The sequence below is a fragment of the Enterobacter cloacae complex sp. P43RS genome, from assembly GCF_014930585.1.
GTDB lineage: Bacteria > Pseudomonadota > Gammaproteobacteria > Enterobacterales > Enterobacteriaceae > Enterobacter > Enterobacter bugandensis.
On the sequence record NZ_JADBRJ010000009.1, the window covers coordinates 115,344 to 172,204 of the forward strand.

The following is a 56,861-nucleotide window of genomic DNA, read 5'->3' on the forward strand; positions in this document are numbered from 1 at the left end:
TGACAAACGAGGCCAGCGATTCCGGCTTCACGCGGTAGAAATTGACGTCCACATTGTTGACGTTAAGCGCCATCACCGGCAGCCCTTCCACCACTTTGCCCGGCAGCAGCGAGCCGCGGCTGGCGAAACCGACCGACGGCTCTATATCTCGCGTGGTCAGGGCTTTTTCATAATCAATGCCAAAGGTCGCTTTGTTCAGCGCCACCAGGCCACGATCCACGGTGATAACCAGATTACGGTTTGGCTCCAGATGGCGCAGGCGCAGCTCTTTCAGGTTAGGCGCAAGTTCCCACGCCCCGTCAACTTTGCCGCTTTTCTTATCCACGACGTGAACCGTCTTCGCGAAATCCTGTTCCGGATCCAGCGGGACAGAGAAGGTCAGCACCAGCGTAGCGGCGCCGTCCAGTTGCACTTCAGACGCATCAAGCAGAGTCAGCGCTTTTCCCTGACTCTGGGCGGCCATTTTAGCCAGCTTTTCAGCATCGGGCTTTTCCGCGGCTTTCGGTGTTGATGCGGTGGATGCTGCGGGAGCCGCAGCCTGAGGTTTATCGTCGCTGTTATCACAGCCGACAAGCGTAAAGGTGGTGAGCAGCGCGAGAGAGATCGCGGCTAAGCGAAACGGTTTCATCCTGTGTCCCTGGCCTGAGGGGGCCTGTTGGTCGTCGTCCGGATAAGTATTATCCGCAAGTTTCGTTAATACAAAAAGTCCAATTTAAGAATCTGGAAAGCGCCTCGCAGAATGGCATCACGCCGCTACACCGGGATGGAACCGCGATCACAGCGCATAACGTCACATGTTACCTTTTACGTCATTTGTTTTTAAAACAAGAAGATAGCTGGATATATTCGCTCAGAGCCTGCTAGTTTTATGACCATGACGCACCCCGAGTGCGCGGTTCAAAAAGAGAGAAAGCCATGAAACGAGCCGTGAACGCCCTACAAAATTTCGGAAAATCATTATACGGACCGGTACTTATCTTACCGATTGTCGGTCTGTTTATCGCCTTTGGCAATGTGCTGGGCAACGGTAACCTGGCCGAATACCTGCCGTTCCTTGGCCATCCGCTTATCCAGAGTATCGGCCAGCTGATCGCCAAATCTGCCGTGTCGGTGCTGGTCAACCTGGCGCTGGTGTTTGCCGTCGGGATCCCGATTGGTCTGGCGACGCGCGATAAAGGCTACGCGGCGCTGATTGGTCTGGTGACTTTCGTGGTGTTTATCAACGCCATGAACGTGACGCTGCAGCTGCAGGGCGAGCTGGCCCCTGCTGAGCAGATGAAAGCCGCTGGGCAAAGCATGGTGCTGGGCGTTCAGGTGCTGGAGATGGGCGTTTTCGCCGGGATCCTGACCGGGGCACTCTCCGGTTATCTGTACAACAAATACTCCGGCGTACAGTTTAACGGCGCGATGGCGATTTACTCCGGCCACTGTTTTGTGGCGATTGTCATGTTGCCCGTCTCTATGCTGCTCGGCGTGGTAATGAGCGAACTCTGGCCGTACGCGCAGCATGGGATTAGCACGCTGGCGCTGGCAATTAAAGGCTCCGGCCCGTTCGGGGTGGCGATCTACGGTTTCCTTGAGCGCATTCTGGTGCCGACCGGCCTGCACCATCTGGTTTATACGCCGTTTCTGTATACCGAACTGGGGGGCACGCAGGAGGTGTGCGGCACGGCTTACCAGGGGGCGCGCAATATCTACTTCGCCGAGATGGCCTGCCCAAACGTGAAGCAGCTCAGCAGCACGGTAGTGTGGGACGCACGCGGCATCAGCAAGATGTTCGGCCTGCCCGCCGCGGCGCTGGCGATGTACATGACCGCGAAGCCGGAGCGTAAAGCCGTTGCGAAAGCCATTCTGATCCCGGCGGCGCTAACCTCGCTGCTGGTCGGCGTAACCGAACCGATTGAATTCTCCTTCCTGTTCGTCGCCCCGCTACTGTTCGTGGTGCATGCGGTCCTGACCGGTATTGGCATGATGCTGTTCTCGCTGCTGGGCGTTCATGCCATCGGCGCCAACGGGATTATCGATTTCATTCTCTACAACCTGCCGCTCGGCACCGAGAAATCCAACTGGCCGATGTACATCGTGGTTGGGCTTATCATGTTTGCCCTTAACTTCGTGGTGTTCCGCTTCCTGATCCTGCGTTTCAACATGAAAACGCCGGGCCGTGAGGATGAAGATCAAAAGACACGCCTCTACAGCAAGCAGGAGTACCAGGCGAAAGGCAATAACGACGGGCTGGGCGAGTCCATCGTGGTGGGCCTGGGCGGCCGGGAAAATATTGAGGTTGTGGATAACTGCTACACCCGCTTACGCGTCACGGTGAAGGATGTTGCCATCATCGACGAGCCGCGCCTGAAGGCGACCGGCGCGAAAGGGGTTATCAAACAAGGTAACAACGTTCAGGTGGTCTACGGGCTGCACGTCAAAAAAATGCGAGAAGCCGTTGAGACGTTTCTCTGAAAGGAGCTAAAGATGTTTACACCCCCATTCATTCTGTCGATTGCCGGCGGCGGCAGCACTTACACGCCGGGTATTGTGAAAAGCCTGATGGTGCGCCTGCAGGATTTTCCGCTGGCCGAAATCCGCCTCTATGACATCGACGAGGCGCGTCAGAACACCATTGCGCCGGTGGTTGAGAAAGTGATTCGCGACCACAGCCAGAGCATCAAATTTACCGTCACCAGTGACCCGGAAGTGGCCTTCAGCGGCGCGCATTTCGTTTTCGCCCAGATGCGCGTCGGCCAGTACAAAATGCGCGAGCAGGATGAGAAGATCCCGCTGCGTCACGGCGTGGTCGGCCAGGAGACCTGCGGCCCCGGCGGGCTGGCCTACGGACTGCGCACGATCCTGCCGATGGTCGAGCTTATCGATCTGGTGGATCGCTACGCGCATGAGAAAGCCTGGATCGTGAACTACTCCAACCCGGCGGCGATCGTCGCGGAGGGCGTGCGACGCCTGCGACCAAATGCTCGCGTGCTGAACATCTGCGATATGCCGGTCGCGGCGATGCGTAATATGGGGGCCATTCTGGGTGTCGATCGTCGCAAACTGGAGGTGGACTACTTTGGCCTGAACCACTTCGGCTGGTTTACCCGCGTGCTGGTGGACGGCGAGGACAAATTACCGGAGCTGCGTAAACATATCGCGAAGTTTGGCCTGCTGACGGAAGATGCGGCCAAAACCGATCCGCAGCACTCGGATCCTTCGTGGGTTAAAACCTGGCGCAACATCAAGCCGATTATGGATAACTTCCCGGAGTACCTGCCGAACCCGTACCTGCAGTACTACCTGATGCCGAACCAGATTGTGGAGCATCAGAACCCGGACTATACCCGCGCCAACGAAGTGATGAACGGGCGTGAGAAAAAACTTTTTGCTGCTGCTGAAGAGTACAAGCGCACCGGGATTTTACCGGATGCCTTCCACGTGGGCGTTCACGGCGAGTTTATCGTCGATGTTGCCTGCTCGCTGGCCTTTAACCTGCGCCAACGCCATCTGGTAATGGTGGAGAACCGCGGGGCGATTACTAATCTGCCATACGATGCGGTGGTGGAAGTACCCGCCTACATCACCTCCGAAGGGCCGGAGCCTGTGCGCGTGGGGCTGGTACCGCTGTTCCACCAGACCCTGCTGCAACAGCAGCTGGCGTCTGAACAGCTGCTGGTAGAGGCGACCATCGAAGGCAGCTATGAGAAAGCGCTTCAGGCGTTCACCCTCAACCGCACCGTGCCCACCATGGAGCACGCAAAAGCGATTCTGGATGAAATGATAGAAGCCAACCGCGACTACTGGCCTGCGCTGCAAAAAGCCTGGCAGGACGGCGAAACGGTGAAAAAATAGGGGCTTGCTCGCGAGTTGAACGTGGTTTGCTTGTCGGTGTCAGAAAAAACACCGACAATCCTTTTTTACGGAAAAGAATGGAGGCAACCCATGTCCACCTCATATTTTGTCGCCGCCGACTGGCTGATTGAGCACGGCGACGATCCGGAAGTCCAGATTATTGACGCGCGTATGGCCCCGCCGGGCCAGGAACATCGTGACGTTCCCGGTGAATACCGCGCAGGGCATCTGCCTGGCGCGGTATTTTTTGATATCGAAGCCCTCTCCGATCATACCTCTCCCCTGCCGCACATGCTGCCGCGCCCGGAAGCGTTTTCCGTGGCGATGCGCGAGCTGGGCGTCAGCAAAGACAAACATCTTGTTGTTTACGATGAAGGCAATCTGTTCTCCGCGCCGCGCGCATGGTGGATGCTGAAACAGTTTGGCGTGGAAAAAGTCTCGATTCTGGCGGGCGGTCTGGCGGGCTGGAAGCGTGACGAGCTGCCGCTCCAGCAGGGCGACGTGACGCTGCCGGAAGGCGAGTTCGACGCGACGTTCGACGCTAACGTGGTGAAGCGCCTGACCGACGTACTGGTCGCGAGCCATGAAAAGACGGCGCAAATCGTCGATGCGCGCCCTGCACCACGCTTTAACGCTGAAGCGGATGAACCACGTCCAGGGCTGAGACGAGGCCATATTCCAGGTGCGCTGAACGTGCCGTGGGGCGACCTGGTGTTTGAGGGCGAGCTGAAAACTACCGACGAGCTGCGTGCCATTTTTGACCGCGCGGGCGTGGATTTACATCGCCCGATTATTGCCAGCTGCGGCTCCGGCGTGACGGCCTGCGTGGTGATCCTGGCGCTCGCCACCCTCGGCGTCAACGACGTTACGCTCTACGACGGCGCCTGGAGCGAATGGGGGGCGCGTGACGATCTGCCAGTTGAACCGGCGAAATAATGGATAACCGCCTGGCCACGCTTTTAACGCGCGGGGCGTCCCTGACCCGCGCGGAGTATCGCGTCCTCGCCCACCTGACGGAGCATCCGCTGCTGGTGGGCAACATCACGGTGCGCGAACTGGCGCAGGCGACGTTTGTTTCTACCGCCACCATTATGCGGCTATGTCAGAAGCTGGGGTTTAGCGGCTTTAGCGAGTTTATCTGGCACTGCAAGCAGCTGCTCTCCGACACGCCGCATATTGCCGCTCAGGCGCAATCCCTTCCTGAGCTCCCGGCGCTGTTTAATCAGTTTATCGCTAACTATCAGCACACCTTCCAGTGGATCACGCAGGAGAAGCGCCAGCAGTTCGCCGACCTGCTGCGGCAGAAAGAGAGCTTTTTTCTCTACGGGGCCGGGTTTTCCTATCTCTTTGCCGAATACCTGACCAAGAAGCTGCAGGTGCTGGGCAAAACGGCGTTCATCTCCGGGCCGGGGGACAGCCGAAACATTTTTCTCAGCAACGCTGCGCGTTATCAGGTATTTATTGCCGTCTCCCGCAGCGGCGAAACGGAACAGGTGCTGGATAAGGCGCGGATTGCCAAAAACGTCGGCATGACGGTCGTCGCCTTTACCCGCGCCTCGGCCAATACGCTGGCGGGCATGGCGGACGTGCACTTTGCGCTGTATGACGAAGCGGTGCACTTCGCTGCCGAAGCCGCGGGCGTGACGTCGTTTGAGTCGAATCTGGTGCTGCTGATGGATTTACTGCTGCTGGAGGCAACGGGGTGACATTCACCCCGCCGTAATCAGATGATGCGGTTGGTCTTGAGATCGCGCAGGAAGCCGCCCCAGCGACGCTCATAGAACGGCGTGATGTGCTCGGTAATAAAATGGCTGATGCCCTTCTCACCGTTTTTCACCTGACAGATATCAATCGGCTCATCGCCCGGTAGCGTGTCGGTCGCCACGCTGCCCGCCGCCTGAACGATCTCGTCGAAATCGCCATCGGCTTCAATCCCAATCAGCAGAACAGGCTTTTCGTCAGCGCTCTCTTTGATAGAGCAGAGGAACGCGCGTCTTACCGGTTTCAGAGTTTTGAACAGCGTGGTCAGCGAATCGATCATCTGCGCAGGCGGCTCGGCCACCTCAGACAGCAGCAGCGTTTCGCCCCCTTCCAGCACCTCCTGCGTGCTAAGCGGGTTACCCTCTTCACCAATCAGGTGGCTGATCTCGCGCGGGGTGAACTCTTTCCCGGTTGGCAGCTTAGCGTTAAGGAACAGCGTCTGGCCCAGCGTCATTTCGAACAGCGTGCGCACCGGCATCACCACGAACGCCTGTTCATCTTCTACCGCTTCCTGCAACGCTTCCAATGAAGTGAAGAACGGGATAACCGACGTGCCGTCATCTTTCTCCCAGTGCAGCAGATCCAGCGCGCTGTCTTCGACAACCTGCTCACCTTCCGCCGCGGTGCCCGGTACCCAGACGGTGGATTCCAGTAGCGTGCGGAAAAATGCCGGACGGTGGGCGGGCTCGGTCGCCGCCTGTTCCAGCAGGGTTTCTAATTCGTTTTTGGTATCTGGCATAGTTTGGCTACTTCAATAAACGCCGGGTGGCGCTTTGCTTACCCGGCCTACAAAACCACAGGCCCGTGCAAGCGCAGCGCCGCCGGGCAAATAAGATCACTCAGCCGTCAGCAGGTTCGCCACGGTACGCACGCCCAGACCGGTCGCACCCGCGGACCACTGCTCAACTGCCGCCTTACGGTAGGTTGCGGAGCAGTCGATGTGCAGCCAGCCTTCGTGATAGTTCTCAACGAAGTGCGACAGGAAGCCTGCTGCGGTACTTGCCCCCGCCGGGTACGCCGCGCTCGCGGTGTTATTCAGCTCGGCAAAGTTAGACGGCAGCTGGCTGCGGTGGAACTCGGCCAGCGGCAGACGCCAGAACGGTTCGTTTTCCGCAGCCGCGCTTGCCAGCAGGCGAGCGGCCAGCTTGTCGTCAAAGCTGAACAGCGCGTGGTAGTCGTTGCCCAGGGCGGTTTTTGCCGCGCCGGTCAGGGTCGCCATGTCGATAATCAGCTCTGGCTTCTGGGCAGAGGCGTCGATCAGGCCATCGGCCAGCACCAGACGGCCTTCGGCATCGGTGTTCATCACTTCAACATTTTTACCGTTGCGGTAGCGAATGATGTCGCCCAGCTTGAAGGCGTTGCCGCTCACCATGTTGTCCGCGCAGCACAGGTAGAGCTTCACGCGCTTGTTCAGACCGCGGGTGATGGCGAACGCCAGCGCGCCGGTGATGGTTGCCGCGCCGCCCATATCGGACTTCATGGAATCCATGAACGCGCTCTGCTTAAGGCTGTAGCCGCCGGTGTCGAAGGTGATACCTTTACCGACCAGGCAGGCAAAGACAGGCGCTTCTTTATCGCCGGTTGGGTTGTAATCCAGCGCCAGCAGGACCGGAGGACGTTCGGAGCCACGGCCCACGGTATGAATGCCCATGTAGTTCTGCTCGCGCAGATCTTCACCTTTGGTGATGCGGTAGGACATGTTATCCCCCGCCACGCCGCACAGCAGGTCAACGGCGCGCTGCGCAAGCTGTTCAGGACCAAGCTCTTCCGCCGGGGCGTTGATGGTGTCGCGCACCCAGTCGATAATGTGCAGGCGGCTTTCCAGCTCTTTTTGACCGGCTTCGTCGAGGTTCGCCCACTCAATTTTGCGGGTGCCTTTCGGGCCTTTGTAGCCCGCCCAGAACGCCCAGCTGCGGTCAGTATCCCAACCTTCGCCTTCCAGCGAGACATGCTTAATGCCCAGGCCGTCAATTTTACGCGCGGCGCGCTGGATCAGACCTAAATCATCTTTGCCAGTCAGGTGCAGGGTGATACCGTCGTTGTTGATGCTGTAGCTGGCTTTCTCGCCCCAGCGCGCGTCGGCGGGCTGCGTAGAGAGCGTAATCTTCATCGCTTCGGTCATTTTATTTATCCTTATTAGCAAACGGGCCGCCTGAAGGCAGCCCGTTAAGTGATTTACTCTGCTTCATCTAACCAGACTAACAGAATCGCCTCCAGAATTTTTTCATTGGATGCGTTTGGATCGTCGTCGAAATCCTCTAAATCGCAGATCCACTGGTGCATGTCGGTGAATCGTACGGTTTTGGGATCGAGATCCGGGTTCGCGTCGTAGAGCGCTTCGCCGATTTCACGGCTGTCTGTCCACTTCAGTCCCATATTAATGCTCGCGTGCGTGGTTGATGGTGTAGCGTGGGAATTCCACGACCAGATCTTCATCGGTCACCGCGGCCTGGCAGCTCAGGCGGCTGTCTGGCTCCAGACCCCATGCTTTATCCAGCATGTCGTCTTCGTCTTCGGTGCTCTCGGCGAGAGAGTCAAAACCTTCACGCACGATGCAGTGGCAGGTGGTGCAGGCACAGGATTTTTCACAGGCGTGTTCCACTTCGATACCTGCACGCAGGGCAACATCGAGAATGGTTTCACCGGTCTTCGCTTCCAGAACAGCGCCATCCGGACAGAGGTCCGCATGAGGCAAAATAACAATCTTTGGCATATTAAACCTCGTCCACGGACTGGCCTTTCAGCGCGACGCGGACAGATTTGTCCATGCGGCGAGCAGCGAAGTCCTGGGTTTGTTTATCAACGTTTTTAATGGCTTCTTCTATTGCGTCAGCGTCATTGCCTTCGGCGACTGCGCGTAAGCGCGCGGCAGCCTCGTCAATCACCTGACGCTCGGCGGCGCTTAACAGCGCGGCATCGGCAGCGAGCGCCCCGTTCAGACTTTCCAGCACACGTGCGGCTTCAACTTTCTGTTCAGCCAGCATACGCGCCTTCACATCCTGCTCGGCGTAGCTCATTGAATCCTGGATCATGGAGGCGATTTCGCCATCGGTCAGGCCGTAGGACGGCTTCACCTGGATGGAGGACTCCACGCCGGTCGATTTTTCCATCGCCGTGACGCTCAGCAGGCCGTCCGCATCAACCTGGAAGGTCACGCGAATATGCGCCCCGCCAGCTGGCAGCGCCGGGATACCGCGCAGCGCAAAGCGCGCCAGAGAGCGGCAGTCCTGCACCAGTTCGCGCTCGCCCTGCATCACGTGGATGGACATCGCGGTCTGGCCGTCTTTGAAGGTGGTGAACTCCTGCGCACGCGCCACCGGAATGGTGGTGTTACGCGGGATCACTTTCTCCACCAGGCCGCCCATGGTTTCTAAACCGAGAGACAGCGGGATGACGTCCAGCAGCAGCATTTCGCTGTCCGGCTTGTTGCCAACCAGAATATCGGCCTGGATAGCGGCGCCGACGGCAACCACTTTGTCCGGGTCGATGGAGGTCAGCGGCGTGCGGCCAAAGAACTCGCCCACGCGCTCGCGCACCAGCGGCACGCGTGTTGAGCCGCCCACCATGACCACTTCCAGCACCTCGTCAGCCTCCACGCCCGCATCCTTCAATGCGCGACGGCAGGCCAGCAGGGTGCGTTTAACCAGAGGCGCAATCAGCTCGCTGAACTGGTCGCGGGTGATTTCACCCTGCCAGCCTGCGACATTAACGCTGACCGACTGCGCATCGCTCAGCGCAATTTTGGCGTCGATGGCGGCATCCAGCAGTTCGCGCTGAACGCGCGCATCGCTGCGATCGCTGATGCCCGCCTGATCGCGGATGTAGTCCGCCAGCAGATGGTCGAAATCATCGCCGCCGAGCGCGGAATCCCCGCCGGTCGCCAGCACTTCAAACACCCCGCGGCTCAGGCGCAGGATAGAAATATCAAAGGTGCCGCCGCCCAGATCGTAGACCGCAATTACCCCTTCCTGACCGGAGTCGAGGCCGTAGGCAATCGCCGCCGCCGTCGGTTCGTTCAGCAGGCGCAGCACGTGCAGGCCCGCCAGACGCGCGGCGTCTTTGGTGCCCTGACGCTGTGCGTCGTCAAAATAGGCCGGAACGGTGATCACTACGCCGTCCAGATCGCCGCCAAGCGTCGCCGTCGCGCGCGCCGCCAGCGCTTTGAGGATATCAGCGGAAACACGAATTGGGTTCAGCAAACCGGCCGCCGTGGCAATCATCGGCAGACCGTTTTCACTGGCCTGCAGCTGATACGGCAGGTGCGGGTAGCGGGCCTGGATATCTGCCAGCGAGCGGCCCATCATGCGCTTTACGGAGCTGATGGTGTTGGCCGGATCGCGCGCGGCGTTGGCGCGGGCGTCATAGCCGACAGCGTGACCCTGCTGCTGGTAGTGGACCACGGAAGGCAGCAGATGGCGGCCCTGCTCGTCGGCCAGCGTTTCCGCCTGGCCGCTGCGCACGGTCGCCACGAGGGAATTGGTGGTGCCCAGGTCAATACCGACCGCCAGACGACGCTGGTGCGGTGCGGCGCTTAAGCCAGGCTCACTAATTTGTAATAAGGCCATAATTGCTTCCGAAATTAAAAATCGAGCAGCTTTTCTTCGAGTTGTTCAGCGCTGCTTCGCAGTTTATCGAGAAAACGGAGTTTGCGCACAGTGTCTGCCGCCACGTCCCAGGTCTCGTTGTTCAGTTGCTCCACCATCTGCTGATGGCGGGTATCGAACATGCCCTTAAGGCGCGTGATAAAACGTTCCAGATGCGCTTCGTCTTTGGCCTGTTCAATCTCATCCAGCTCTTCGCGCAGCTCCAGCTGTTCCATCAGAAACGCGGTGTCGCGCACGGTGTGCTGTTCGCTCGCGAGATCAAAGCCGTGGAGCGAGAGCAGATATTCTGCACGCGCCAGCGGATGGCGCAGCGTCTGCCAGGCCTGGTTGATGGTCGCGGAGTGCGATACCGCAGCCAGCTGCTCTGCCTGCGTCCCGCTGGCGAATTTATCCGGATGATACTGACGCTGCAGATCCTGAAAACGGACCGTCAGTGCCTGAAGATCGATCGGGTATTGAGCGGGTAGTCCGAAGAGAGTGAAGTAATCCATAACAATCTCAGGGGTAGCCTGTTAGAACAAACCCCACGCGCAGCAAAGCCACGGTGGGGTTTCGGATGACGCGCGGTTAAACGTGGAAGCTTTCGCCGCAACCACACTCGTCTTTGACGTTCGGGTTCGTAAATTTGAACCCTTCGTTCAGGCCTTCTTTTACGAAGTCCAGCTGAGTGCCGTTGAGAAATTGCAGGCTTTTGCCATCGACCACCACCTTCACGCCCTTGTCTTCAAACACGGTGTCATCAGACGCCGGCTCGTCAACAAACTCCAGTACGTAAGCCATACCAGAACAGCCGGAGGTACGTACGCCCAGTCGCAGGCCAAAGCCTTTACCACGGTTCGCCAGAAAAGAGCTTACTCGCGCGGCAGCGCTGTCGCTAAGGGTAATCGACATACTCAAACCTCAATTATTTTGCTTCACGTTTGCTTTTGTAATCCGCAATGGCGGCTTTGATCGCGTCTTCTGCCAGAATTGAACAGTGAATTTTCACCGGCGGCAGTTCGAGTTCTTCAGCAATATCCGTGTTCTTGATTGCCTGTGCTTCGTCCAGAGACTTGCCCTTCACCCACTCGGTGACCAGGGAGCTGGACGCAATTGCAGAACCGCAGCCGTAGGTCTTGAAGCGCGCGTCTTCAATGATACCTTCATTGTTGACTTTAATCTGCAACTTCATTACGTCGCCACACGCCGGCGCGCCAACCATGCCGCTACCGACAGATTCATCGCTGTTGTCAAAAGAGCCAACGTTGCGCGGGTTCTCGTAATGATCGATAACTTTTTCGCTGTATGCCATGATTGAATTCTCCTTATATACCGATTAGTGATGTGACCATTCAATGCTGTTCAGATCCACGCCCTGCTTGAACATTTCCCACAGTGGAGAAAGGTCGCGCAGACGGCCAATGGAGTTACGAACCAGCTTGACGGTGTAGTCAATCTCTTCTTCGGTAGTGAAACGACCTAAAGAGAAACGGATAGAGCTGTGTGCCAGCTCGTCAGTCATACCCAGCGCGCGCAGCACGTAGGATGGCTCCAGGCTTGCAGACGTACAGGCAGAACCGGAAGAAACGGCCAGGTCTTTCAGCGCCATGATCAGCGATTCGCCTTCAACATAGTTGAAGCTGATGTTGAGGATGTTCGGCGCGCCCTGCTCGAGATCGCCGTTCAGATACACTTCTTCCATATCTTTCACGCCGTCCCACAGACGGTTACGCAGCGTGCGCAGGCGCGCCATCTCGGTTTCCATCTCTTCTTTCGCAATGCGGTACGCTTCGCCCATGCCCACGATCTGGTGAACAGGCAGCGTACCGGAACGCATGCCGCGCTCGTGACCGCCGCCGTGCATCTGTGCTTCGATGCGGATACGTGGCTTACGACGAACGTACAGCGCGCCGATCCCTTTCGGGCCATAGATTTTGTGGCCGGAGAAGGACATCAGGTCTACTTTCAGCTGGCTCAGGTCGATAGGCAGTTTGCCCACGCTCTGGGTCGCGTCCACGTGGTAGATGATACCGCGCGCGCGGCACATTTCGCCGATGGTGGCGATGTCCTGAACGACGCCGATTTCGTTATTAACGTGCATGATGGAGACCAGGATGGTGTCGTCACGCATCGCCGCTTCGAGCTCTTTCAGGTCAATAATACCGTTGCTCTGCGGCGCCAGATAGGTCACTTCGAAACCTTCACGCTCCAGCTGGCGGCAGGTGTCCAGCACGGCTTTGTGTTCGGTTTTGCTGGTGATGATGTGCTTGCCTTTTTTCTGATAAAAGTTGGCTGCACCTTTGATCGCCAGGTTGTCGGATTCGGTCGCACCGGAGGTGAAAACAATCTCACGCGGGTCGGCACCCACCAGGTCAGCAATCTGATTACGGGCGATATCCACCGCCTCTTCAGCATGCCAGCCAAAACGGTGTGAACGGGAAGCTGGGTTACCAAAGTTTCCGTCCAGGGTCAGACACTGCATCATTTTCTCGGCAACACGCGGGTCCACCGGCGTGGTTGCGGAGTAGTCGAGATAAATCGGTAATTTCATTGCTCTATAAACTCCGTACATCGCTTCAATGCAAGGAATCAGGCAACCGGCTGGATGTACGACCGAGTACGCGGGGTGTGACCACCCCGGCCTGATTCTGAAATACTTATCGTTTTATTACGCGCGTAATTTGACGTCGATAGCGTCCTGCGCGCGGGTGCTGCGTTGTGAATCATGACTGTGCTGACGGCCTGATACGTCCAGAACTTCCTGGTTATTGACCAGTTCACCGAGGGTGATGTTGTTCAGGAAGCCGGTCAGACGGTCGCTCAGATCGCGCCACAGCGCGTGGGTCAGGCACTTATCGCCGCCCTGGCAGCCGCCTTTACCCTGGCAACGGGTTGCGTCAACGGATTCATCCACCGCGCTAATCACTTCACCAACCGCAATACTGCCCGCGTCTTTACCCAGCAGATAACCGCCGCCCGGGCCACGAACGCTGGACACCAGTCCATTTTTACGCAGTCTGGAGAACAGCTGTTCCAGGTAAGAGAGGGAGATCCCTTGTCGTTCAGAAATATCAGCCAACGGAACCGGGCCCGCTTCGGAGTTGAGCGCAACGTCCAGCATCGCGGTCACGGCATAACGCCCTTTAGATGTCAGTCTCATGTCTTACTTAACCTCAAACTCGCCCCTGCCCGGGGTTTTTTATTGTAAAATGGGGGTATTGCATAGCAGGGCCAAGTCTGACATTCCTGACTAAAATGGTCAACTATTTACTTGACTGTTTTAGTCAGGTATTTAACCTTCTGTGCCTTCATAATATAGGTGCGGCCTGATGCCCTCACCCCAACCCTCTCCCACGGGGAGAGGGGGAAATCGGCACTACTCTTTATTCTTCTGCTCAATCGACGCCAGAATTCCGCGCAGGATGTTCAGCTCCTGGCTTTCCGGACGCGCGCGGGTAAACATGCGGCGCAGCTTATTCATCACCTGGCCAGGGTGGCCTTCACGGATGAAGCCGGTAGCGAGCAGCGTCTGCTCCAGGTGACCGTAGAAACGCTCAAGGTCGTCCACCAGCGGGTAGGCCGTCTCTTCTTTCGGTTCTGCCTGCTTCTCCTGCGTCGCCAGCCACGCCATACGCACCTCGTAGGCGATAACCTGCACCGCCATTGCCAGGTTCAGCGAGCTGTATTCCGGGTTGGCGGCAATCGCCACGTGGTAGTGGCACTTCTGCAGTTCGTCGTTGGTCAGGCCAACGCGCTCGCGGCCAAACACCAGCGCAACCGGTGCCTGCTCTGCTTCTGAGACGCTTTTCAGGCCGCATTCACGCGGATCCAGCATCGGCCACGGCAGCGTGCGTGAGCGCGCGCTGGTGCCGACAACGAGGCTGCAGCCGGCCAGCGCTTCGTCGAGGGTATCAACGATCTGCGCGTTGCCGATCACGTCGCTGGCCCCGGCCGCCAGGGCGATAGCCTGAGAGTCTGGTTTCACCAGCGGATTAACCAGCCACAGGTTCGTTAAACCCATGGTTTTCATAGCGCGGGCAACGGAGCCCATGTTGCCGGTGTGCGATGTTTCGACCAGCACGATTCGAATGTTTTGCAGCATAATTTTTAGATGTCTGGATTCAGTGTCTGAAGAATATTCGGGCATATTATCATAAACGGGAGACATAATCCGATCCCGCTGCTATACTCTGCGCCGATTTTCCTGTTCTTTAACATCCAGTGAGAGAGACCGATGCATCCGATGCTGACCATCGCCGTGCGCGCAGCGCGCAAGGCGGGTAATGTAATTGCCAAACACTACGAAACGCCAGACTCCGTAGAAACCAGCCAGAAAGGCAGCAATGATTTCGTGACTAACGTCGATAAAGCCGCAGAAGCGATTATTATCGAAACGATCCGCAAATCTTACCCGCAGCACACCATCATCACCGAAGAAAGCGGTGAACATGAAGGTACCGATCAGGATGTTCAATGGGTTATCGATCCACTGGATGGCACCACCAACTTCGTTAAACGCCTGCCACACTTCTCTGTGTCAATCGCAGTACGCATTAAAGGCCGTACTGAAGTCGCCGTTGTTTACGATCCAATGCGTAACGAACTGTTCACCGCGACCCGCGGTCAGGGCGCGCAGTTGAACGGCTACCGTCTGCGCTGCAGCAACGCACGCGACCTGGACGGCACCATCCTGGCGACCGGCTTCCCGTTCAAGGCGAAGCAGCACGCAACTACCTATATGAATATCCTGGGCAAGCTGTTCACCGAATGCGCGGACTTCCGTCGCACCGGCTCTGCTGCGCTGGATCTGGCCTACGTGGCAACCGGCCGCGTTGACGGTTACTTCGAACTGTCACTGAAGCCGTGGGACTTCGCTGCGGGCGAGCTGATCGCACGTGAAGCAGGCGCGATTGTTTGCGACTTCACCGGCGGCCACAACTACATGACCACCGGCAACATCGTTGCAGGTAACCCACGCGTTGTTAAAGCCATGCTGGCCAACATGCGTGACGAGCTGAGCGATGCGCTGAAGCGTTAATCTCCTCATCTCAGCCCTCTCCCCAAAGGGGAGAGGGTGCTAAACGGCGCCGCGCTCATCCACATCGTTACCGCCGCCACCAGCAGAATCACTCCCCCCGCCAGCGCGAGCGTTGTCCATCCTACCTGTCGCCACAGTACCGGCGTTTTATTGCCGCTGAGTTTTACCGCAAGCTGACGGAAGCTGTGAACCAGCAACGCCAAAGACGAAATGGTGAGAGAGGTTCCTGCCGCCATCGCCAGCGCCGAGAGCATGCCCCAGCCGAACACGCCAATCACTTTACTGAACAGCAGCACCATGATTGCCCCCGAGCACGGGCGCATCCCCATAGAGAGAACTATCATCAGCCGCGCGCGCCAGTCGTCACCGCTCTGTAATTGTTCCTGCGTCGGCAGATGCTGATGCCCGCAGCCGCAGTGTTCATCATGAACGTGGTGCGGCGTAAAGGTTTTGAATTTGGGCTTTTGCAGCAGCGCGCGCAGCTTTTTCAGTGCCCGCCAGCAGAGGATCAGCCCCAGCACGCCGACCAGCGCATAGCTGCCCTTCTCCAGCCAGAAGCTGCTCAGGTGCAGCTGGCGCGCGGGAAGCTGTAATAGCGAAAGCACAACCACCACCAGCGCAATCGCCACGCCCCCCTGAAGCAGCGAAGAGGCCAGCGTCAGGCCAATGCTTGATTTCAGCTTCGACGGATGGGTGGCAAGCCAGGTGGTAATAACGATTTTGCCGTGCCCCGGCCCCAGCGCGTGCAGCACGCCATAGATAAAGCTGAACGCCAGCAGAGAACCGCCCGCTTTGGTCGGGTTCTCCGCCACCGCTTTCAGCAGCCCGCTCATCTGCTGGTTGACCTCACGCTGCCAGATGATGCTTTTCATCATCACCTGCGGCCAGGCCTGCCACAGCCAGAGCGAACCGCAAACGGCGAGCAGTAGAAAAAGCGCCAGCGGCCAGAGGTGCAGCCAGCGGCGCGGCTTTCGTACCGGAGAGGAGATCACTGACATTGTAACGTTACCTTCTGCGCAAACTGTTTACCCAGTTCCATGTCCTCCGGTGGGGCATCCTCTTTATCAAGAGAGACAGCAAAATTCAGCGTCTCTTCGCTGGGCTTCGGGGTGTGAACCGTAATGTTGCAGGTTTTTTGCAACGACGCAGGAAGCTGCACGTCGCTGTCCTCGGCGTAGCTCATATCGACGTAGTACGTTGGGTCAAAGGTGGAAAACGTATAGGTTTGTCCTGCCAGCGGCTGCGGATGCGCCAGTGGGAGCACGAACGTCAGCACTGCCTGATGTCCGTCGCGGGACATGCCGTATTCTGTCGGGCGATTGAGGAACTTCACCTTTTGTCCGTTATGCCAAAACTCGGTGAAGTAGTGCTGCCCGAGCACGTTGGCCATCACTTCTGCCGCCAGCTTTTTCCAGATTTCGTCGCCGGGCTTCGAGTTACCCGCATCATAAAGCAGATCCGCCGAGGTGATTTCATCCATCGTCCAGCGCATTTTCAGGCCGCTCAGCTGCGTGCCGTCGGTGACCAGCTCGGTTTTCAGGCTGATAAAACTGTGAGGATGTGCGCTGGCGGTAAAGGTGATAACCGCCAAAAATAACGCCATCGCATTTTGTTTAACTGTCTGCATCAATTCCTCACGTCAAAAATTCTGTGATGTTCCCCAGCAATCCTGAGTGAAAGGCCTGCCGGCGCGCTTTTCAGCGCCCATCCTTTAGCTATTCTTATCAAACATTCACACTGGATACCCGACAGATGATGACGACGCTTGAAATTCCATCTGTGCTTTCCAGTTCGCAGCGCCGCTGCCAGGTGCTTTTGATGCTTTACCTGCCCGATGCTGCCGTCACCGCACAGAGCATAATCGCTGCCAACGGCGTGGACGAGGTCATGGCACGGCAAGATATAGCCGAGACGCGCGATGAAATCCAGCGCTATCACCGGCTGGATATCATCACGCACCATGACGGCAGCTACCGAATTGAAGGCACTGCCCTGAATCAGCGTTTATGTCTGCTGCACTGGCTGCGCAGGGCGCTCCGCCTTTGTCCGCAGTTTGTCTCGCACCAGTTTACCCCAGCCTTAAAAACCGCGCTTAAACAGCACGGCATCGCGCGGCCGCTCTACGACGATGCTAACCTGCGGGCGCTGATCGGCTTCTGCTCACGCAAGCTGCAGCGTCAGTTTGAATGCCGGGACGTCCAGTTCTTACAGCTCTACTTGCAATACTGCCTCATCCAGCACCACTTAGGGAATACGCCGCAGTTTTCCCACGCGCAGCGCAGCTGGACCCAGTCGCGGGGAGAATATTTTACGGCGCAGGAAATTGTTCGTCACTGGAAGCGGCGCGTGCCGCAGGGTGCGCACGTGGATGAGCAGCTGTTTCTGGCGCTGCTGTTTATGATGCTCCGCACGCCCGATCCAGTGCTCGATAAACACCAGCAGGATCAGCGCCTGCGCCGCGCCATTGTGCGCATGGTGGCCCGTTTCCGCTCCCAGACCGGGATGAACTTCAGCGATGAGCAGGGGCTGACCGATCAGCTGTATATCCATCTGGCTCAGGCGCTGGACCGCTCGCTGTTTGAGATCGGCATCGACAATAGCCTGCCCGAGGAAATTCACCGTCTCTATCCCCGGCTGTTACGCACCACGAAAGAGGCACTCTTTGAGCTGGAAGCCGAATTTGGGCTGCGGTTCTCCGATGAAGAGATGGCGCTGGTAGCGGTTATTTTCGGCGCCTGGCTGATGCAGGAGACCGATCTGCATGAAAAACAGGTAGTGCTGCTGACCGGGGAGGATAAATCCTGTGAGGAGGTGATTGAACAGCAGCTGCGCGAATTAACCCTGCTGCCGCTCAACATTCGCTATCTGACGCTGCAGGCGTTCCAGAAAGAGGGGGCACCGCGCGAAGCCGCGCTGGTTGTCACCCCCTATCCTACCGTGCTGCCGCTGTTCTCGCCGCCGCTGATCCACGCGGTTGAATCACTTAACACGCAGCAGCAGGAACATATTCGCGCCATGCTGGAATCGTAGCTATGCCCGTGCGGCCACTTTCGGTCGAACAAACATCGCCGGGAGCGCCACCAGCGCCATGACCCAGAACACGCCGTGTCCCAGATGCTGATACAGAAAGCCCGCAAAGACCGTCATCACCGCAATGCTGCCGCCCATCGCCACCGCAGAGTAGACCGCCTGCAGACGGATCACGTCCCCGCCCTCGCGCGCCGCGATATAGCGCATCGCCGCCAGGTGGCACACGGTGAAGGTGCCGCAGTGAAGGATCTGCGCCATAATCAGCCACGGCAGTTCGGTTGTCCAGCCCATAATCCCCCAGCGCGCCACGCCGCAGACCGCGGAAAGCAGCAGCAGATCGCGCGCGCCGAAGCGGCGGAACAGCTTTTTGCTCAGGGCGAAAATAATGACTTCAGCCACCACCCCCAGCGACCACAGGTAACCGACAGCAGAGGCCGAGTAGCCCGCCCCCTGCCAGTAGATGGCGCTGAAGCCATAGTACGCCGCATGCGCCCCCTGAAGCAGACAGACGCACGCCAGAAAACGCCAGCTCTGGGCCACCAGGCTCCGCCAGGCGGGCCAGCCGGCGCTCTCCTGATGGCGACTCTCCCCTTGCGGCATCACCGACGGGCGCAGCAGCATTCCCAGCAGCATCGAGGCAATACCGATACTCAGCAGCGCCAGAATCGCGCGGTAGTCGTAAAGGCTGACCAGTTTCCCCACCAGCGCCGAGCCGATCACGAAGGCAATCGATCCCCAGAGGCGCACGCGACCATAGTCCATGGTGATCTGCTTTTGCCAGGTGTTCGCCAGGGCATCCGTCAGGGGTACCAGCGGGGAGAAGAACAGATTAAAGCCAACCATCACCACCATCAGCCAGGCAAACTGGTGGCTGACCCAGAAGCAGGCCGCGAAGACCAGCGTCAGCAGGGCCAGAATGCGCACCGCTTTAATCAGTAAGGAGGGATCGCTGACGCGGGGGGCAATCAGCAGGCTTCCGAGGAAACGCGCCACCAGCCCCGCGCCCAGCAGGATGCCAATGGTTTCTGGCGTCAAACCAATTCCCTTGAGCCAGACGCTCCAGAAAGGCAGAAAAATACCGTAGCTAAAGAAGTAGGTGAAGTAGCTGAGCGCCAGCCAGCGCGTGGAATGCAAGACCATGAATCCCTCCCGAAATGGAGGCGATAGTCTGGCGTTTATCCTGCACTTTAGCAAGTCGTTAGCGCGCTATAAATTAACGATAAATTAACGTCCTGGACAGCCGGTCGGCGTATGGCGTGAGCGGCAAAATTGTATTACGTTTAAAAGACATCGCCTGAAGAGGTCGTTTGCCATGAACAGCTTACGTTATTTCGATTTCGGCTCCTCACGCTCCTTCCTGCTATTGATTGCCCGTATTGCCATCGTTGTCCTGTTTATTATTTTTGGCTATCCCAAGCTGACGGGGTTTAGCGGCACCGTTCAGTATATGACGTCGCTCGGCGCACCCATGCCGATGCTGGCGGCCATTATCGCCGTAGTAATGGAGGTTCCCGCCGCGATCCTGATCGTGCTCGGCTTTTTCACCCGCCCCCTCGCGGTGCTCTTTGTCTTCTACACGCTGGGCACGGCGATTATCGGTCACCACTACTGGGATATGACCGGAGATGCGGTTGTGCCGAATATGATTAATTTCTACAAGAACGTCAGTATTGCTGGCGCGTTTATTTTGCTGGCGATTGTGGGACCGGGGGCCATTTCCCTGGACCGGCGTTAAGCCATAAAAAAAGGCCGCAAGCGCGGCCTTTTTTATTTCTGCAAAGCAGAGGAATTATGCGTATACCGGGAAGCGTGCGCAGATATCCAGAACTTTACCTTTGACGCGCTCGATAACCGCTTCGTCATTGATGTTGTCCAGAACGTCACACATCCAGCCAGCCAGCTCTTTCACTTCCGCTTCTTTGAAGCCGCGGCGCGTCACGGCCGGAGAACCGATACGGATACCGGAGGTCACGAACGGGCTCTTCGGATCGTTTGGCACGCTGTTTTTGTTCACGGTAATGTTGGCGCGGCCCAGGGCAGCGTCAGCTTCTTTACCGGTCAGGTTCTTATCAACCAGGTCCAGCAGGAACAGGTGGTTTTCAGTCCCGCCGGATACCACTTTGTAGCCACGGTTCAGGAACACTTCCACCATCGCTTTGGCGTTCTTAGCAACCTGCTGCTGATACACCTTGAACTCTGGCTCCATCGCTTCTTTCAGCGCGACCGCTTTTGCGGCGATAACGTGCATCAGCGGGCCGCCCTGCGCGCTTGGGAACACGGCAGAGTTCAGTTTTTTGTACAGCTCTTCGTCACCGCCTTTCGCCAGGATCAGGCCACCGCGTGGACCCGCCAGGGTTTTGTGAGTAGTGGTGGTCACAACGTGAGCGTGAGGAACCGGGTTCGGGTAAACGCCTGCGGCGATAAGGCCCGCAACATGCGCCATGTCAACGAACAGGTACGCGCCGATGCTGTCTGCGATTTCACGCATTTTTGCCCAGTCAACGATACCGGAGTAAGCAGAGAAGCCACCGATGATCATCTTCGGCTTGTGCTCTTTGGCCTGCTTAGCCATGTCTTCGTAGTCAATTTTACCGGACTCATCAATACCGTAAGGAATGATGTTGTACAGTTTGCCGGAGAAGTTAACCGGGGAGCCGTGAGTCAGGTGGCCGCCCTGCGCCAGGTTCATACCCAGAACGGTATCGCCCGGCTGCAACAGCGCGGTGTAAACAGCGAAGTTAGCCTGAGAGCCGGAGTGCGGCTGAACGTTCGCGTAGTCAGCGCCGAAGAGTGCTTTCGCACGGTCGATAGCCAGCTGCTCAACGATATCAACGTACTCGCAACCGCCGTAGTAGCGCTTGCCCGGGTAACCTTCAGCGTATTTGTTGGTCAGCTGAGAGCCCTGCGCCTGCATTACGCGCGGGCTGGTGTAATTTTCGGAGGCGATCAGTTCGATGTGCTCTTCCTGACGTACTTTTTCCTGCTCCATAGCCTGCCACAGTTCGGCATCATAATCGGCAATGTTCATTTCACGCTTTAACATCCGCATCTCCTGACTCAGCTAACAAGTAAATTTTGACCTGAAAAGGCAGTCCTGTTGGACGACGGGCAACAGTATAACTGAATAGTTCTGTGATAACAGGTCTTGACAAACGATTTTACGCAAACGTTTTCCTTCACGCCACGCAAGGGTTTGAGGAATAAAGATCTCACTATTTCCAGCGGATTTCTTTTCAGGTTTGTGATGCGTATTTTTCATCTTGCAAAGAACCATTTACAAAGCATGGGTATTTTTTATAAGATGCATTTAAAATACATCATTAGGTAATATCAGAAGGAAGCTGCCATGCTCGACGCTCAAACCATCGCTACCGTTAAAGCCACCATTCCCCTGCTGGTGGAAACCGGCCCTAAACTTACCGCCCATTTCTACGATCGCATGTTCACGCACAATCCGGAGCTCAAAGAGATTTTCAATATGAGCAACCAGCGTAACGGCGATCAGCGTGAAGCGCTTTTCAACGCCATCGCGGCCTACGCCAGCAATATCGAAAACCTGGCGGCGTTGCTGCCTGCGGTGGAAAAAATCGCCCAGAAGCACACCAGCTTCCAGATCCAACCCGAGCAGTACAACATCGTCGGCACTCACCTGCTGGCAACGCTGGACGAAATGTTCAGCCCGGGCCAGGAGGTGCTGGACGCCTGGGGTAAAGCCTACGGCGTGCTGGCAAACGTGTTTATCAACCGTGAAGCGCAGATCTACAGCGAAAACGCCAGCAAGAACGGTGGCTGGGAAGGAACGCGCGCCTTCCGTATCGTCGAGAAAACGCCGCGCAGCGCGCTTATCACCAGTTTTGAATTTGAGCCGGTTGACGGCCAGCCGGTGGCCGATTACCAGCCGGGCCAGTATCTGGGCGTATGGCTGAAGCCTGAAGGCTTCCCGCATCAGGAGATCCGCCAGTACTCTTTGACCCGCAAACCAAACGGCAAAGGCTACCGCATTGCGGTGAAGCGCGAGGACGGCGGTCAGGTATCCAACTGGCTGCATAACGAAGCGAGCGTGGGCGACGTGGTTCATCTGGCCGCGCCGGCGGGCGACTTCTTTATGGCCATTGAAACCAATACCCCGGTCACGCTGATCTCCGCGGGCGTGGGCCAAACGCCAATGCTGGCGATGCTCGATACGCTGGCGAAAGCAAACCACAGCGCGCAGGTTAACTGGTTCCACGCAGCGGAGAACGGCGACGTGCACGCCTTTGCGGATGAAGTGAAAGCGCTGGGAGCGACCCTGCCGCGTTTCACCGCGCATACCTGGTATCGCCTGCCGACGGAGGCAGACCGCACAGCTGCACGCTTTGACAGCGAAGGACTGATGAATTTAAGCCAGATGGAAGGGGCGTTTAGCGCGCCGGAAATGCAGTTCTACGTCTGTGGACCCGTGGCGTTTATGCAGTATGCCGCGAAGCAGCTGGTTGAACTGGGCGTGAATAAAGACAACATTCATTACGAATGTTTCGGGCCGCATAAGGTGCTGTAACGCAAAAAGCCCCTCGTTCGAGGGGCTTTTTTTTCGCCGGGTGGCGAATGGTTAAATCGCGGCGTCGTCTTCTTCGCCGGTACGGATACGGATCACGCGCGCCACGTCAAAGACGAAGATTTTCCCGTCGCCAATTTTGCCCGTCTGCGCCGTGCGGATAATGGTATCCACGCAGGTATCGACGATATCGTCGCTGACCACGATTTCAATTTTCACTTTCGGCAGAAAGTCGACCATGTACTCTGCGCCACGATAAAGTTCGGTGTGGCCCTTCTGACGACCAAAACCTTTCACTTCCGTCACGGTCATCCCGGTGATGCCTACTTCCGCCAGCGCTTCACGTACATCATCCAGTTTGAAAGGTTTAATAATCGCATCAATCTTTTTCATGGTGGGTCCTTAAACTCTTGCCTGTAAGCTGCCTCGTAATCGATTGCTCACAGTACCATACGGCATTACTCTTTAAAATCGTTTGCTTCCAGCTCGTGGCGTGAGAGCAGCTTATAGAACTCGGTGCGGTTGCGTCCGGCCATCCGCGCCGCGTGGGTCACGTTGCCTTTGGTGATCTGCAGCAGCTTGCGCAGATAGTTCAGCTCGAACTGGTTACGCGCTTCCGCAAACGTCGGCAAGGCCGTGTTCTCCCCTTCCAGCGCCTGTTCCACCAGCGCATCGCTGATAACGGGCGAGGACGTCAGCGCCACACACTGCTCAATCACGTTCACCAGCTGGCGCACGTTACCCGGCCAGCTGGCGGCCATCAGCCGTTTCATCGCATCAGTCGAAAAGGCGCGCACGAACGGTTTATGCCGATCTGCCGCCTGGCGCAGGAGGTGATTCGCCAGCAGCGGAATATCTTCCGCACGCTCCGCCAGCGCCGGGATCTTCAGGTTCACCACGTTCAGACGGTAGTAGAGATCTTCACGGAACTCGTTGCGGGCCATCACTTTGGGCAAGTCGCGGTGGGTAGCGGAAATGATTCGCACGTTAATATCAATATCGCGGTTGCTGCCCAACGGGCGCACTTTGCGCTCCTGAAGTACGCGCAACAGTTTGACCTGCAGCGGCGCAGGCATGTCGCCAATTTCGTCGAGGAACAGCGTGCCGCCTTCGGCGGCCTGGAACAGCCCTTCCCGGCTGCTTACCGCGCCGGTAAATGCGCCGCGGGCATGGCCAAAAAGTTCAGACTCAAGAAGCTGCTCTGGCAGGGCACCGCAGTTAATGGCGATAAAGGCATTTTTACTGCGCGGGCTGGCGTTGTGGATCGCCTGCGCCAGGATCTCTTTCCCGGTTCCGCTCTGGCCGTTAATCAACACGCTGACGTCTGACTGTGCGACCATTCGCGCCTGCTCAAGCAGACGCAGCATTATCGGGCTGCGGGTGACGATAGATTCACGCCATGCGTCGTCTCCGGAGGGCGCGGCGTGCTCCAGCGCGCTGTCGATAGCTTTGTAGAGCGCGTCTTTATCTACCGGCTTGGTGAGGAAGCTGAACACGCCCTGCTGGGTTGCGGCGACGGCATCCGGGATTGACCCGTGCGCCGTCAGGATAATGACCGGCATGCCAGGCTGCTGCTTCTGGATTTCGGCGAACAGCTGCATGCCATCCATTTCGTCCATCCGCAGGTCGCTGATCACCAGGTCAATCTTTTCGCGGCTGAGGACTTTAAGCCCCTCCTGCCCGCTTTCCGCGGTCACCACGGTGTAGCCTTCACTCACCAGACGCATCCCCAGCAGCTTTAACAGGCCGGGATCGTCATCCACCAGTAAGAGATGGGCTGGTTTACGGCTCGTCATGCTTCACATCCTCTTGTTTCGGCATATCGCTGTCCGGTGCAGCAGATGAACTACCAGGCTGATATTTACGCGACGAGAGCTGTCTTTCAATATCGGTCAGGTTTTCCAGCTTTCGCGTCGTGGTATCCAGCTGAGTACGTAAATGCTGTTGCTGTTGGCGCAGCGTATCCAGCTCGCTGTCGGTTGACTGCTGTAGCTTGCTGTAGCGGGAGCGCTCTTCAGACAGCTGCAGCTGTAACGTCTGCCCATCCCGCCAGAGCTGGTATACCGGGCGCACCTGTGCGGGAAGATTGATCACAAACGTATCCAGACGGGTCACGTTGGCCCGACGTTCAACGGGGGTAATTTTCGCATCGGCCAGTAAAATCCCACGCTTGAAAGCGTCCTGCCAGGTGTCTTCATCCAGCATCGCCGCCTTCATGCGGGCGTCTACCGGCGCAAGCCGCTGGGCGCAATCTATTCCGCGCAGCCAGAACAGCGGATTATTTTCGACATCATGCCCTGACAGATTCCAGATATCCTCACAGCGGGTAGAGAGGAAATCCGCCAGCTGGTTATCGGGCCATTTGTCTTCCTGTTTACCGCTTATCGCACTTTGCGGCGCATGGGAAACGCACCCCGCCAGAACTAAACAGGGCAGACTCAGGCGACCCGCTTTGCTGGAAAACACCGCGCGTATGGCGCGGAAAAAGACGTGTGACATACTCACCAGATATAGATTCATTTTATTAATTTTTCCGGCTCAGGGGCAGTTCAATACGGAAGCAAACATCTGAACGTTCGTCCGTGGCAATGTTTAGCTCACCCTGCATGCGTCGTATGCAGTCCCGGGCAATGCTTAATCCCAGACCGCTTCCTTTTACCGCGCCTTTCCGCTGATGACTCCCCTGGAAAAAGGGTTCGAAGATCATGGTTTTTTCGTCATCGGGGATCGGGGTGCCGGTGTTTGCGACGTCAATAAACACCCGGGAGCCCTTCGTATAACTTCGGATATAAATGTTACCGGATTCAGTACCATAGTGCACCGCATTGGAGTAAAGATTATCCAGAACGCTCATTAATAGCATGGGTTCAGCCAGGCAGGTCGGCGCATTCAGCTCCACCCCGGTATGCATCATTTTAGCTCTTGCCGGCAAGCTATGGGCGGAGATCACCATATCCACCAGTGGCTCAATCTCCACCTCTTCCAGTACCACCGTCCCGTCAGCCAGCTTGCGGTTGTAATCCAGAAGCTGCTCGATCAGCTTTTGCAGGTTGCGGCTGCTGGCGTCCAGAATTTCGACAATCTCTTTCTGCTCCGGCGTAAGCGGCCCTGCCACCTCGTCCGCCAGCAGCTCCGTTCCTTCACGCATGCTGGCCAGCGGGGTTTTCAGCTCATGGGAAATATGGCGAAGGAACTGATGACGCTGGGATTCCAGCCACGCCAGGCGCTCGGATAGCCAGATAATGCGCTGACCGACGGATCGCAGCTCGCGCGGGCCTTTAAAGGCAACCGTATCCCCGAGCGATTTCCCCTCCCCCAGGCGGTTGATCATACGCTGAATACCCTTTACCGGGCCGATGATCATGCGGGTAAAGAGCAGCACCAGCCCGAGGCTCACCAGGAACAGCACCAGCGCCTGCCAGCCAAAGAACTGGCCGCGCTCGGCAATCTCCTGCTGCAGCTGCTGGCCGCGAGAGAAAATGACCGTGCGCGTTGACTGCACCATTTCGGTATTGGCGGCGGCGAATGCCTCAAGGCGCGCGGCGGCAGCCGCATCCGGGCCGCTGTTCTGGCACTGCAGCTGCGCGAGATCGTTCAGATCCTGACGTAACGCCTGATACAGCCTGTCGTCCGGCAGCACGCCCGCGTGGGCATCCAGCATTTCGCTGTAGCGCTTGCGCTGGCTCTGGTACACCTTCTCCAGCGTCCGATCGTCGAGCACGCAGTACTGACGATAGCTACGCTCCATCTCCAGCGCGGCGTTGGTCATCGCTTCACTGCGTCTGGCATCGATAAGCGTGGTGCGGTTCGTCAGCGCCGCCTGGGCACTCAGCGCGTTGAGGCTCTGCCATGCCTGCCAGGCGAGGATCAGCAGCGGCAGCAGGATCAGCAGAAAGGCCATCATCACAAGCTGTCGCAGGGAGCGGGGAAAAACGGGCCAGCGTTTCAACGCATTACTCTCTTCATGGGGGTTTACGGAGAGCGTAACTGAGTCTGCCCTTCAGATACAACAAAGCCGGGTAAAAACCCGGCTTTGTTGTGGAATAAGGCGGTGCCTAACTCGACGTTTCGCCCTGGCCTGATAAAGCATCGCTATGATCAGTAGTTGGACGGCAGGCACCTTTTTGTGCGTCATTCGAAGTTTATGTAGCACGTCCCGAAGGGGCTGACATAAGAAGGTGAATGAGCCACTGGTTAATATTATGCAACACCCATGCCAGAATGCAAAACAAATTATTAACACATTGAAATATATACCTTTTATTGGTTTAATCTATTTATTGTGCGCTGAATGATTTCCAGGCTAAGTGTCGCTATTAAGCAACACCTTAACGGGAACCTGTCCTGCCATATATAAATCAATGAGTTAAGTGTCTCAATTTGGAGACACCCCTATACCATCTTTGTCGCAATTTTGCGACACGCATAAAAAAACCCGGTGGCGCTACGCTCACCGGGTCTACAAAGTACCTGCTTTACATCTTAACCCAGCTGTTTACGCGCGTTGCGGAAGATACGCATCCACGGGCTGTCCTCGCCCCAGTTTTCCGGGTGCCAGGAGTTGCTCACGGTACGGAACACGCGTTCAGGGTGCGGCATCATGATGGTCGCGCGACCGCTTTCGCTGGTCACCGCCGTAATACCATTGACGGAGCCGTTCGGGTTCGCCGGATAGGTTTCCGTGACCTTGCCGAAGTTATCGACAAAGCGCAGCGCTACCAGGCCTTTGCTCTCGAGCTGCGCCAGATGGGCCGCATCGCGCACTTCTACCTGACCTTCGCCGTGGGAAACGGCGATTGGCATCTGAGAGCCAACCATCCCCTGCAGCAGCAGAGACGGGCTCTGAGTCACTTCAACCAGACTGAAGCGCGCTTCGAAGCGGTCGGACTGGTTGCGCACAAAGCGTGGCCAGGCTTCGCTGCCCGGGATCAGCTCGCGCAGGTTAGACATCATCTGGCAGCCGTTGCACACGCCCAGCGCCAGGGTTTGCGGACGATGGAAGAAGGTCTCGAACTCGTCGCGCACGCGGCTGTTAAACAGAATGGACTTCGCCCAGCCTTCGCCTGCGCCCAGCACGTCGCCGTAGGAGAAACCGCCGCACGCCACCAGCGCATGGAAATCTTCCAGACCGATACGCCCGGCCAGCAGGTCGCTCATGTGGACGTCGATAGCGTCAAAGCCCGCGCGGTGGAAGGCCGCAGCCATCTCAACGTGGGAGTTAACGCCCTGCTCGCGCAGCACGGCCACTTTCGGACGCGCGCCGGTCGCAATGTACGGCGCAGCGATATCTTCGTTGATGTCGAAGGAGAGCTTCACGTTCAGGCCAGGATCCTGGTCATTCGCTTTCGCGTTATGCTCCTGATCGGCGCATTCCGGGTTATCGCGCAGGCGCTGCATCTGCCAGGTGGTTTCTGCCCACCACATGCGCAGCGTGGTGCGGCTTTCGCTGAACACGGCGTGACCGTCGGCCTCAATGACGAAGCGGTCGCCCTGAACGGCTTTCCCCAGATAGTGGACGCAGTCTGCCAGACCGTGCTTCGCCAGAATCGCTTCCACCGCCTCGCGGTCTGCGGCGCGAACCTGAATCACCGCACCCAGCTCTTCGTTAAACAGCGCCGCCAGGCGGTCTTCGCCAAGCGTTGCAATGTTCGCTTCCACGCCGCAGTGGCCGGTGAAGGCCATCTCTGCCAGGGTCACCAGCAGGCCGCCGTCGGAACGGTCGTGGTAGGCCAGCAGCTTGCGCTGTGCCACCAGCGCCTGAATTGCGTCGTAGAAACCTTTTAGCTGCGCCACGTCGCGCACGTCGGCTGGCTTGTCGCCAAGTTGACGGTAAACCTGCGCCAGTGCGGTGGCGCCCAGCGCGTTGTGGCCCTTACCCAGGTCAATCAACAACAGGGCGTTATCTTCGGTCGCCAGCTGCGGCGTAACGGTATGGCGCACGTCTTCCACGCGGGCAAACGCAGTGATCACCAGCGACAGCGGAGACGTCATCTCGCGCTGCTCGTTACCCTCCTGCCAGCGGGTTTTCATCGACATGGAGTCTTTACCCACCGGAATGGTCAGGCCGAGGGCTGGGCACAGCTCCTCACCCACCGCTTTCACGGCTTCATACAGGCCAGCGTCTTCACCAGGGTGACCGGCTGCCGCCATCCAGTTCGCGGAAAGTTTGATACGTTTGATGTCGCCAATCTGCGTCGCCGCGATGTTGGTCAGCGCTTCACCGACCGCCAGTCGTGCAGAGGCGGCGAAGTCCAGCAGCGCCACCGGGGTGCGTTCGCCCAGCGCCATCGCTTCACCGTAGTAGCTGTCGAGGCTCGCGGTGGTCACGGCGCAGTTCGCCACCGGGATCTGCCACGGGCCAACCATCTGATCGCGCGACACCATACCGGTCACGGTGCGGTCGCCGATGGTCACCAGGAAGGTTTTCTCTGCCACAGCAGGCAGGTGCAGCACGCGGTTGACCGCTTCCGCCACGGTAATGCCCTGGCGATCCAGCGCTTTGCCCGCTGCTTTACGGGTTGTTACGTCGCGGGTCATCTTCGGCGTTTTACCGAGCAGCACGTCCAGCGGCAGATCGATAGGCTGGTTGTCGAAATGGGTGTCGCTCAGAGTCAGGTGCTGTTCTTCGGTCGCTTCACCGATGACGGCATACGGCGCGCGCTCGCGGCGGCACAGCTCGTCAAACAGCGGCAGCTGGTCGGCCGCAACCGCCAGCACATAGCGCTCCTGGGATTCGTTACACCAGATTTCCAGCGGGCTCATGCCCGGCTCATCGCTCAGGATATCGCGCAGGTTGAAACGGCCACCGCGACCGCCGTCGCTCACCAGCTCCGGCATAGCGTTGGACAGACCGCCCGCGCCCACGTCGTGGATGAACAGAATCGGGTTAGCATCGCCCAGCTGCCAGCAGCGGTCGATCACTTCCTGGCAGCGACGCTCCATCTCAGGGTTGTCACGCTGCACGGACGCGAAGTCGAGATCCGCATCAGACTGGCCGGAGGCCATAGAGGAGGCCGCACCGCCGCCCAGACCGATGTTCATCGCCGGGCCGCCCAGCACGATCAGCTTCGCGCCGACGACGATCTCGCCTTTTTGCACGTGATCGGCACGGATGTTGCCGATCCCGCCCGCCAGCATGATCGGTTTGTGGTAGCCACGCAGCTCTTCGCCGTTGTGGCTGTCCACCTTCTCTTCGTAGGTACGGAAGTAACCGTTCAGCGCCGGACGACCAAATTCGTTGTTAAACGCCGCGCCGCCCAGCGGGCCTTCGGTCATGATATCCAGCGCGGTCACGATGCGCTCTGGCTTGCCGAAATCTTCTTCCCACGGCTGTTCAAAGCCAGGGATGCGCAGGTTGGAGACGGAGAAACCGACCAGACCCGCTTTTGGTTTCGCCCCACGACCGGTCGCCCCTTCGTCACGGATTTCGCCGCCGGAGCCGGTCGCCGCACCCGGCCACGGAGAAATGGCCGTCGGGTGGTTGTGGGTTTCCACTTTCATCAGAATATGCGCAGGCTCCTGATGGAAGTCATAGCGCCCTGCTTCGCGATCGGCGAAGAAGCGGCCCACCTCGGAACCTTCCATCACCGCGGCGTTGTCTTTATAGGCAGACAGCACGTGGGCAGGGGTTTGTTCCATGGTGTTTTTGATCATTTTGAACAGCGACTTCGGCTGCTGTTCGCCGTCGATAATCCAGTCGGCGTTGAAAATCTTATGGCGGCAGTGCTCAGAGTTGGCCTGCGCGAACATGTAGAGTTCGATGTCGTTCGGGTTGCGGTTGAGCTTAACGAACGCGTCCTGCAGGTAGTCAATTTCGTCTTCTGCCAGCGCCAGACCGAGACGCAGGTTGGCGTCAATCAGCGCCTGACGGCCCTGCCCCAGCAGGTCCACGCTCTGTACCGGCGCAGGCTGATGATGGGAGAAAAGCTTCTGTGCGTCATCAAGAGAGGCAAACACGCTCTCCATCATGCGGTCGTGCAATTCAGCCGCAACCGCCTGCCACTGCGCGTCGCTCAGGGTAGAGGCTTCGACGTAGTACGCTACGCCGCGTTCCAGACGGTTAATCTGGCTCAGGCCGCAGTTGTGGGCAATGTCGGTGGCTTTGGAAGACCAGGGGGAGATGGTGCCCGGACGCGGCGTCGCAAGGATCAGTTTGCCGGTTGGCGTATGGCTGCTCAGATTTGGGCCATACTTGAGCAGGCGTTCCAGCTGTACGCGCTCCTCTGCATTCAGGGGGGCATTCAGGTCAGCAAAATGGACATACTCAGCGTAAATATTGCTTACCGGAAGGTCGGCCGCCTGAAAACGTGCCAGCAGTTTGGTAATACGGAAGGCAGACAGTGCAGGCGAACCACGCAGAATTTCCATCATAAGTCTCTCGTCTTCGAAGCGCCGGGGCGCTTACAGTGTGCGCAAGGGGGGAAAACGGGCGTCATTATAGAGAATCCTGAGCGCCGACGAAACCGTTTGCGTCGAAATAAAATCGACTTCAGCGTTTAACAATAGATGTGACCTGTCTCTCTAATTGGTTGCCAAGTGGCGCAAGTTTACGCAAAATGCCGCTCAATCAATGACAAACCTTATGATTAACATGGCTACAGCAGACTGAGGCAACCGGCGTCGCAGAGAATTAACTAATTGAAAAAATTAAAGATTAATTATCTGCTCATCGGCATTGTAACGTTGCTGCTGGCAGTGGCCCTCTGGCCTTCCATCCCCTGGTTCGGCAAAGCCGAAAATCGTATCGCCGCCATTCAGGAGCGGGGGGAACTGCGCGTCAGTACCCTTAACTCTCCGCTGATTTACAGCGACATCAACGGCAAAATTATTGGTCTGGATTATGAGCTGGCGCAGCAGTTTGCCGATTATCTGGGCGTGAAGCTTAAAATTACCGTCCGCCAGAACATCAACCAGCTGTTTGACGACCTGGACAACAACAACGCCGATATCCTCGCTGCCGGGCTGGTCTATAACAGCGAGCGCAGCAAGAACTACCAGCCGGGCCCCACCTACTACTCCGTTTCCCAGCAGCTGGTTTATCGCGTCGGGAGTTTGCGCCCGCGTACGCTTGCCTCGATCAACGCGCAACAGCTGACGATTGCTCCCGGCCACGTAGTGATTGACGACCTGCGTGAGTTAAAGGAGAAAAAATACCCGGATCTGAGCTGGACGGTTGACCCTAAACTCGGCACGACGGAGCTGCTGGAGCAGGTCAAAGATCAGAAACTGCCCTACACCATCGCCGATTCGGTGGCGATCAGCCTGTTCCAGCGGGTGCATCCTGAAATCGCCGTGGCGCTGGACGTGACGGACGAACAGCCCGTGACCTGGTTTACCCATCTGGACGATGACCAGACCCTCTCGGCGGCCATGCTGGATTTTTATAACACCATCAATGAAGACGGCACGCTGGCGCGACTTGAGGAGAAGTACCTCGGCCACGGGGATGACTTTGACTACGTTGACACCCGCAGCTTCCTGCGCGCGGTTGACAGCGTCCTGCCTGACCTGCAGCCGCTTTTCGAAAAATATGCCCAGGAGATTGACTGGAAACTGCTGGCGGCTATCTCGTACCAGGAGTCCCACTGGGACACCCAGGCCACGTCGCCAACGGGCGTACGCGGACTGATGATGTTAACCAAAAATACCGCGCTGAGCCTGGGCGTTAACGACCGTACCGATGCGGAACAGAGCATCAGCGGCGGGGCGCGCTACCTGCAGGATATGATGGCTAAAGTCCCGGAAACCGTGCCGGAAGAGGAACGGATCTGGTTTGCGCTGGCGGCCTACAACATGGGCTACGCGCACATGCTTGACGCGCGGGCTCTGACGGCGAAAACGAAGGGAAACCCGGACAGCTGGTCAGACGTAAAACAGCGCCTGCCGCTGCTGAGCCAGAAACCATGGTACAACAAGCTGACGTATGGCTACGCGCGCGGACATGAAGCCTACGCCTACGTGGAAAATATACGTAAGTATCAGATTAGCCTGGTCGGCTATCTGCTGGAGAAAGAGAAAGAGGCAACAGAGGCAAAACAGCTGGCGGAAAGTTATCCGGTTGTGGCGCCGGACGAGCTTAATCATCCGACAACTTCAATTCTGCCTTTTGTTGCTTTTTCTGCTGACGGCGCATTCGAAAGAAATCGCTTAATAGCCCCGAACACTCTGGTGCAAGTACCCCACCGATAGTCTGCACCTGATGATTCATTCCTGGATGACCCAGCACGTCCATCAGTGAACCGGCCGCACCGGTTTTTTCATCTCGCGCTCCAAACACCAGGGTACCGATTCGGCTGTGCACCATCGCCCCGGAGCACATCACGCAGGGTTCAAGGGTGACGTACAGAGTGGTATCGAGCAGACGATAGTTTTGCAGCACCAGGCCGCCCTGACGAAGCGCCATAATTTCGGCGTGCGCTGTAGGATCGTGGCGGCCAATAGGACGGTTCCACCCTTCCCCAATCACCCGGTTGTTATGAACCAGCACCGCGCCCACGGGCACTTCGCCCTCGTCCCAGGCCCGTTGAGCCAGCGCCAGCGCGTGGCGCATCCAGTATTCATGATTGTGTTCTGAGGTGGACAAGGGCTGATACTCCAGTCTAAAAGCGGGCGGCATTATACACAGCCCTTACAGATAAGACTATTCGAGTTGCTGAAGTTCACCGAGGGGAGTAACGCGCCAGCGGTGCTGGCAAAAATAGAGCAGCGGGTTGTCCTGCTTGCTGTCGCTGTAGCCGCTGTAAAGACGCAGCGGCGTGCCGATGCGTTTTTCCAGCTGGACCACTTTTTCATGCCCCAGACAGCGCATCGTCAGGACCCAGCCGCCGTAGCCGCGGGAAATTTGCGTGGCGATAAGATTTACGCGCGGCAGCCAGGGGGTATCAAAGTAGACCTGCTCCACCAGCGTCTGCGGGGAGCCGGTAATCAGCCAGATATCGGCATCGTTGGCGTCAAGATAGCTGGTCAGGCGCGCCTGCACCACGGGAAACGCGGCAACGTGGCCGCGGAACCAGAGAGCGAACTCCTTTTCGAGCTGTTTGAGCCGCGCTTCGCTGTGGCCAAACGTACATCCCCACAGCAGCAGGCTCATCGGCCAGCGCGCCGCCCGGCCTTTTACCAGCAGCGCGATGCCAATGAGGGGTAAGAGCGGTAAGACGAGCAGCGCGTTCAGAGGCTGACGCCGCAGCAGGTAGCGCATAAACGTACCAAACATATCCTGCTGATGCAGCGTTCCATCCAGATCGAAAAAGACAACGCGACGCTCGTGATTGGCCAAACCTTACTCCTCTGGGTCGTTGAATCCTAACAGCCAGGTAAACAGGAACCCGGCGATCACCGCTACTAAATAGCCTAACAGATAGAGCATGACTTTTCCGGTCACGATGGTTAATGCCAGCGGTAAACCGGAGAGACCAAAGGTGATAACGGTGGCGACTTTCCAGTAGCTGATGAGAGCCCCGCCTACCGCGCCCCCCAGACAGGCCGCAAGGAACGGTTTACCCAGCGGCAGCGTGACGCCGAATATCAGCGGCTCGCCAATGCCGAGCAGCCCGACCGGCAGCGCCCCTTTAATCACTTTTTTCAGGCGCGCGCTGCGGGTTTTCATCAGGACGGCAATCGCTGCCCCCACCTGCCCGACGCCCGCCATCGAGAGAATAGGCAGCAGCGCGTTATAACCGTGCGCCTGCACCAGCTCGACGTGGATCGGCACCAGCCCCTGATGCAGGCCGGTCAGCACCAGCGGCAGGAAGGTACCTGACAGCACCGCCCCCACCAGCAGGCCGCCGCGGTCGATAGCCAGAGACGCGCCGTGGGCGATGGCATCAGAGATCCACCCGCCTAGTGGCTGAAGAACCACAATCGCGACGCTACCGGTAATTAACGTGGTCAGCAGCGGGTTGAGGATCAGCTCAATCGAGCCAGGCAGAACCGCGCGTAGCTTTTTCTCGATCCAGCACATAAGAATAACCACCAGCAGCACGGCAATCACCCCGCCGCGACCAGGCTGGAGCGCCTCGCCAAACAGCGTGATTTGCGCCAGCTGCGGGCTGGACAAGATCCCTGCCATTACGCCGCCCATGGCCAGCGAGCCGCCAAACACCTTCGCGGTATTGACCCCGACCAGGATGTTCATAATGGCAAACACCGCGCTGCCGAAGATCCCGAGAATGCCCAGCAGGTTCGGATACTGCGTGGCAAAATCCCCGACGATATCCGGCCGCTTGAGGATGTTGATGATCCCGGTGATCAAACCGGAAGCTATAAACGCCGGGATCAGCGGGATAAAGACGTTTGCCAGCTGTCGCAGCGCATCGCTCATGGGAGCTTTGTATTTGGCCTTCGCCTGCGCTTTGGTGCGTTCAGCGTCGTCAACCGTCACGCTCGCACCACCTACCATCAGCGCGCGCATGGCATCGACAACCTGCGCCGCCTTGCCCGGCCCGACGATCAGCTGGTGTTGCTGCCCCTGTTTCACGTAGCCACTGACGCCGGACAGCTTCTTCAGGCCCGGCACGTCAAGCTGATCGTCGTTATGCACCTCGACGCGCACGCGCGTCATGCAGTTTTCCAGACGCTGAATATTTTTCTCCCCGCCTATCCCCTGCAGGATATCGCTGGCGAGCGCTGCTGTTTTGTCCATAAACGCCTCTGCTAGTTTTCTAATGCCGCCCGTAAGAAGCCGTTATGCGCGTCGAGTTTGGCTCGCGCGGCCGCCGCGTCCAGCCCGCTTAAGATCATTAAAATGGCCGGTTTAACGTCGTGATCGGTCTGCCTGAGCACCGCTTCTGCCTCTTCACGGCCCGCGCCTGTCGCCTCCATCACCATGCGGCAGGCTCTGTCCACCAGCTTGACGTTGGTGGCCTGCATATCGACCATCAGGTTCTGGTAGACCTTGCCGAACTTCACCATCGCACCGGTGGAGATCATATTGAGCACCAGCTTTTGCGCGGTCCCGGATTTCAGGCGCGTGGAGCCGGTGAGCGCTTCCGGCCCAACGACCGGAGAGATGGCGATAGCGGCCACCTGCGCAATCGGCGAGCCGGGGTTGCAGGAGATGGCGACCGTCGTGCAGCCGGTCCGGTTGGCGTATTCCAGGCCGCCAATGACGTACGGCGTGCGCCCGGATGCCGCCAGGCCGACCACCAGATCGTTCGCCGTCAGGTTCAGACCCTTCAGGTCATCCTCACCCAGCTGTTTGTTGTCCTCCGCCCCTTCAACGGCCTTCAGCAGCGCGCCGGGACCACCTGCAATCAGGCCAACCACCAGGCCGTGCGGAACGCCAAAGGTGGGCGGACATTCCGAGGCATCCAGCACCCCGAGACGCCCGCTGGTACCGGCCCCCATATAGATAATGCGACCACCGGCCTTAAGAGCTTCCGCCGCCGCATCGACCGCTTTCGCCACCTCTGGCAATGTCTCTTTCACTGCCTGCGCGACCAGCGTATCCTGTTGATTAAAGCGGTTAACCAGCTCCAGGGTGGAGAGCGCATCCAGATCCATGGTTTGCGGGTTACGCGTTTCAGAAACAAGTGAGCCAAGATTCATTTTTTGTACCTCAAGAATTTTTAATTCATAATAATCACACTATAATGGAATATAAAATTCATTCAGGCGAGCAGAATTCGTTTTTGCGCAGACAATCACATTTCCGCCGGGAGTACTCATGAACTGTTTAATTCGCATTCGCCAGCGCTACGCCGGCTTTGCTCAAAGCGACAAAAAGCTGGCGGATTTTCTGCTTTCTCAGCCCGATCGCGCCCGCCACCTCAGCTCACAGCAGCTGGCAAGCGAAGCTGGAGTGAGCCAGTCAAGCGTGGTGAAATTTGCCCAGAAGATCGGGTTTAAGGGTTTTCCCGCTCTTAAGCTGGCAATCAGCGAAGCGCTGGTGAGTAACCCGAATCCGCAGTCCATGCCGGTGCATAACCAGATCCGCGGCGATGACCCGATGCGTCTGGTTGGGGAAAAGCTGATCAAGGAGAACGTGGCGGCCATGCACGCCACGCTGGACGTGAATACCGAAGAGAAATTACTGGAAAGCGTGGCGATGCTGCGGGCGGCGCGGCGTATTATTTTGACCGGTATTGGCGCGTCCGGTCTGGTGGCGCGTAATTTTGGCTGGAAACTGACTAAAATCGGTTTTAACGCCATCGTCGAGCAGGATATGCACGCCCTGCTGGCGACCGTGCAGGCGATGGATCCTGACGATCTGCTGCTGGCCATCTCCTACTCCGGCGAGCGCCGCGAGATCAACATGGCGACCGACGAAGCCCTGCGCGTCGGCGGCAAAATTCTGGCGATAACCGGCTTTACGCCAAATGCGCTGCAGCAGCGGGCAACGCGCTGTTTGTATACCATTGCCGAAGAGCAGGCCACGCGCAGCGCGGCAATTTCGTCCACCAGCGCACAAATGATGCTGACGGACCTGCTGTTTATGGCGCTGGTACAGCAGGATCTGGAGCGCGCGCCTGAGCGCATTCGTCACAGCGAAGAACTGGTAAAGAAACTGGTTTGACGCGTATAATGCCCGCCCAGTTTGTGTTGTTTCTGAGAATTTCCTGATGGCGCTGTTAATTACCAAAAAATGCATCAATTGCGATATGTGCGAACCCGAATGCCCGAACCAGGCGATTTCGATGGGCGACAGCATTTACGAGATTAACAGCGACCGCTGCACGGAATGCGTCGGCCACTATGAGACGCCGACCTGCCAGAAGGTGTGCCCGATCCCCAACACTATTCTGAAGGATCCGGCACACGTCGAGAGCGAAGAGCAGCTGTGGGATAAATTTGTCCTGATGCACCACGCGGACAAAATTTAGCTTTCGATAATCACCGTCGCGCTGGCATAGTGGCGTTCATCTGCGATCGTCACGTGCATATGATTCACCCCCAGCTTCTCCGCCAGCTTTTGCGCTTCACCCCACAGACGCAGGCTCGGTTTGCCCAGCTCATCATTAAAAACTTCGAACTGGTTAAATGCCAGGCCGTTACGAATGCCGGTCCCGAAGGCTTTGGCTGCCGCCTCTTTTACCGCAAAGCGCTTTGCCAGAAAACGCACCGGCTGCTGGTGCGCTTCCCAGATGGCCCATTCGTTATCGCTCAGCACGCGCCTTGCCAGGCGATCGCCGCTCCGGGCGATCACCGCTTCAATGCGGGCTATTTCGACGATATCGGTGCCTAAGCCCAAAATGGCCATTACTGACGCGCTTCCAGCATCAGGCGTTTCATCTCTGAAACCGCCTCTTTCAGGCCGCTCATCACCGCGCGGCCAATAATGGCGTGGCCGATGTTCAGCTCATGCATTTCCGGCAGAGCAGCAATGGCCTTCACGTTGTGGTAGGTCAGGCCGTGACCGGCATTAACCTTCAGTCCCAGGCTCGCGGCGTAGGTGGCCGCTTTGGCGATACGCTCCAGCTCTTTGGCCTGCTCGGCATCGTTTTTAGCATCGGCATAGCAGCCGGTGTGAATTTCGATATACGGCGCGCCCACGTCGGCTGCCGCTTTAATCTGCGCGAAATCGGCGTCGATAAACAGAGAAACCAGGATACCGGCATCCGCCAGGCGCTTGCAAGCATCGCGCATTTTGTCCTGCTGCCCCGCCACGTCCAGCCCACCTTCGGTGGTCACTTCCTGGCGTTTTTCCGGCACCAGGCAGCAGAAGTGCGGTTTGGTCTCGCAGGCAATGGTCAGCATCTCTTCGGTGACCGCCATCTCCAGATTCATACGGGTGTCCAGCGTCTGACGAAGAATGCGCACGTCGCGGTCGGTAATGTGGCGACGGTCTTCACGCAGGTGAACGGTAATGCCGTCGGCACCAGCCTGTTCAGCGATAAACGCCGCCTGAACCGGATCGGGATACGCCGTGCCGCGCGCGTTGCGCAGGGTGGCGATGTGGTCGATGTTGACGCCTAACAGTAATTCAGCCATGACAATCCTCGGTTTTCTTTCTGATGCTGTGGTCTAACGTTTGGGCATAAACTGCCTGAATAATTCGCGGCTCTTTAAGGGCTTGCCGCCAAGATACGGCTTGAGGGCAATCCTGGTAAAGCGTTTTGCTGCGCGCAGGGTATCGGCGTCCGGAAACTCGCGTTCATAAAGCGCTCTGAGCTGGCGTCCGGTAAAAGTACTGTTATCAACGACGACGCTGGCAATAAAGCCTTTTTCTTCGCGGTAGCGGTAGGTCATGGTGTCTTCCACCTCATCACCGCTGCCTGCGCAGTGCAGAAAATCCACGCCGTACCCGAGGTGGCCCAGCAGCGCCAGTTCGAAACGACGCAGGGCGGGTTCGGGCGTGCCGGTCGCACCCGCCAGTGCCTCGATACAGTGCAGATAATCGAAGAAAAGTTCCGAGAAGCGAGTCTCATGTTCAAGGACGCGGGAGATGAGCTCGTTGACATACAGACCGCTGTAGAGCGTGATGCCAGAAAGGGGAAGCGCCAGAGAGACGGCTTCAGCGCTGCGCAAGGTTTTGACTTCCCCTCGCCCGCCAAAGCGAACCAGCAGCGGCGTAAAAGGCTGTAGGGCACCCTTCAGATTAGAACGTTTGGAACGTGCGCCTTTCGCAACAAGGCGCACGCGGCCCGACTCTTCCGTGAAGACGTCCAGCATCAGGCTGGTTTCGCTCCAGGGACGACTATGGAGAACGAAGGCGCGCTGCCAACCTTCCATTATACTCGTCGTCTTGAGTTACTGATCTTCGCCGTAACCGAGGCTGCGCAGAGCACGCTCATCATCGGCCCAGCCAGATTTCACCTTCACCCACAGTTCCAGATGAACTGGCGCTTCGAACATCTCCTGCATGTCCTTACGGGCTTCGATACCGATGGTTTTGATCTTGGCGCCTTTGTTGCCGATCACCATCTTCTTCTGCCCTTCACGCTCGACGAGGATCAGGCCGTTAATGTCGTAGCCACCGCGCTCGTTGCTCTGGAAACGCTCGATCTCCACCGTCACAGAGTACGGCAGCTCGGCGCCCAGGAAACGCATCAGCTTTTCACGGATGATTTCAGACGCCATAAAGCGCTGAGAGCGATCGGTGATGTAGTCTTCCGGGAAGTGGTGAATCGCTTCCGGTAGATGCTTACGTACGATGCCCGCGATGGTATCAACGTTCAGGCCGGTCTCAGCAGACAGCGGAACGATATCGAGGAAGTTCATCTGGCTGCCCAGCCACTGCAGGTGCGGCAGCAGGTCAGCTTTTTCCTGCACGTTGTCAACTTTGTTGACCGCGAGGATCACCGGCGTTTTGCCGTCACGCAGCTTGTTCAGTACCATTTCGTCGTCCGGCGTCCAGCGGGTGCCTTCCACTACGAAAATCACCAGCTCTACGTCGCCGATGGAGCTGCTCGCCGCCTTGTTCATCAGACGGTTAATGGCGCGCTTCTCTTCCATGTGCAGGCCAGGGGTATCGACGTAGATTGCCTGATACGCGCCTTCAGTATGGATGCCGACGATGCGGTGACGCGTGGTCTGCGCCTTACGCGAGGTGATGGAAATCTTCTGCCCAAGCAGATTATTCAGCAGGGTGGATTTGCCGACGTTCGGACGTCCGACGATGGCAATAAATCCGCAATAGGTTTTTTCTTCGCTCATTCCAGCTCCAGCATTTTTAACGCCTGTTCGGCGGCAGCCTGTTCAGCCTTACGGCGGCTCGAACCTGTGCCCACCACCGGTTCACTCAGGCCACTGACCTGGCAATGGATGGTAAATTCCTGATCGTGCGCTTCGCCACGAACCTGCACCACCAGATAGGATGGCAGCGGCAGATGACGGCCCTGCAAATATTCCTGCAGGCGCGTTTTCGGATCTTTTTGTTTATCGCCCGGGCTAATTTCGTCCAGACGGGTCTGATACCAGTTAAGGATCAGCTTTTCTACGGTCTGGATATCGCTGTCCAGGAACACGCCACCAATTAATGCTTCGACCGTATCGGCAAGAATAGATTCACGACGGAAGCCGCCGCTTTTCAGTTCACCCGGCCCAAGACGCAGACATTCGCCCAGTTCAAATTCGCGCGCGATTTCAGCGAGGGTGTTGCCGCGCACCAGCGTGGCGCGCATGCGGCTCATATCACCTTCGTCCACGCGCGGGAAACGATGATAAAGCGCATTCGCAATCACGAAACTTAAAATAGAGTCACCCAGAAACTCGAGACGCTCATTATGTTTGCTGCTGGCACTGCGATGGGTTAATGCCTGTTGCAACAACTCCTGATGATGAAAAGTGTAGCCCAGCTTCCGTTGAAGCCGATTAATTACGATGGGGTTCATGCGATACCAATAAATGAATGCGTCAAAAATGCAGCACACGAAACCGACCTGAGAAAACCAACGCGGTTTCGTGTGCCGTGGCACCCTTGCAGGGCCAACCTTAAACTTCGGGGGAATATTCTATACACAACGACAGGGGATGTCGTTAGTTCAAAGAGATTTATCGAGGAAATAATTCACGTAGCCGCGAAATAACGCGGCTACGTGTTCTTTTCCTGAGAATTAATGGATTCCGCCAATACGATTCAGGCGCACGCCGGTCGGCCACTCGCCTTCCTGCTTCTCAAAACTCATCCAGATCGCGGTTGCTTTACCCACCAGATTCGCTTCCGGCACAAAGCCCCAGTAACGGCTGTCCGCGGAGTTATCGCGGTTATCGCCCATCATGAAGTAGTGTCCCGGCGGTACGATCCAGCTGGCCAGTTGCTGACCCGGCTGTTTGTAATACATCCCCACCTGGTCCTGCGCGATTGGCACGGTCAGAATGCGGTGAGTGACATCGCCCAGCGTCTCTTTGCGCTCAACCAGACGAATGCCGTTCTCTTTGGTTTCACCTTTTGGCACCTGGAAGAACCCGCTGGTCGCTTCACCGCCGTTACGACGGGCGAAAGTCTGCACGAAATCACTTGGCTCAACGTTTGAGTAGGTGATTGGCAGCGCGTTTTCACACGCGGTACCGGAGCTGCAGCCCGGCTGAACGGTGACTTCCTTCGCAACCGGATCGTAGGTCACTTTATCACCCGGCAGACCCACCGCGCGCTTAATGTAATCCAGACGCGGATCGTCCGGATATTTAAACACCACGATGTCGCCACGTTTCGGATGCCCCGTTTCGATCAGCGTTTTCTGGTAAATCGGATCTTTAATGCCGTAGGCAAACTTCTCAACCAGAATAAAATCACCGATCAGCAGCGTTGGCATCATTGATCCCGATGGGATCTGGAACGGCTCATAAATAAACGAACGTACCACCAGCACAATCGCCAGCACCGGGAACACCGACGCGCCCGTTTCCAGCCAGCCCGGTTTCGGGCCAACTTTCTTCAGGGTTTTCGCGTCAAGCGCATCGCCAGTCGCTGCCTGCGCGGCAGCCTGACGTTCACGGCGTTTTGGGGCGAAGATAAACTTATCCAGACACCACAGCAGGCCTGTCACCAGCGTAGCGATGACCAGGATCAGGGCAAACATGTTCGCCATGCCAACTCCTTAAAGGTTATTTGCCGTCTTTACCGACATGAAGAATGGCAAGGAATGCTTCCTGCGGCAGCTCAACGTTACCGACCTGCTTCATACGCTTCTTACCTTCTTTCTGCTTCTGCAGCAGCTTTTTCTTACGGCTGACGTCACCGCCATAGCACTTCGCCAGAACGTTTTTACGTAGCTGCTTCACGGTTGAGCGGGCAATGATGTGGTTACCGATGGCCGCCTGAATCGCAATGTCAAACTGCTGACGTGGGATCAGATCTTTCATCTTCTCAACCAGCTCGCGGCCACGGTACGGCGCATTGTCGTTGTGGGTGATCAGCGCCAGCGCATCCACACGCTCGCCGTTGATCAGCACGTCCACGCGCACCATGTTGGAGGCCTGGAAACGTTTGAAGTTGTAATCCAGTGATGCATAGCCACGGGAGGTAGACTTCAGACGGTCGAAGAAGTCGAGTACCACTTCCGCCATAGGAATTTCATAGGTCAGCGCCACCTGGTTACCGTGGTAAACCATGTTGGTCTGCACGCCACGCTTCTCAATACAGAGCGTAATAACGTTCCCCAGGAACTCCTGCGGCAGCAGCATGTGACATTCTGCAATAGGCTCGCGCAGCTCGTGAATGTTGTTCAGCGGCGGCAGCTTGGACGGGCTGTCGACGTAGATCACTTCTTTCGAGGTGGTTTCTACTTCGTAGACTACCGTTGGTGCGGTGGTGATCAGATCCAGATCGTATTCACGCTCCAGACGCTCCTGAATAATCTCCATGTGCAGCAGGCCGAGGAAGCCGCAGCGGAAGCCGAAGCCCAGTGCCGTTGAGCTTTCTGGCTCGTAGAACAGGGAGGCATCGTTCAGGCTCAGCTTGCCGAGCGCATCGCGGAAGTTTTCGTAGTCGTCAGAGCTGACCGGGAACAGACCCGCGTAAACCTGCGGTTTCACCTTTTTGAAGCCTGGCAGCGCTTTGTCTGCCGGGTTACGCGCGCCGGTCAGGGTATCGCCTACTGGCGCGCCGAGGATGTCTTTAATCGCGCAGACCAGCCAGCCTACCTCGCCGCATTTCAGCTCGGTACGGTCAACCTGTTTTGGCGTGAAGATACCCAGACGGTCTGCGTTGTAGACCTGTCCGGTACTCATAACCTTGATTTTGTCGCCTTTACGCATGGTGCCGTTTTTGATACGCACCAGTGAGACCACGCCCAGGTAGTTATCGAACCATGAGTCGATGATCAGCGCCTGCAATGGACCATCCGGGTCGCCTTCCGGGGCCGGAATATCACGTACCAGGCGTTCCAGCACGTCGGTCACACCCACACCGGTTTTCGCGGAGCAGCGTACGGCGTCGGTCGCGTCAATGCCGACAATGTCTTCAATCTCTTCCGCCACGCGCTCAGGATCGGCGGCTGGCAGGTCGATTTTGTTCAGAACCGGCACAACTTCGAGATCCATTTCCATCGCGGTGTAGCAGTTCGCCAGGGTCTGGGCTTCAACGCCCTGCCCGGCATCGACCACCAGCAGCGCACCTTCACAGGCCGCCAGCGAGCGTGATACTTCATAGGAGAAGTCAACGTGGCCTGGGGTGTCGATAAAGTTCAGTTGATAGGTTTCGCCATCAGAAGCTTTATAGTCGAGCGTCACGCTCTGCGCTTTGATGGTGATACCGCGTTCGCGTTCCAGGTCCATGGAGTCCAGTACCTGGGCTGCCATTTCACGATCAGACAGGCCACCGCAAATCTGGATAATACGGTCAGACAGCGTCGACTTACCGTGGTCAATGTGAGCAATGATCGAAAAGTTACGTATGTTCTTCATATAGTTAAATAATTATGCCTTACGAATTCCTGGAGGCCGCTGTTCTTAGCCTGACGTTTTTCAGTGCGAAAACGCAGCATTCTACACTACATACCCGCAACCTGGAAATGCACTTAGAGCCAAGCATAGCGCGAAGAAATGGCGTTTTCTTTTTTGAGATGTAAATAATGATAAAGCCCGGTGGATCACCGGGCCTCAGAAGAGAGCGTCTCGACGCGAAGTTGGTCAGGCGCCAGCGCAACGCTCAGAATAACGGGCTGCCACTCATCGCGCGCGGCGAGCTTCGGTGAGATGCCTTTGGCAAGACAGAATCCCCCTACGCCACCCAAAGCTGCGCCGCACATGGCGGCCACGTCGGTGCCAAACAGCATCTGGAAAAGGCCGCCCATGACAAACAGCCCCACCAGCGGGGAGAGATAGACCAGCATCGCGGAACTCAGCAGACTGCCTTCCGTAATGCCCAGTTCCACCTTCTGACCCGCCACCAGCGGCTGTTCGCTCGGCACGGAGATCGTATGCGATGTCTGTGGCCCTAACTTATTCAGCACGCGACTGCCACAACCGGCTCGGGATGCGCAGCTATTGCATGAGGCTTTAACATCACAGCTGACCAGCGCAATACCATTCTGCCACGAGACGACGGTCGCCCACTCTTTAATCATTGTGCGGCCCTGAATTTAATGCTGTCTGAAATGCGCTTCGCCGTCTGCGGAGGTAACTCCCCCACAATCGTGATTTCTGCGTTATCGCGAACCGTGGTGCTGACCGTACGACGCCCGGTACGAAGCATTTGTTCAGCGCTGTTTGCCGTTGCGCGGTTGATATTCACCGAGAAGCTGAACAAGCCATCGGAATAGAGGCGTGATTCAACCGGCGTATCAATGGTGGGCAACTGACGACGGCTGCTGGACACTTCGCTAAAGCCTTGCGGTATCCAGGAAGGAACCCAGTTGAAATTAGCGGAGTCCCCTGCAGGAACAGAAAGCAGCGGCGGCAGGCTGGCCTTCGCCAGATTCTGCATGCTGTTGCCAACCTGATTGTTCACGCTGAAGGAGATGACGCGGAACTGTTCAAGCGTCTCGCCGTCGCGGTCGAGCAGGTCCACGCGCATCGGCAGCTTGGTTTCCGCATCAATCCAGACGATATAGCTGTAGCGTGTGCCATCGCGCGCAACCACGCGGATCACTTCACACAGCCTGTCTGCAATACGGGTACGCCCTACCGAAATAAAATCATAGTAAGGGGCAAGTCGTTTGAAGTCGGTATAGATAAGCGACGGTAGAGAATCAACGATATAGTCGCCATTCAGGGTGAAAGGCTCCAGACCGGGCTCGAAATAGCTGATTTCGTTGCCACGCTGGACAACTTCCCGACGCGGGCCATCCATCTGTAAAAGCTGGGCGAGCGGCTGGTTATCAAGACGGGCATGGCGATAGCGTAACGACTCGACGCCCTGCTTGTTGATGCTGATAAATGCCAACTCGTAATTGAGTGACTGGCTGGCCAGATTCATTTGCTGCAACAACGCCCCGGATGAAACATCAGCCGAGGCGTTAGCAGAGAAGAACAGGCTACCCGCCATCAGAGACATGGCGAACCAAAGTTGCTTCATTACTGCGATTGTGTTCCTAAAGTTTGGTTTCCTGGCACCTGCACAGCAGCTTGCTGAGTTTGGGCCTGCTCAAACTGAAGCTGTTCAGAGTGCAGACGACGCTGCAACTCATAATCCTGCAACATCGCATTAATGCGACGGCGCTGCTCCTGAACCTGCTGTTGCTGACCGCCGCTGGCGGAGGCATCAGCCGGTACGCCCAGACTTACCGGGCTTGCTTTGCCCATCATCGGCAGTGTGTTAAACACTGGCGCTTCTGGCTGCTGATTAGTTTCAGACTGAGTATTATAGTGCTGGACGCCAACGATAACTGCAAGCGATACGCATGCAGCCACCCCCATTTGGGTGAGCTGGCTGGCCCACGGACGCACTTTTTTCCAGAACGGCATTTTCTGCCACTGGTGCGGTGCGGGTTGAGCTTCAGGAATCAGCGGAGTGGTCTGATGAACAGGCTCATTCTCGATGGCCGCCATCACGCGGGCTGAGATATCGAAATGGAGAACCTCTCCGGTATCACCGCGCAGCGTGTCACGGATGAGATGGTAACTCTCCCAGGTCTCTTGCATTTCGGGAGAATGAGACAGCTCGTTGAGAAGCTCACTATCCAGCGTCTCACCATCCATTAAAGCGGAAAGTTTTTCTTTCTGCATGCCTAATACCTTTTCCAGTATCCCGCTATCGTCAACGCCTGATAAGCGGTTGAACTTTATTATCAATAGCTTCTCGCGCACGGAAAATTCGTGAACGAACCGTGCCGACCGGACAATCCATGATAGCGGCTATCTCTTCATAGCTCAGACCATCAAGCTCCCGTAACGTAATAGCCATGCGTAAATCTTCCGGGAGTGACTCGATCGTGCGAAAAACAATTTGTCTCAGTTCTTCTGACAACATTAAGTTCTCAGGGTTCGAAATTTCTTTCAGCGCACCGCCACTTTCGAAGTTTTCGGCGTCGATAGCGTCTACATCACTGGACGGCGGACGACGACCCTGAGCAACCAGGTAATTCTTTGCCGTATTGACAGCAATACGGTACAGCCAGGTATAAAAAGCACTATCTCCCCGGAAAGATTCCAGCGCGCGATAGGCCTTAATAAAAGACTCTTGCACCACATCAGGTACATCACCTGACGGTACATAGCGGGAAACCAGACTCGCCACCTTATGCTGGTAGCGTACCACCAGTAGGTTAAAGGCTTTCTGATCTCCCTTCTGGACCCGTTCAACCAGGACCTGGTCCGTTAACTGCTCGCTCATCCGAGGTAATGTCTCCCCAAACCTAAATTCCACGCGTTATCGAAACGCCACTCTATAACTACCGCACTTTGAGCAAGCACCAGCTTAGAGTGTCTGATCTTCAATAAGTTCCGTAACGCCTTTGTTTTTGTTCATCGCGCCGCAGACCGTTCATTTTCTCTCATTATAAGTCTGTTCACGATACGCACCACTTTCTGACAAGAAACATCTTTTTCCCGCCAGAAGAGTAACGCAACACAGGCTTTATTTCACCACAAAATCTGACGCTAACGATCTGCTTCGCAAAATAATTTCATTTATTTACCCTTCGTTTACCCCTGCCAGTGCGTTTAGTCATTGCAACTTTCATTAAAAAAAACGTGCGATATCTCGCATTCAGGTGCTATTCTGCCCCAACACTGTTTAGTAAATTAAACAACAATCATGAACACAACACCTGAACTTCATTGTGATGTACTGATCATCGGCAGCGGCGCTGCCGGTCTCTCTCTGGCGCTGCGTCTGGCTGAACATCAGAACGTTATCGTTCTGAGCAAAGGCCCGATAAGTGAAGGCTCCACATTTTATGCTCAGGGCGGCATTGCCGCGGTATTTGACGAGACCGACAGCATTGCGTCACATGTGGAAGATACGCTGATTGCCGGGGCCGGGATCGTGGATGCGCACGCGGCAGAGTTTGTCGCCAGCAATGCCCGCCATTGCGTTCAGTGGCTTATCGATCAGGGTGTTTTATTCGATACTCAGGTTCAGCCCAACGGTGAAGAGAGCTACCACTTAACGCGTGAAGGCGGTCATAGCCACCGCCGCATCCTGCACGCCGCGGATGCTACCGGAAAAGAAGTGGAAACCACGCTGGTCAGCAAAGCGCTGAACCATCCTAACATCCGGGTCCTTGAGCGGAGCAACGCGGTTGATCTGATCATTTCCGACAAGATAGGCCTGCCCGGCACGCGTCGCGTGGTGGGAGCGTGGGTCTGGAACCGTAATAAAGAGAAGGTGGAAACCTGTCAGGCGAAGGCTGTGGTGTTGGCTACAGGTGGCGCCTCTAAGGTGTATCAGTACACCACGAATCCGGATATCGCTTCCGGGGACGGTATCGCTATGGCCTGGCGCGCCGGCTGCCGCGTGGCGAATCTCGAATTTAATCAGTTTCACCCCACCGCCCTGTTCCACCCTCAGGCGCGAAATTTCCTGCTGACGGAAGCCCTGCGCGGCGAAGGGGCTTATCTGAAACGCCCTGACGGTACCCGCTTTATGCCGGACTTTGACGCCCGCGGTGAACTGGCGCCGCGTGATATTGTTGCCCGCGCCATCGACCACGAAATGAAGCGCCTTGGCGTGGACTGCATGTATCTCGATATCAGCCATAAGCCGGCAGAATTCATTCGCCAGCACTTCCCGATGATTTACGAAAAGCTGCTCAATCTTGGCATTGATTTAACACGCGATCCGGTGCCCATTGTGCCAGCCGCCCACTATACCTGCGGCGGCGTGATGGTTGACGATCACGGACGCACTGATGTAGACGGTCTGTACGCTATTGGTGAGGTCAGCTATACCGGGCTACACGGCGCGAACCGTATGGCGTCTAACTCGCTGCTTGAATGTCTGGTGTACGGCTGGTCAGCGGCGGAGGACATCACGAAGCGCATGCCTTACGCCCGTGAAACAGAGCGTTTACCGGCCTGGGATGAAAGCCGCGTGGAGAACCCAGACGAGCTGGTAGTGATCCAGCACAACTGGCACGAGCTACGGTTGTTTATGTGGGACTACGTTGGGATTGTGCGCACCACGAAACGTCTGGAACGCGCGTTGCGCCGCATTACGATGCTGCAGCAGGAAATTGATGAATATTATGCCCATTTCCGCGTCTCCAATAATCTGCTGGAGCTGCGCAATCTGGTGCAGGTTGCCGAGCTGATTGTTCGCTGCGCGATGATGCGTAAAGAGAGCCGCGGTTTGCACTACACACTCGACTACCCGGATCGGCTTGCTGAGTCCGGCCCGTCGATACTCGCCCCGCAGGTTTACATAAACAAATAAAACGCCTGGGTCAGAGCCGTGTAATCTTCGGAATAACGCTGGTCTGGCCCACGGATCACCATACGGTCATTAAAACACTCACCCTCTTTTGGCGAAAGCGCCAGCAGCACGCGGTGCGGCAATCGGCCTTCCGTATCAGAGATGTCAGTTCGCAAACGTAACGTCCAGCCGATCTCTTGCGCGGTAGCGATAAACGTGTTGCCCGTACTTTCTGGCAGCACCACGCAGAAAAAGCCCTCTTCTGAGATAAGTTCAGCCGCGTTGACGAGCAGCGCTTTATGATCGAGTGAACCGGTATAGCGCGCCTGTTCACGCTCCGGTGTACCGCACTCCACGCCGGGCTCGTAGTAAGGGGGGTTGCTGACAATCAGATCGTAACGCGCCGTCTGCTCTGGGGCCCAGGCCAGCACGTCCGCGCACTTAACGGTTATCCGGTCAGCCCAGGGGGACTCTGCCGCGTTTTCACCCGCCTGCCCTGCGGCCTGCGCATCCAGCTCAACGGCATCAATAGTGACATGCTCTTCAGTACGCTGCGCCAGCATCAAGGCCACCAGCCCGCTGCCGGTACCGATATCAAGAATACGCTTAACACCTGCGACAGGTGCCCATGCTCCCAGTAAAATGCCGTCTGTACCCACTTTCATGGCACAGCGATCGTGAGCGACAAAAAATTGTTTAAACGTAAAACCATCGCGGCGCAGCTGCGCTTTGAGTTGAGACATGTCAGGGCAACCTTCTAAGTGAAACTGGAGTAGCATAGGGGAAAGCGAAGTGGCCGCAAAGCGATATCCATACAAACAGATGAAGATTACAGCCGTAACGTCTATAATCAGCGCCCCACACAGAGGTAGAACATGACTGTAACGACTTTTTCCGAACTTGAACTCGATGAAAGCCTGCTCAATGCTCTTGAGAGCAAAGGCTTTACACGCCCGACCGCCATTCAGGCAGCGGCCATTCCGCCTGCGCTTGAGGGCCGCGATGTGCTCGGTTCTGCGCCAACCGGCACGGGGAAGACAGCAGCCTATTTGCTGCCTGTGTTGCAGCACCTGCTCGACTTTCCACGTAAAAAATCTGGCCCGCCGCGTATTTTGATCCTGACGCCTACGCGCGAGCTGGCCATGCAGGTTGCCGATCACGCGCGTGAACTCGCGGCGAATACGCATCTGGATATCGCCACCATCACCGGCGGCGTTGCGTATATGAACCACGCCGAAGTGTTCAGCGAAAACCAGGACATCGTCGTCGCGACGACGGGCCGCCTGCTGCAGTATATTAAAGAAGAGAACTTCGACTGCCGCGCGGTAGAAACGCTGATCCTCGACGAAGCGGACCGCATGCTGGACATGGGCTTTGCGCAGGATATCGAGCATATTGCAGGTGAAACGCGCTGGCGTAACCAGACGATGCTGTTCTCTGCCACCCTTGAAGGGGATGCGATTAAAGACTTCGCAGAGCGTCTGCTGGAAGATCCGGTGGAAGTCTCTGCGACGCCATCCACGCGAGAGCGTAAAAAGATCCACCAGTGGTATTACCGTGCGGACAACCTTGAGCATAAGGTTGAGCTGCTCAAGCACCTGCTGACGCAGGAAGACGCCACCCGCACTATCGTGTTTGTGCGTAAGCGCGAGCGCGTGCACGAGCTGGCTGAAATGCTGCGCAACGCCGGGATCAACAACTGCTATCTTGAAGGTGAGATGGCGCAGATCAAGCGTACCGAAGGCATTAAGCGCCTGACCGATGGCCGCGTTAACGTGCTGGTCGCAACAGACGTTGCCGCCCGCGGGATCGACATCCCTGACGTGAGCCACGTCATTAACTTCGATATGCCGCGCAGCGGAGATACTTACCTGCACCGCATTGGCCGTACCGGTCGCGCGGGCCGCAAAGGGATTGCAATTTCACTGGTTGAAGCGCATGACTACCTGCTGCTGCAGAAAATTGGCCGCTATGTTGACGAGCCGCTGAAAGCGCGCGTTATTGATGGCTTGCGCCCAACCACACGTGCGCCGAGTGAAAAAATGACGGGTAAACCGTCCAAGAAAGCGCTCGCGAAACGTGCTGAGAGAAAAGAGAAAGAAAAAGAGAAGCCGCGCGTGAAGCAGCGCCACCGCGATACCAAAAACATTGGTAAGCGTCGTAAGCCAAGCGCTGCCGCTCAGGAAACGAAGACTGAAGAGTAAGAAAAAGCCGGGGTAATCCCCGGCTTTTTTGTTCCCCCCCGTGGCTGAAGCCTTACAGGCTTTCAGTAAAGGTACGGGCGATAACGTCGCGCTGCTGTTCTGGAGTCAGTGAGTTAAAGCGAACCGCATAACCAGACACGCGGATAGTCAGCTGTGGGTATTTTTCCGGGTGCTCAACGGCATCCATCAGCGTTTCGCGGCGCAGCACGTTAACGTTCAGGTGCTGACCCCCTTCAACGCGCACTTCCGGCTGCACTTCCATTGGGATTTCACGGTATTCGATTTCGCCCAGTTTATTCACCGGTACGATTTCATCTTCAGCAAAACCCGCTTTCGCAACCACACAGCGCGCTTCATTTTTCTCGCTGTCCAGCAGCCAGAAAGAGTTGAGCAGATCGTCATTTGCCGCTTTGGTAATCTGGATACCTGTAATCATGTGTTGCCTCCCTTAGGCTACATTAACTGATGCTGGCCTTACGCGGCCAATTGGTAAAACCATTGTTTCTTGTGTGTATATATATCATTCACACCACGGCGATTTATTGATTTAAATCAACAAAAACACCAACCACATAAAGAGTGTGGTTTGAATTTATTGCTTTAGATCAATTTCATACCCCCATCAACTCAACTTAACCTGCATCATTTCAAAATAAATTTAACGACTTAGCACGCATTTCAGCGCGTAATTTTGCTCACAAGCGTTAAACAGGTAAGCTAGTGACAGATTGAGATTCGCAGGAGAGCGACATGACGACACCTTTAACCTGGCATGACGTGCTGGCAGAAGAAAAGCAGCAGCCTTATTTTATCAATACGCTCAGTACCGTTGCCGCTGAGCGTCAGTCCGGGCAAACGATTTATCCGCCGCAAAAAGATGTATTCAACGCGTTTCGCTATACCGAGTTGAGCGATGTGAAAGTCGTCATTCTGGGCCAGGATCCCTATCACGGCCCTGGGCAGGCGCACGGGCTGGCATTTTCCGTACGCCCAGGCGTGGCGATCCCCCCTTCTCTGCTCAACATGTATAAAGAGCTTGAGGGAACCGTGCCCGGGTTTACCCGCCCCAACCACGGTTATCTGGAAAGCTGGGCGCGCCAGGGCGTGCTGTTATTAAACACGGTGCTCACCGTACGGGCGGGCCAGGCGCACTCGCACGCCAGCCTTGGGTGGGAAACCTTTACCGATAAAGTTATCAGCCTTATCAACGAGCATCGTGAAGGGGTCGTGTTTTTACTCTGGGGTTCTCACGCGCAGAAGAAAGGGGCAATTATCGATCGTCAGCGTCATCACGTGTTGAAGGCACCGCACCCGTCACCGCTGTCTGCCCATCGCGGTTTCTTTGGCAGTAATCATTTTGTTCTGGCAAATGAATGGCTGGAAAAACGTGGCGAAACGCCAATTGACTGGATGCCTGTGTTACCGGCAGAGAGCGAGTAGGGTTTGAATGTGCCGGATCAGGCCCGGCACATAAGAGACTTATGCCTTATTCTGACGCCACCACTCGGCCAGCAGCACGCCGGTCGCAACGGATACGTTCAGACTTTCCACATTGCCCGTCCCGTCGATGGAGACGCTCAGATCCGAACTGGAGAGCGCCGCATCAGACAGACCATCGCGTTCCTGACCCAACACCAGCACCATCTTGCGCGGCAGCGTCGCTTTAAACAGCGGCGTACCGGCATGGCTGGATGTGGTCACGATGGAATAGCCCGCTTTACGGAACTGCTCGAGGGCATCCAGAACGCTGTCGCCGGTGATCGGCTGTACGTGCTCGGCTCCGCCTTCCGCAGTACGGATCGCGGCGCCGGATTCCAGCAGCGCGGCATCCTGCAGCAGCACGCCCTTCACGCCAAAATGCGCGCAGCTGCGCATCATTGCGCCCAGGTTGTGCGGGTTGCCCACGTCTTCCAGCGCCAGCACGCAGTCATCGGCATCTGCCTGGCTGACCCACTGCTGAACTGTCGTGCCGTTACGTTTTTTAATCAGGAAGCAGACGCCGCCGTGGTGCTCGGTACCGGACGCTTTTGTCAGTTCAGCATCATCAACCACGTGGTAGGCTTTGCGGTTCGCCGCCATCCAGCGCAGCGCTTCTTTGAAGCGCGGGGTCACGCTCTGGATAAACCAGGCGCGGACAATACACTCAGGACGGCTCTGGAACAGCGCCTGGCAGGCGTTCTCGCCATATACGCGGGTCTCTTCCGCGCGCTGACGACGCAGCACTTCCGGGTCGATAAAGCTTTTACCGCTGATACCGCCGTGATCGGCTTTCTCCGGCGTCTCATCGCCAGGGGCGCGAGAAACGGTGCGCCACGGAGAGGCGTTATCACGTGAGAAGTCATCACGCGGACGGTCATCGCGCTTGCGATCGTCACGCTTGCGGTCATCACGTTTGCGGTCATCACCGCGGTTATTTCTGTCATCGCGGGCGGGGCGACGGCCACCGTCTGCACGAGAGGACGCTGGACGCCCGCCACCTTTTCCGGTACGCGGATTTTGGGTGCGTTTATCAGAGTCATCATCACTGCGGACATACATCACTTTGACCTTGCCGCTTTTGTTTTTCATTTCGTCGTTCATGCTTTTCTCCACCAGCGCTGCGCGAAGCGCGCAGATTACCCGATGTGCCAGCGCATAGCCATAATTTCATACAAAAGCCTGTGACTATTGTTCCCATTGAATAAAACGCATTGTCGTTTCATACAGGCTCACTGATAATATGTAACATATCAGAAACATTATCGGCGTTCTGCCGCTGTCCCACGGCTCTATCAGAGGTTAGTTATGAATACCGTATGTGCCAACTGTCAGGCTTTAAACCGCATTCCGGACGATCGGATGGATGACGGTGCGAAATGCGGACGTTGTGGCCATGAATTGTTTGATGGCGATGTCATTAACGCGACGGGTGCTACGCTGGACAAACTCCTCAAGGACGATCTCCCGGTGGTGGTCGATTTCTGGGCGCCATGGTGCGGTCCGTGCCGCAGCTTCGCGCCAATCTTCGAAGATGTGGCCGAAGAGCGCAGCGGAAAAATGCGGTTCGTTAAGGTTAATACCGAGGCCGAACGCGAGTTAAGCGCACGTTTTCGTATTCGCAGTATCCCGACCATCATGATTTTTAAAAATGGTGAAGTGATCGATATGCTCAACGGTGCGGTTCCAAAAGCACCTTTTGATAGCTGGTTAAACGAATCGCTGTAACATTCCCGGGGCACACCTTGTGCCCCGTTCCCGCCTCTGCGAAAATAGGGTTTTTCCTCCATTTCGCCCATGACTGATAACGCTGTCCTTAAATTACGCGCCGAACGCCTTGCGCGCGCGACTCGCCCCTTTCTTGCTCGTGGCAATCGCATACGTCGCTGTCAGCGCTGCCTGCTGCCGCTGAAGGTGTGTCTGTGCGAGACGCTGGCCCCAAGTACTGCGGAGAGCCGCTTTTGTCTGGTCATGTTCGATACCGAGCCGATGAAGCCCAGTAATACGGGGCGTCTTATTGCCGATATTCTGCCGGATACCGCCGCGTTTCAGTGGTCGCGCACTGAGCCACCTCAGGCTCTGCTCGACCTGGTGGCAAGCCCGGACTACCAGCCGATGGTGGTTTTCCCGGCATCTTATGCGGGAGAACAGCGTCAGGTCCTTACCGCGCCGCCATCAGGGAAACCACCGCTGTTTATTATGCTGGACGGCACCTGGACCGAAGCGCGGAAAATGTTTCGCAAAAGCCCTTACCTCGACGCTCTGCCGGTTATTTCTGTCGATCTTTCCCGCGTCTCGGCCTACCGCCTGCGCGAAGCGCATGCTGACGGGCAATACTGCACTGCCGAAGTAGCCATTGCGCTACTGGATTTAGCAGGAGATACCGCTGCAGCTGGTGCCCTGGGCAACCATTTCTCATGCTTCCGGGAGCGCTATCTGGCGGGAAAAACCGTTCATAAGGGCAGCATCACAGCAACGGAGACAGAAAGCGTTTAAAATCATCAGGTCGCTTGCATTCACAGGAGGCCTGCATGAGCCAGAGAGGGTTAGAAGCGCTACTCCGTCCTAAATCCATTGCCGTCATCGGCGCATCAATGAAACCGGATCGTGCAGGCTATCTGATGATGCGCAACCTTCTGGCCGGAGGATTTAACGGTCCCGTTATGCCCGTCACGCCGTCTTATAAGGCCGTTCAGGGCGTGCTTGCCTGGCCGGACGTGGAGAGCCTGCCTTTCGTACCGGATCTCGCCGTTCTGTGTACAAACGCCAAACGCAATCCGGAACTGCTGGAGTCACTCGGCAAGAAAGGGTGTAAAACCTGCATTATTCTCTCGTCTCCGCCTGAACAGCAGCCCGAACTGCTGGCCTGCGCCAGCCGCTATCAGATGCGCATTCTCGGGCCGAACAGCCTGGGTCTGCTCGCGCCCTGGCAGGGGCTGAACGCCAGCTTCTCCCCGGTGCCGATCCGTAAAGGCAAGCTGGCGTTTATCTCGCAGTCGGCTGCGGTCTCAAACACCATCCTTGACTGGGCGCAGCAGCGTGAAATGGGATTCTCCTACTTCATTGCTCTGGGCGACAGCCTGGATATTGACGTTGACGAACTGCTGGATTTCCTGGCGCGAGACAGCAAAACCAGCGCAATCCTCCTTTATCTTGAGCACCTGAGCGACGCCCGTCGTTTTGTTTCCGCTTCGCGTAGCGCATCGCGCAATAAACCGATCCTCGTTATCAAAAGCGGTCGCAGCCCTGCGGCGCAGCGTCTGCTGCAGTCTCATTCCGGTATGGATCCGGCCTGGGATGCTGCCATTCAGCGCGCGGGGTTGCTGCGGGTGCAGGATACACACGAGCTTTTTTCCGCCGTCGAGACGTTGAGCCACATGCGTCCGCTGCGCGGCGAGAAGTTAATGATTGTCAGCAATGGCGCGGCCCCTGCCGCGCTGGCGCTGGATGAGCTTTGGCTGCGTAACGGCAAGCTGGCCACGCTGGGTGAAGAGACGCTGCAACGCCTCAGAGAGGCGCTTCCGGCAAGCGTGACGCCCGGCAATCCGCTTGATTTGCGCGATGATGCCAGCAGCGATCGCTATATCAGGGCAATCTCCATATTGCTGGACAGCCAGGATTTCGATGCGCTAATGATTATCCACTCCCCCAGCGCGGCCGCGCCGGGCAGTGAAAGCGCGCGGGCGCTGATTGAGGCGGTACGAAATCATCCGCGCGGCAAATATGTCACCCTGCTGACCAACTGGTGCGGTGAGTTTTCCTCTCAGGAGGCGCGACGCTTGTTCAGTGAAGCCGGACTGCCAACCTACCGCACGCCGGAAGGCACCATCACGGCATTTATGCATATGGTGGAATATCGCCGCAACCAGAAACAGCTGCGTGAGACACCGGCTTTGCCCGGAAACCTGACGGCGAACACCGTCGATGTTCATCGGCTGTTACAGCAGGCCATTGAAGAAGGCGCGACCTCGCTTGATACGCATGAAGTGCAGCCCATACTGGGCAGCTACGGGATGCAAACTCTGCCAACCTGGATCGCCAGCGACAGCGCTGAGGCCGTACATATAGCCGAACAGATTGGCTACCCGGTCGCCCTTAAGCTTCGTTCCCCCGATATCCCGCATAAGTCGGACGTTCAGGGGGTCATGTTGTACCTGCGTACGGCAACGGAGGTGCAGCAGGCAGCCGATGCCATTTTCGATCGCGTCAAAATGGCCTGGCC

General features: G+C 57.0%; 57 protein-coding genes (2 of these 57 cut by a window edge). 17 read left to right on the forward strand and 40 right to left on the reverse strand.

All coding sequences use genetic code 11. The features are described from left to right. A protein-coding gene (locus tag IM294_RS17675) for an alpha-2-macroglobulin (RefSeq protein ID WP_126818741.1) crosses the window boundary here: on the reverse strand, positions 1-628 show its 5' portion. The gene continues 4,325 nt to the left of window position 1, outside the view; 628 of the gene's 4,953 nt are visible here — the first part of the coding sequence; the start codon lies at positions 626-628; the stop codon falls past the left edge of the window. Between the two features lie 287 nt (positions 629-915). Here IM294_RS17675 and IM294_RS17680 point away from each other — a divergent pair, with 287 nt between their 5' ends. The 4 genes from IM294_RS17680 (at position 916) to IM294_RS17695 (ending at position 5,546) form a co-directional block, all read left to right on the forward strand. Then, entirely contained in the window at positions 916-2,460 is a 1,545-nt protein-coding gene (locus IM294_RS17680; protein ID WP_126818740.1) for a PTS transporter subunit EIIC, read from the forward strand. Between the two features lie 12 nt (positions 2,461-2,472). Then, entirely contained in the window at positions 2,473-3,840 is a 1,368-nt protein-coding gene (locus IM294_RS17685; RefSeq protein ID WP_041908712.1) for a 6-phospho-alpha-glucosidase, read from the forward strand. Positions 3,841-3,930: 90 nt separating this feature from the next. Continuing rightward, on the forward strand, positions 3,931-4,776 hold the full coding sequence (sseA, locus tag IM294_RS17690; protein WP_028014070.1) for a 3-mercaptopyruvate sulfurtransferase: 846 nt from the start codon (positions 3,931-3,933) through the stop codon (positions 4,774-4,776). After that, positions 4,776-5,546, forward strand: a complete 771-nt coding sequence (locus IM294_RS17695) for a MurR/RpiR family transcriptional regulator (protein ID WP_028014071.1) — start codon at positions 4,776-4,778, stop codon at positions 5,544-5,546. Before sseA ends, IM294_RS17695 begins: the two co-directional genes overlap by 1 nt. 17 nt (positions 5,547-5,563) lie before the next feature. On the opposite strand, the gene sseB is transcribed toward IM294_RS17695, so the two are convergent. The 11 genes from sseB to trmJ all read right to left on the reverse strand — a co-directional run bounded on the left by sseB (position 5,564) and on the right by trmJ (position 14,286). Further along, complete coding sequence (gene sseB / locus IM294_RS17700; RefSeq protein ID WP_126818738.1) at positions 5,564-6,340, reverse strand: enhanced serine sensitivity protein SseB; 777 nt, start codon at positions 6,338-6,340, stop codon at positions 5,564-5,566. A gap of 96 nt (positions 6,341-6,436) precedes the next feature. After that, on the reverse strand, positions 6,437-7,723 hold the full coding sequence (gene pepB / locus IM294_RS17705) for an aminopeptidase PepB (RefSeq protein ID WP_088204541.1): 1,287 nt from the start codon (positions 7,721-7,723) through the stop codon (positions 6,437-6,439). A gap of 53 nt (positions 7,724-7,776) precedes the next feature. Then, complete coding sequence (gene iscX / locus IM294_RS17710; protein ID WP_003860650.1) at positions 7,777-7,977, reverse strand: Fe-S cluster assembly protein IscX; 201 nt, start codon at positions 7,975-7,977, stop codon at positions 7,777-7,779. 1 nt (position 7,978) lies between these two features. After that, positions 7,979-8,314 carry an ISC system 2Fe-2S type ferredoxin gene (gene fdx, locus IM294_RS17715; RefSeq protein WP_003860652.1) on the reverse strand — a complete coding sequence of 112 codons (336 nt, stop codon included), beginning with the start codon at positions 8,312-8,314 and terminating at the stop codon, positions 7,979-7,981. A gap of 1 nt (position 8,315) precedes the next feature. Continuing rightward, a complete protein-coding gene (hscA, locus tag IM294_RS17720; RefSeq protein ID WP_126818737.1) occupies positions 8,316-10,166 on the reverse strand; it encodes a Fe-S protein assembly chaperone HscA in 1,851 nt (616 codons plus the stop codon). A 14-nt stretch (positions 10,167-10,180) separates the two neighbouring features. Next, positions 10,181-10,696: a co-chaperone HscB gene (gene hscB / locus IM294_RS17725; protein WP_126818736.1), complete on the reverse strand. Its 516-nt coding sequence runs from the start codon at positions 10,694-10,696 to the stop codon at positions 10,181-10,183. Between the two features lie 76 nt (positions 10,697-10,772). Further along, positions 10,773-11,096, reverse strand: coding sequence for an iron-sulfur cluster assembly protein IscA (gene iscA, locus IM294_RS17730; protein ID WP_003860659.1), 324 nt, complete (start codon positions 11,094-11,096; stop codon positions 10,773-10,775). Positions 11,097-11,109: 13 nt separating this feature from the next. After that, positions 11,110-11,496, reverse strand: coding sequence for a Fe-S cluster assembly scaffold IscU (iscU, locus tag IM294_RS17735; protein WP_003860661.1), 387 nt, complete (start codon positions 11,494-11,496; stop codon positions 11,110-11,112). Between the two features lie 24 nt (positions 11,497-11,520). Next, entirely contained in the window at positions 11,521-12,735 is a 1,215-nt protein-coding gene (gene iscS, locus IM294_RS17740; protein ID WP_126818735.1) for a cysteine desulfurase, read from the reverse strand. Positions 12,736-12,852: 117 nt separating this feature from the next. Next, the gene (iscR, locus tag IM294_RS17745) at positions 12,853-13,344 is read right to left on the reverse strand and encodes a Fe-S cluster assembly transcriptional regulator IscR (protein WP_008502158.1); all 492 of its coding nucleotides are present in this window, start codon (positions 13,342-13,344) and stop codon (positions 12,853-12,855) included. A gap of 216 nt (positions 13,345-13,560) precedes the next feature. Then, on the reverse strand, positions 13,561-14,286 hold the full coding sequence (gene trmJ / locus IM294_RS17750) for a tRNA (cytosine(32)/uridine(32)-2'-O)-methyltransferase TrmJ (protein ID WP_028014076.1): 726 nt from the start codon (positions 14,284-14,286) through the stop codon (positions 13,561-13,563). Between the two features lie 132 nt (positions 14,287-14,418). On the opposite strand from trmJ, the gene suhB reads away from it, so the two are divergent. After that, positions 14,419-15,222 (forward strand): inositol-1-monophosphatase, encoded by an 804-nt coding sequence (gene suhB / locus IM294_RS17755; RefSeq protein WP_028014077.1) that lies wholly within the window; start codon positions 14,419-14,421, stop codon positions 15,220-15,222. A 5-nt stretch (positions 15,223-15,227) separates the two neighbouring features. Here suhB and IM294_RS17760 read toward each other — a convergent pair whose 3' ends face one another. Together IM294_RS17760 and IM294_RS17765 are read right to left on the reverse strand one after the other, a co-directional pair. Beyond that, a complete protein-coding gene (locus IM294_RS17760; RefSeq protein ID WP_028014078.1) occupies positions 15,228-16,220 on the reverse strand; it encodes a nickel/cobalt transporter in 993 nt (330 codons plus the stop codon). After that, the gene (locus IM294_RS17765; RefSeq protein WP_126818734.1) at positions 16,211-16,849 is read right to left on the reverse strand and encodes a DUF1007 family protein; all 639 of its coding nucleotides are present in this window, start codon (positions 16,847-16,849) and stop codon (positions 16,211-16,213) included. Before IM294_RS17765 ends, IM294_RS17760 begins: the two co-directional genes overlap by 10 nt. Positions 16,850-16,974: 125 nt before the next feature. Here IM294_RS17765 and csiE point away from each other — a divergent pair, with 125 nt between their 5' ends. Beyond that, a complete protein-coding gene (csiE, locus tag IM294_RS17770) occupies positions 16,975-18,252 on the forward strand; it encodes a stationary phase inducible protein CsiE (RefSeq protein ID WP_126818733.1) in 1,278 nt (425 codons plus the stop codon). On the opposite strand, the gene IM294_RS17775 is transcribed toward csiE, so the two are convergent. Beyond that, the gene (locus IM294_RS17775) at positions 18,253-19,392 is read right to left on the reverse strand and encodes a 3-phenylpropionate MFS transporter (protein WP_028014081.1); all 1,140 of its coding nucleotides are present in this window, start codon (positions 19,390-19,392) and stop codon (positions 18,253-18,255) included. Between the two features lie 172 nt (positions 19,393-19,564). On the opposite strand from IM294_RS17775, the gene IM294_RS17780 reads away from it, so the two are divergent. Continuing rightward, the gene (locus tag IM294_RS17780) at positions 19,565-19,987 is read left to right on the forward strand and encodes a DoxX family protein (RefSeq protein ID WP_028014082.1); all 423 of its coding nucleotides are present in this window, start codon (positions 19,565-19,567) and stop codon (positions 19,985-19,987) included. Between the two features lie 54 nt (positions 19,988-20,041). Here IM294_RS17780 and glyA read toward each other — a convergent pair whose 3' ends face one another. Beyond that, positions 20,042-21,295, reverse strand: a complete 1,254-nt coding sequence (gene glyA / locus IM294_RS17785) for a serine hydroxymethyltransferase (RefSeq protein WP_025757663.1) — start codon at positions 21,293-21,295, stop codon at positions 20,042-20,044. 303 nt (positions 21,296-21,598) lie between these two features. Here glyA and hmpA point away from each other — a divergent pair, with 303 nt between their 5' ends. Next, a complete protein-coding gene (gene hmpA, locus IM294_RS17790) occupies positions 21,599-22,789 on the forward strand; it encodes an NO-inducible flavohemoprotein (protein ID WP_041908691.1) in 1,191 nt (396 codons plus the stop codon). Between the two features lie 51 nt (positions 22,790-22,840). Here hmpA and glnB read toward each other — a convergent pair whose 3' ends face one another. The 5 genes from glnB to purL all read right to left on the reverse strand — a co-directional run bounded on the left by glnB (position 22,841) and on the right by purL (position 31,156). Then, positions 22,841-23,179 carry a nitrogen regulatory protein P-II gene (gene glnB / locus IM294_RS17795; protein ID WP_003860685.1) on the reverse strand — a complete coding sequence of 113 codons (339 nt, stop codon included), beginning with the start codon at positions 23,177-23,179 and terminating at the stop codon, positions 22,841-22,843. 65 nt (positions 23,180-23,244) lie between these two features. Next, positions 23,245-24,582: a two-component system response regulator GlrR gene (glrR, locus tag IM294_RS17800; RefSeq protein WP_028014084.1), complete on the reverse strand. Its 1,338-nt coding sequence runs from the start codon at positions 24,580-24,582 to the stop codon at positions 23,245-23,247. Continuing rightward, positions 24,569-25,306, reverse strand: coding sequence for a two-component system QseEF-associated lipoprotein QseG (gene qseG / locus IM294_RS17805; RefSeq protein ID WP_028014085.1), 738 nt, complete (start codon positions 25,304-25,306; stop codon positions 24,569-24,571). Before qseG ends, glrR begins: the two co-directional genes overlap by 14 nt. A 4-nt stretch (positions 25,307-25,310) precedes the next feature. Next, positions 25,311-26,735: a two component system sensor histidine kinase QseE/GlrK gene (gene qseE, locus IM294_RS17810; protein WP_041908685.1), complete on the reverse strand. Its 1,425-nt coding sequence runs from the start codon at positions 26,733-26,735 to the stop codon at positions 25,311-25,313. Positions 26,736-27,268: 533 nt separating this feature from the next. Further along, complete coding sequence (gene purL / locus IM294_RS17815; RefSeq protein ID WP_193360373.1) at positions 27,269-31,156, reverse strand: phosphoribosylformylglycinamidine synthase; 3,888 nt, start codon at positions 31,154-31,156, stop codon at positions 27,269-27,271. A gap of 267 nt (positions 31,157-31,423) precedes the next feature. Here purL and mltF point away from each other — a divergent pair, with 267 nt between their 5' ends. Further along, the gene (gene mltF, locus IM294_RS17820) at positions 31,424-32,974 is read left to right on the forward strand and encodes a membrane-bound lytic murein transglycosylase MltF (protein WP_028014088.1); all 1,551 of its coding nucleotides are present in this window, start codon (positions 31,424-31,426) and stop codon (positions 32,972-32,974) included. Here the strand turns inward: mltF and tadA are convergent. From tadA to murQ, 4 genes are read right to left on the reverse strand one after another with little or no spacing between them, the layout of a single operon-like run. Beyond that, on the reverse strand, positions 32,862-33,401 hold the full coding sequence (gene tadA / locus IM294_RS17825; protein WP_048338854.1) for a tRNA adenosine(34) deaminase TadA: 540 nt from the start codon (positions 33,399-33,401) through the stop codon (positions 32,862-32,864). The genes mltF and tadA overlap by 113 nt on opposite strands. 24 nt (positions 33,402-33,425) lie before the next feature. Then, positions 33,426-34,061 (reverse strand): phosphatidylglycerophosphatase C, encoded by a 636-nt coding sequence (gene yfhb / locus IM294_RS17830; RefSeq protein ID WP_028014089.1) that lies wholly within the window; start codon positions 34,059-34,061, stop codon positions 33,426-33,428. Positions 34,062-34,064: 3 nt separating this feature from the next. Then, entirely contained in the window at positions 34,065-35,426 is a 1,362-nt protein-coding gene (locus IM294_RS17835; RefSeq protein ID WP_126818731.1) for a PTS transporter subunit EIIC, read from the reverse strand. 11 nt (positions 35,427-35,437) lie between these two features. Then, positions 35,438-36,331 carry an N-acetylmuramic acid 6-phosphate etherase gene (gene murQ, locus IM294_RS17840; protein ID WP_126818730.1) on the reverse strand — a complete coding sequence of 298 codons (894 nt, stop codon included), beginning with the start codon at positions 36,329-36,331 and terminating at the stop codon, positions 35,438-35,440. A 118-nt stretch (positions 36,332-36,449) separates the two neighbouring features. Here murQ and IM294_RS17845 point away from each other — a divergent pair, with 118 nt between their 5' ends. Beyond that, complete coding sequence (locus tag IM294_RS17845) at positions 36,450-37,298, forward strand: MurR/RpiR family transcriptional regulator (RefSeq protein ID WP_028014092.1); 849 nt, start codon at positions 36,450-36,452, stop codon at positions 37,296-37,298. 46 nt (positions 37,299-37,344) lie between these two features. Next, on the forward strand, positions 37,345-37,605 hold the full coding sequence (locus tag IM294_RS17850; protein ID WP_061097370.1) for a YfhL family 4Fe-4S dicluster ferredoxin: 261 nt from the start codon (positions 37,345-37,347) through the stop codon (positions 37,603-37,605). On the opposite strand, the gene acpS is transcribed toward IM294_RS17850, so the two are convergent. The 12 genes from acpS to rseD form a co-directional block, all read right to left on the reverse strand. Continuing rightward, a complete protein-coding gene (gene acpS, locus IM294_RS17855; RefSeq protein WP_023294331.1) occupies positions 37,602-37,982 on the reverse strand; it encodes a holo-ACP synthase in 381 nt (126 codons plus the stop codon). The two genes, IM294_RS17850 and acpS, sit on opposite strands and share 4 nt — an antisense overlap. Then, the gene (gene pdxJ, locus IM294_RS17860) at positions 37,982-38,713 is read right to left on the reverse strand and encodes a pyridoxine 5'-phosphate synthase (RefSeq protein ID WP_041908673.1); all 732 of its coding nucleotides are present in this window, start codon (positions 38,711-38,713) and stop codon (positions 37,982-37,984) included. Before pdxJ ends, acpS begins: the two co-directional genes overlap by 1 nt. Positions 38,714-38,746: 33 nt before the next feature. Beyond that, positions 38,747-39,454: a DNA repair protein RecO gene (gene recO, locus IM294_RS17865; protein ID WP_126818729.1), complete on the reverse strand. Its 708-nt coding sequence runs from the start codon at positions 39,452-39,454 to the stop codon at positions 38,747-38,749. An 18-nt stretch (positions 39,455-39,472) separates the two neighbouring features. Then, on the reverse strand, positions 39,473-40,378 hold the full coding sequence (era, locus tag IM294_RS17870) for a GTPase Era (RefSeq protein ID WP_028014097.1): 906 nt from the start codon (positions 40,376-40,378) through the stop codon (positions 39,473-39,475). Then, positions 40,375-41,055, reverse strand: coding sequence for a ribonuclease III (rnc, locus tag IM294_RS17875; protein WP_003860711.1), 681 nt, complete (start codon positions 41,053-41,055; stop codon positions 40,375-40,377). The genes era and rnc overlap by 4 nt, the downstream gene beginning before the upstream one ends. Before the next feature lie 222 nt (positions 41,056-41,277). Then, positions 41,278-42,252, reverse strand: coding sequence for a signal peptidase I (gene lepB / locus IM294_RS17880; protein WP_047364182.1), 975 nt, complete (start codon positions 42,250-42,252; stop codon positions 41,278-41,280). Positions 42,253-42,268: 16 nt separating this feature from the next. Next, positions 42,269-44,068 (reverse strand): translation elongation factor 4, encoded by a 1,800-nt coding sequence (gene lepA, locus IM294_RS17885; protein WP_028014099.1) that lies wholly within the window; start codon positions 44,066-44,068, stop codon positions 42,269-42,271. 185 nt (positions 44,069-44,253) lie between these two features. Continuing rightward, a complete protein-coding gene (gene rseC / locus IM294_RS17890) occupies positions 44,254-44,730 on the reverse strand; it encodes a SoxR-reducing system protein RseC (RefSeq protein ID WP_126818728.1) in 477 nt (158 codons plus the stop codon). After that, positions 44,727-45,680, reverse strand: coding sequence for a sigma-E factor regulatory protein RseB (gene rseB / locus IM294_RS17895; RefSeq protein WP_041908666.1), 954 nt, complete (start codon positions 45,678-45,680; stop codon positions 44,727-44,729). Before rseB ends, rseC begins: the two co-directional genes overlap by 4 nt. Next, the gene (gene rseA, locus IM294_RS17900; protein ID WP_048960043.1) at positions 45,680-46,330 is read right to left on the reverse strand and encodes an anti-sigma-E factor RseA; all 651 of its coding nucleotides are present in this window, start codon (positions 46,328-46,330) and stop codon (positions 45,680-45,682) included. Before rseA ends, rseB begins: the two co-directional genes overlap by 1 nt. A gap of 31 nt (positions 46,331-46,361) precedes the next feature. Beyond that, positions 46,362-46,937, reverse strand: a complete 576-nt coding sequence (gene rpoE / locus IM294_RS17905; protein WP_028014102.1) for an RNA polymerase sigma factor RpoE — start codon at positions 46,935-46,937, stop codon at positions 46,362-46,364. Continuing rightward, positions 46,934-47,017 carry a rpoE leader peptide RseD gene (gene rseD, locus IM294_RS22265; RefSeq protein ID WP_231940818.1) on the reverse strand — a complete coding sequence of 28 codons (84 nt, stop codon included), beginning with the start codon at positions 47,015-47,017 and terminating at the stop codon, positions 46,934-46,936. Before rseD ends, rpoE begins: the two co-directional genes overlap by 4 nt. A 343-nt stretch (positions 47,018-47,360) precedes the next feature. Between rseD and nadB the strand changes: the two genes are divergently transcribed. Next, positions 47,361-48,980, forward strand: coding sequence for an L-aspartate oxidase (gene nadB, locus IM294_RS17915; RefSeq protein WP_045630975.1), 1,620 nt, complete (start codon positions 47,361-47,363; stop codon positions 48,978-48,980). On the opposite strand, the gene IM294_RS17920 is transcribed toward nadB, so the two are convergent. After that, on the reverse strand, positions 48,965-49,702 hold the full coding sequence (locus IM294_RS17920) for a tRNA1(Val) (adenine(37)-N6)-methyltransferase (RefSeq protein WP_028014104.1): 738 nt from the start codon (positions 49,700-49,702) through the stop codon (positions 48,965-48,967). The genes nadB and IM294_RS17920 overlap by 16 nt on opposite strands. A 132-nt stretch (positions 49,703-49,834) precedes the next feature. On the opposite strand from IM294_RS17920, the gene srmB reads away from it, so the two are divergent. Beyond that, positions 49,835-51,163, forward strand: a complete 1,329-nt coding sequence (srmB, locus tag IM294_RS17925) for an ATP-dependent RNA helicase SrmB (RefSeq protein WP_047368112.1) — start codon at positions 49,835-49,837, stop codon at positions 51,161-51,163. 52 nt (positions 51,164-51,215) lie between these two features. Here srmB and grcA read toward each other — a convergent pair whose 3' ends face one another. Continuing rightward, complete coding sequence (gene grcA / locus IM294_RS17930; RefSeq protein WP_006176733.1) at positions 51,216-51,599, reverse strand: autonomous glycyl radical cofactor GrcA; 384 nt, start codon at positions 51,597-51,599, stop codon at positions 51,216-51,218. Positions 51,600-51,913: 314 nt separating this feature from the next. On the opposite strand from grcA, the gene ung reads away from it, so the two are divergent. Then, positions 51,914-52,603, forward strand: coding sequence for a uracil-DNA glycosylase (ung, locus tag IM294_RS17935; protein WP_023333064.1), 690 nt, complete (start codon positions 51,914-51,916; stop codon positions 52,601-52,603). Between the two features lie 39 nt (positions 52,604-52,642). Here ung and IM294_RS17940 read toward each other — a convergent pair whose 3' ends face one another. Beyond that, complete coding sequence (locus IM294_RS17940; RefSeq protein WP_041908658.1) at positions 52,643-53,743, reverse strand: tRNA/rRNA methyltransferase; 1,101 nt, start codon at positions 53,741-53,743, stop codon at positions 52,643-52,645. A gap of 204 nt (positions 53,744-53,947) precedes the next feature. Between IM294_RS17940 and trxC the strand changes: the two genes are divergently transcribed. The 3 genes from trxC to pat form a co-directional block, all read left to right on the forward strand. After that, positions 53,948-54,367 (forward strand): thioredoxin TrxC, encoded by a 420-nt coding sequence (trxC, locus tag IM294_RS17945; protein WP_028014108.1) that lies wholly within the window; start codon positions 53,948-53,950, stop codon positions 54,365-54,367. Positions 54,368-54,436: 69 nt separating this feature from the next. Continuing rightward, positions 54,437-55,135, forward strand: coding sequence for a tRNA-uridine aminocarboxypropyltransferase (tapT, locus tag IM294_RS17950; protein ID WP_045260163.1), 699 nt, complete (start codon positions 54,437-54,439; stop codon positions 55,133-55,135). A gap of 35 nt (positions 55,136-55,170) precedes the next feature. Further along, positions 55,171-56,861: the 5' portion of a protein lysine acetyltransferase gene (gene pat, locus IM294_RS17955; protein ID WP_063943575.1), read on the forward strand. The gene runs 973 nt beyond the window's last position; 1,691 of the gene's 2,664 nt are visible here — the first part of the coding sequence; it begins with the start codon at positions 55,171-55,173; the stop codon falls past the right edge of the window.

Coding starts and splice junctions, on each gene's coding strand:
- IM294_RS17680 (WP_126818740.1), top strand. CDS start 916: ATGAAACGAGCCGTGAACGCCCTACAAAATTTCGGAAAATCATTATAC.
- IM294_RS17685 (WP_041908712.1), top strand. CDS start 2,473: ATGTTTACACCCCCATTCATTCTGTCGATTGCCGGCGGCGGCAGCACT.
- sseA (WP_028014070.1), top strand. CDS start 3,931: ATGTCCACCTCATATTTTGTCGCCGCCGACTGGCTGATTGAGCACGGC.
- IM294_RS17695 (WP_028014071.1), top strand. CDS start 4,776: ATGGATAACCGCCTGGCCACGCTTTTAACGCGCGGGGCGTCCCTGACC.
- sseB (WP_126818738.1), bottom strand. CDS start 6,340: ATGCCAGATACCAAAAACGAATTAGAAACCCTGCTGGAACAGGCGGCG.
- pepB (WP_088204541.1), bottom strand. CDS start 7,723: ATGACCGAAGCGATGAAGATTACGCTCTCTACGCAGCCCGCCGACGCG.
- iscX (WP_003860650.1), bottom strand. CDS start 7,977: ATGGGACTGAAGTGGACAGACAGCCGTGAAATCGGCGAAGCGCTCTAC.
- fdx (WP_003860652.1), bottom strand. CDS start 8,314: ATGCCAAAGATTGTTATTTTGCCTCATGCGGACCTCTGTCCGGATGGC.
- hscA (WP_126818737.1), bottom strand. CDS start 10,166: ATGGCCTTATTACAAATTAGTGAGCCTGGCTTAAGCGCCGCACCGCAC.
- hscB (WP_126818736.1), bottom strand. CDS start 10,696: ATGGATTACTTCACTCTCTTCGGACTACCCGCTCAATACCCGATCGAT.
- iscA (WP_003860659.1), bottom strand. CDS start 11,096: ATGTCGATTACCCTTAGCGACAGCGCTGCCGCGCGAGTAAGCTCTTTT.
- iscU (WP_003860661.1), bottom strand. CDS start 11,496: ATGGCATACAGCGAAAAAGTTATCGATCATTACGAGAACCCGCGCAAC.
- iscS (WP_126818735.1), bottom strand. CDS start 12,735: ATGAAATTACCGATTTATCTCGACTACTCCGCAACCACGCCGGTGGAC.
- iscR (WP_008502158.1), bottom strand. CDS start 13,344: ATGAGACTGACATCTAAAGGGCGTTATGCCGTGACCGCGATGCTGGAC.
- trmJ (WP_028014076.1), bottom strand. CDS start 14,286: ATGCTGCAAAACATTCGAATCGTGCTGGTCGAAACATCGCACACCGGC.
- suhB (WP_028014077.1), top strand. CDS start 14,419: ATGCATCCGATGCTGACCATCGCCGTGCGCGCAGCGCGCAAGGCGGGT.
- IM294_RS17760 (WP_028014078.1), bottom strand. CDS start 16,220: ATGTCAGTGATCTCCTCTCCGGTACGAAAGCCGCGCCGCTGGCTGCAC.
- IM294_RS17765 (WP_126818734.1), bottom strand. CDS start 16,849: ATGCAGACAGTTAAACAAAATGCGATGGCGTTATTTTTGGCGGTTATC.
- csiE (WP_126818733.1), top strand. CDS start 16,975: ATGATGACGACGCTTGAAATTCCATCTGTGCTTTCCAGTTCGCAGCGC.
- IM294_RS17775 (WP_028014081.1), bottom strand. CDS start 19,392: ATGGTCTTGCATTCCACGCGCTGGCTGGCGCTCAGCTACTTCACCTAC.
- IM294_RS17780 (WP_028014082.1), top strand. CDS start 19,565: ATGAACAGCTTACGTTATTTCGATTTCGGCTCCTCACGCTCCTTCCTG.
- glyA (WP_025757663.1), bottom strand. CDS start 21,295: ATGTTAAAGCGTGAAATGAACATTGCCGATTATGATGCCGAACTGTGG.
- hmpA (WP_041908691.1), top strand. CDS start 21,599: ATGCTCGACGCTCAAACCATCGCTACCGTTAAAGCCACCATTCCCCTG.
- glnB (WP_003860685.1), bottom strand. CDS start 23,179: ATGAAAAAGATTGATGCGATTATTAAACCTTTCAAACTGGATGATGTA.
- glrR (WP_028014084.1), bottom strand. CDS start 24,582: ATGACGAGCCGTAAACCAGCCCATCTCTTACTGGTGGATGACGATCCC.
- qseG (WP_028014085.1), bottom strand. CDS start 25,306: ATGAATCTATATCTGGTGAGTATGTCACACGTCTTTTTCCGCGCCATA.
- purL (WP_193360373.1), bottom strand. CDS start 31,156: ATGATGGAAATTCTGCGTGGTTCGCCTGCACTGTCTGCCTTCCGTATT.
- tadA (WP_048338854.1), bottom strand. CDS start 33,401: ATGCCGCCCGCTTTTAGACTGGAGTATCAGCCCTTGTCCACCTCAGAA.
- IM294_RS17835 (WP_126818731.1), bottom strand. CDS start 35,426: ATGGACAAAACAGCAGCGCTCGCCAGCGATATCCTGCAGGGGATAGGC.
- murQ (WP_126818730.1), bottom strand. CDS start 36,331: ATGAATCTTGGCTCACTTGTTTCTGAAACGCGTAACCCGCAAACCATG.
- IM294_RS17845 (WP_028014092.1), top strand. CDS start 36,450: ATGAACTGTTTAATTCGCATTCGCCAGCGCTACGCCGGCTTTGCTCAA.
- IM294_RS17850 (WP_061097370.1), top strand. CDS start 37,345: ATGGCGCTGTTAATTACCAAAAAATGCATCAATTGCGATATGTGCGAA.
- acpS (WP_023294331.1), bottom strand. CDS start 37,982: ATGGCCATTTTGGGCTTAGGCACCGATATCGTCGAAATAGCCCGCATT.
- pdxJ (WP_041908673.1), bottom strand. CDS start 38,713: ATGGCTGAATTACTGTTAGGCGTCAACATCGACCACATCGCCACCCTG.
- recO (WP_126818729.1), bottom strand. CDS start 39,454: ATGGAAGGTTGGCAGCGCGCCTTCGTTCTCCATAGTCGTCCCTGGAGC.
- era (WP_028014097.1), bottom strand. CDS start 40,378: ATGAGCGAAGAAAAAACCTATTGCGGATTTATTGCCATCGTCGGACGT.
- rnc (WP_003860711.1), bottom strand. CDS start 41,055: ATGAACCCCATCGTAATTAATCGGCTTCAACGGAAGCTGGGCTACACT.
- lepB (WP_047364182.1), bottom strand. CDS start 42,252: ATGGCGAACATGTTTGCCCTGATCCTGGTCATCGCTACGCTGGTGACA.
- lepA (WP_028014099.1), bottom strand. CDS start 44,068: ATGAAGAACATACGTAACTTTTCGATCATTGCTCACATTGACCACGGT.
- rseC (WP_126818728.1), bottom strand. CDS start 44,730: ATGATTAAAGAGTGGGCGACCGTCGTCTCGTGGCAGAATGGTATTGCG.
- rseB (WP_041908666.1), bottom strand. CDS start 45,680: ATGAAGCAACTTTGGTTCGCCATGTCTCTGATGGCGGGTAGCCTGTTC.
- rseA (WP_048960043.1), bottom strand. CDS start 46,330: ATGCAGAAAGAAAAACTTTCCGCTTTAATGGATGGTGAGACGCTGGAT.
- rpoE (WP_028014102.1), bottom strand. CDS start 46,937: ATGAGCGAGCAGTTAACGGACCAGGTCCTGGTTGAACGGGTCCAGAAG.
- nadB (WP_045630975.1), top strand. CDS start 47,361: ATGAACACAACACCTGAACTTCATTGTGATGTACTGATCATCGGCAGC.
- IM294_RS17920 (WP_028014104.1), bottom strand. CDS start 49,702: ATGTCTCAACTCAAAGCGCAGCTGCGCCGCGATGGTTTTACGTTTAAA.
- srmB (WP_047368112.1), top strand. CDS start 49,835: ATGACTGTAACGACTTTTTCCGAACTTGAACTCGATGAAAGCCTGCTC.
- grcA (WP_006176733.1), bottom strand. CDS start 51,599: ATGATTACAGGTATCCAGATTACCAAAGCGGCAAATGACGATCTGCTC.
- ung (WP_023333064.1), top strand. CDS start 51,914: ATGACGACACCTTTAACCTGGCATGACGTGCTGGCAGAAGAAAAGCAG.
- IM294_RS17940 (WP_041908658.1), bottom strand. CDS start 53,743: ATGAACGACGAAATGAAAAACAAAAGCGGCAAGGTCAAAGTGATGTAT.
- trxC (WP_028014108.1), top strand. CDS start 53,948: ATGAATACCGTATGTGCCAACTGTCAGGCTTTAAACCGCATTCCGGAC.
- tapT (WP_045260163.1), top strand. CDS start 54,437: ATGACTGATAACGCTGTCCTTAAATTACGCGCCGAACGCCTTGCGCGC.